The 57,671-nt window shown below is 68.3% G+C and carries 46 protein-coding genes, 1 pseudogene and 1 riboswitch (1 of these 48 only partly in view); of the genes and pseudogenes, 21 read left to right on the top strand and 26 right to left on the bottom strand.

The features are described 5' to 3' along the window. The 3 genes from J2W68_RS03125 to J2W68_RS03115 form a co-directional block, all read right to left on the bottom strand. Positions 1-275 carry the 5' portion of a hypothetical protein gene (locus J2W68_RS03125; RefSeq protein ID WP_310232721.1) on the bottom strand. Its footprint begins 589 nt before the window's first position, so 275 of the gene's 864 nt are visible here — the first part of the coding sequence; it begins with the start codon at positions 273-275; the stop codon falls past the left edge of the window. Between the two features lie 236 nt (positions 276-511). After that, positions 512-1,561, bottom strand: coding sequence for a ribonucleotide-diphosphate reductase subunit beta (locus J2W68_RS03120; RefSeq protein ID WP_310148052.1), 1,050 nt, complete (start codon positions 1,559-1,561; stop codon positions 512-514). Positions 1,562-1,723: 162 nt separating this feature from the next. Continuing rightward, positions 1,724-4,222: a ribonucleoside-diphosphate reductase subunit alpha gene (locus tag J2W68_RS03115; RefSeq protein ID WP_310232719.1), complete on the bottom strand. Its 2,499-nt coding sequence runs from the start codon at positions 4,220-4,222 to the stop codon at positions 1,724-1,726. A gap of 189 nt (positions 4,223-4,411) precedes the next feature. Continuing rightward, positions 4,412-4,625, bottom strand: a riboswitch (cobalamin riboswitch). Between the two features lie 606 nt (positions 4,626-5,231). Here J2W68_RS03115 and J2W68_RS03110 point away from each other — a divergent pair. Next, the gene (locus J2W68_RS03110; RefSeq protein WP_310232717.1) at positions 5,232-6,023 is read left to right on the top strand and encodes a hypothetical protein; all 792 of its coding nucleotides are present in this window, start codon (positions 5,232-5,234) and stop codon (positions 6,021-6,023) included. A 13-nt stretch (positions 6,024-6,036) separates the two neighbouring features. Here J2W68_RS03110 and J2W68_RS03105 read toward each other — a convergent pair whose 3' ends face one another. The 11 genes and pseudogenes from J2W68_RS03105 to J2W68_RS03055 all read right to left on the bottom strand — a co-directional run bounded on the left by J2W68_RS03105 (position 6,037) and on the right by J2W68_RS03055 (position 23,449). Continuing rightward, positions 6,037-8,502, bottom strand: a complete 2,466-nt coding sequence (locus J2W68_RS03105) for a mechanosensitive ion channel family protein (protein WP_310232715.1) — start codon at positions 8,500-8,502, stop codon at positions 6,037-6,039. 67 nt (positions 8,503-8,569) lie between these two features. Then, a complete protein-coding gene (locus J2W68_RS03100; protein ID WP_310232713.1) occupies positions 8,570-9,589 on the bottom strand; it encodes a LysR substrate-binding domain-containing protein in 1,020 nt (339 codons plus the stop codon). A gap of 486 nt (positions 9,590-10,075) precedes the next feature. Continuing rightward, positions 10,076-12,655 carry a M14 family zinc carboxypeptidase gene (locus tag J2W68_RS03095; protein ID WP_310232712.1) on the bottom strand — a complete coding sequence of 860 codons (2,580 nt, stop codon included), beginning with the start codon at positions 12,653-12,655 and terminating at the stop codon, positions 10,076-10,078. A gap of 188 nt (positions 12,656-12,843) precedes the next feature. Next, positions 12,844-15,474, bottom strand: coding sequence for a TonB-dependent receptor plug domain-containing protein (locus J2W68_RS03090; protein ID WP_310232710.1), 2,631 nt, complete (start codon positions 15,472-15,474; stop codon positions 12,844-12,846). A gap of 289 nt (positions 15,475-15,763) precedes the next feature. Next, positions 15,764-17,032 (bottom strand): annotated as a pseudogene (gene zapE, locus J2W68_RS03085) (cell division protein ZapE); the annotation flags it as partial. 82 nt (positions 17,033-17,114) lie between these two features. Then, entirely contained in the window at positions 17,115-17,783 is a 669-nt protein-coding gene (locus J2W68_RS03080) for an alpha/beta hydrolase (RefSeq protein WP_310232707.1), read from the bottom strand. Positions 17,784-18,012: 229 nt separating this feature from the next. Next, positions 18,013-19,755 (bottom strand): ExeM/NucH family extracellular endonuclease, encoded by a 1,743-nt coding sequence (locus tag J2W68_RS03075; protein WP_310232706.1) that lies wholly within the window; start codon positions 19,753-19,755, stop codon positions 18,013-18,015. Positions 19,756-19,853: 98 nt separating this feature from the next. Then, on the bottom strand, positions 19,854-20,369 hold the full coding sequence (locus J2W68_RS03070; RefSeq protein WP_310232704.1) for a c-type cytochrome: 516 nt from the start codon (positions 20,367-20,369) through the stop codon (positions 19,854-19,856). A 101-nt stretch (positions 20,370-20,470) separates the two neighbouring features. After that, positions 20,471-22,156, bottom strand: coding sequence for an electron transfer flavoprotein-ubiquinone oxidoreductase (locus J2W68_RS03065; RefSeq protein ID WP_310232702.1), 1,686 nt, complete (start codon positions 22,154-22,156; stop codon positions 20,471-20,473). Positions 22,157-22,314: 158 nt separating this feature from the next. Continuing rightward, the gene (locus J2W68_RS03060) at positions 22,315-22,638 is read right to left on the bottom strand and encodes a DUF1820 family protein (RefSeq protein WP_310232700.1); all 324 of its coding nucleotides are present in this window, start codon (positions 22,636-22,638) and stop codon (positions 22,315-22,317) included. 112 nt (positions 22,639-22,750) lie between these two features. Continuing rightward, entirely contained in the window at positions 22,751-23,449 is a 699-nt protein-coding gene (locus tag J2W68_RS03055) for a rhomboid family intramembrane serine protease (protein ID WP_310232699.1), read from the bottom strand. Between the two features lie 225 nt (positions 23,450-23,674). Here J2W68_RS03055 and J2W68_RS03050 point away from each other — a divergent pair, with 225 nt between their 5' ends. Beyond that, entirely contained in the window at positions 23,675-25,015 is a 1,341-nt protein-coding gene (locus J2W68_RS03050) for an OmpP1/FadL family transporter (protein ID WP_310232696.1), read from the top strand. A 107-nt stretch (positions 25,016-25,122) separates the two neighbouring features. Here the strand turns inward: J2W68_RS03050 and J2W68_RS03045 are convergent, their stop codons facing one another. The 5 genes from J2W68_RS03045 to putA all read right to left on the bottom strand — a co-directional run bounded on the left by J2W68_RS03045 (position 25,123) and on the right by putA (position 33,825). Further along, entirely contained in the window at positions 25,123-26,961 is a 1,839-nt protein-coding gene (locus J2W68_RS03045; RefSeq protein ID WP_310232694.1) for a putative bifunctional diguanylate cyclase/phosphodiesterase, read from the bottom strand. Next, on the bottom strand, positions 26,958-27,476 hold the full coding sequence (locus J2W68_RS03040; protein ID WP_310232692.1) for a YfiR family protein: 519 nt from the start codon (positions 27,474-27,476) through the stop codon (positions 26,958-26,960). Before J2W68_RS03040 ends, J2W68_RS03045 begins: the two co-directional genes overlap by 4 nt. Then, complete coding sequence (locus J2W68_RS03035) at positions 27,476-29,476, bottom strand: TonB-dependent receptor plug domain-containing protein (protein WP_310232689.1); 2,001 nt, start codon at positions 29,474-29,476, stop codon at positions 27,476-27,478. Before J2W68_RS03035 ends, J2W68_RS03040 begins: the two co-directional genes overlap by 1 nt. A gap of 96 nt (positions 29,477-29,572) precedes the next feature. Continuing rightward, the gene (locus J2W68_RS03030) at positions 29,573-30,493 is read right to left on the bottom strand and encodes an AEC family transporter (RefSeq protein WP_310232687.1); all 921 of its coding nucleotides are present in this window, start codon (positions 30,491-30,493) and stop codon (positions 29,573-29,575) included. A 119-nt stretch (positions 30,494-30,612) separates the two neighbouring features. Further along, positions 30,613-33,825, bottom strand: a complete 3,213-nt coding sequence (putA, locus tag J2W68_RS03025; RefSeq protein WP_430539660.1) for a bifunctional proline dehydrogenase/L-glutamate gamma-semialdehyde dehydrogenase PutA — start codon at positions 33,823-33,825, stop codon at positions 30,613-30,615. Positions 33,826-34,506: 681 nt separating this feature from the next. Between putA and coxB the strand changes: the two genes are divergently transcribed. Genes coxB through J2W68_RS03000 form a run of 5 tightly spaced genes read left to right on the top strand, consistent with a single transcriptional unit; the run spans position 34,507 to position 38,786 of the window. Next, entirely contained in the window at positions 34,507-35,442 is a 936-nt protein-coding gene (gene coxB, locus J2W68_RS03020; protein ID WP_310232684.1) for a cytochrome c oxidase subunit II, read from the top strand. Between the two features lie 20 nt (positions 35,443-35,462). Next, positions 35,463-37,088 (top strand): cytochrome c oxidase subunit I, encoded by a 1,626-nt coding sequence (gene ctaD, locus J2W68_RS03015; RefSeq protein ID WP_310232683.1) that lies wholly within the window; start codon positions 35,463-35,465, stop codon positions 37,086-37,088. Further along, a complete protein-coding gene (locus tag J2W68_RS03010; RefSeq protein WP_310233007.1) occupies positions 37,088-37,231 on the top strand; it encodes a hypothetical protein in 144 nt (47 codons plus the stop codon). The genes ctaD and J2W68_RS03010 overlap by 1 nt, the downstream gene beginning before the upstream one ends. After that, positions 37,228-37,854, top strand: a complete 627-nt coding sequence (locus tag J2W68_RS03005; RefSeq protein WP_310232681.1) for a cytochrome c oxidase assembly protein — start codon at positions 37,228-37,230, stop codon at positions 37,852-37,854. The genes J2W68_RS03010 and J2W68_RS03005 overlap by 4 nt, the downstream gene beginning before the upstream one ends. Before the next feature lie 50 nt (positions 37,855-37,904). Continuing rightward, positions 37,905-38,786 (top strand): cytochrome c oxidase subunit 3, encoded by an 882-nt coding sequence (locus tag J2W68_RS03000; protein ID WP_310148117.1) that lies wholly within the window; start codon positions 37,905-37,907, stop codon positions 38,784-38,786. Between the two features lie 133 nt (positions 38,787-38,919). Here J2W68_RS03000 and J2W68_RS02995 read toward each other — a convergent pair whose 3' ends face one another. Beyond that, the gene (locus J2W68_RS02995) at positions 38,920-39,138 is read right to left on the bottom strand and encodes a twin transmembrane helix small protein (protein WP_232136828.1); all 219 of its coding nucleotides are present in this window, start codon (positions 39,136-39,138) and stop codon (positions 38,920-38,922) included. Positions 39,139-39,203: 65 nt separating this feature from the next. On the opposite strand from J2W68_RS02995, the gene J2W68_RS02990 reads away from it, so the two are divergent. The 4 genes from J2W68_RS02990 to cyoE are packed head-to-tail and all read left to right on the top strand — an operon-like array spanning position 39,204 to position 42,664. Next, positions 39,204-39,938 carry an SURF1 family protein gene (locus J2W68_RS02990; RefSeq protein WP_310232678.1) on the top strand — a complete coding sequence of 245 codons (735 nt, stop codon included), beginning with the start codon at positions 39,204-39,206 and terminating at the stop codon, positions 39,936-39,938. Then, a complete protein-coding gene (locus J2W68_RS02985; protein ID WP_310232677.1) occupies positions 39,935-40,531 on the top strand; it encodes a hypothetical protein in 597 nt (198 codons plus the stop codon). Before J2W68_RS02990 ends, J2W68_RS02985 begins: the two co-directional genes overlap by 4 nt. After that, a complete protein-coding gene (locus J2W68_RS02980; protein ID WP_310232676.1) occupies positions 40,531-41,730 on the top strand; it encodes a COX15/CtaA family protein in 1,200 nt (399 codons plus the stop codon). The genes J2W68_RS02985 and J2W68_RS02980 overlap by 1 nt, the downstream gene beginning before the upstream one ends. 1 nt (position 41,731) lies before the next feature. Then, a complete protein-coding gene (cyoE, locus tag J2W68_RS02975) occupies positions 41,732-42,664 on the top strand; it encodes a heme o synthase (RefSeq protein WP_310232674.1) in 933 nt (310 codons plus the stop codon). A gap of 385 nt (positions 42,665-43,049) precedes the next feature. On the opposite strand, the gene J2W68_RS02970 is transcribed toward cyoE, so the two are convergent. From J2W68_RS02970 to rpsU, 6 genes are all read right to left on the bottom strand, one after another. Next, on the bottom strand, positions 43,050-43,685 hold the full coding sequence (locus tag J2W68_RS02970) for a hypothetical protein (RefSeq protein ID WP_310232672.1): 636 nt from the start codon (positions 43,683-43,685) through the stop codon (positions 43,050-43,052). A gap of 218 nt (positions 43,686-43,903) precedes the next feature. Next, the gene (gene dnaG, locus J2W68_RS02965) at positions 43,904-45,634 is read right to left on the bottom strand and encodes a DNA primase (RefSeq protein ID WP_310232669.1); all 1,731 of its coding nucleotides are present in this window, start codon (positions 45,632-45,634) and stop codon (positions 43,904-43,906) included. A gap of 130 nt (positions 45,635-45,764) precedes the next feature. Further along, entirely contained in the window at positions 45,765-46,748 is a 984-nt protein-coding gene (locus J2W68_RS02960; protein WP_310232668.1) for a YihY/virulence factor BrkB family protein, read from the bottom strand. Positions 46,749-46,853: 105 nt separating this feature from the next. Then, positions 46,854-47,354: a GNAT family N-acetyltransferase gene (locus J2W68_RS02955; RefSeq protein WP_310232666.1), complete on the bottom strand. Its 501-nt coding sequence runs from the start codon at positions 47,352-47,354 to the stop codon at positions 46,854-46,856. Then, entirely contained in the window at positions 47,354-47,800 is a 447-nt protein-coding gene (locus J2W68_RS02950) for a GatB/YqeY domain-containing protein (RefSeq protein ID WP_310232664.1), read from the bottom strand. Before J2W68_RS02950 ends, J2W68_RS02955 begins: the two co-directional genes overlap by 1 nt. 144 nt (positions 47,801-47,944) lie before the next feature. Then, positions 47,945-48,160: a 30S ribosomal protein S21 gene (gene rpsU, locus J2W68_RS02945; protein ID WP_101926061.1), complete on the bottom strand. Its 216-nt coding sequence runs from the start codon at positions 48,158-48,160 to the stop codon at positions 47,945-47,947. Positions 48,161-48,342: 182 nt separating this feature from the next. On the opposite strand from rpsU, the gene tsaD reads away from it, so the two are divergent. The 10 genes from tsaD (at position 48,343) to J2W68_RS02895 (ending at position 57,614) form a co-directional block, all read left to right on the top strand. Further along, complete coding sequence (tsaD, locus tag J2W68_RS02940; RefSeq protein WP_310232662.1) at positions 48,343-49,377, top strand: tRNA (adenosine(37)-N6)-threonylcarbamoyltransferase complex transferase subunit TsaD; 1,035 nt, start codon at positions 48,343-48,345, stop codon at positions 49,375-49,377. A gap of 175 nt (positions 49,378-49,552) precedes the next feature. Next, entirely contained in the window at positions 49,553-49,924 is a 372-nt protein-coding gene (gene folB, locus J2W68_RS02935; RefSeq protein WP_310232995.1) for a dihydroneopterin aldolase, read from the top strand. After that, positions 49,924-51,237: a mechanosensitive ion channel family protein gene (locus J2W68_RS02930; RefSeq protein WP_310232659.1), complete on the top strand. Its 1,314-nt coding sequence runs from the start codon at positions 49,924-49,926 to the stop codon at positions 51,235-51,237. Before folB ends, J2W68_RS02930 begins: the two co-directional genes overlap by 1 nt. Before the next feature lie 67 nt (positions 51,238-51,304). Continuing rightward, entirely contained in the window at positions 51,305-51,832 is a 528-nt protein-coding gene (gene folK / locus J2W68_RS02925) for a 2-amino-4-hydroxy-6-hydroxymethyldihydropteridine diphosphokinase (RefSeq protein WP_310232657.1), read from the top strand. Next, positions 51,832-52,836 (top strand): 3-oxoacyl-[acyl-carrier-protein] synthase III C-terminal domain-containing protein, encoded by a 1,005-nt coding sequence (locus J2W68_RS02920; RefSeq protein ID WP_310232655.1) that lies wholly within the window; start codon positions 51,832-51,834, stop codon positions 52,834-52,836. The genes folK and J2W68_RS02920 overlap by 1 nt, the downstream gene beginning before the upstream one ends. Before the next feature lies 1 nt (position 52,837). Next, the gene (locus tag J2W68_RS02915; RefSeq protein ID WP_310232652.1) at positions 52,838-53,704 is read left to right on the top strand and encodes an MBL fold metallo-hydrolase; all 867 of its coding nucleotides are present in this window, start codon (positions 52,838-52,840) and stop codon (positions 53,702-53,704) included. Beyond that, the gene (locus J2W68_RS02910; RefSeq protein WP_310232650.1) at positions 53,689-54,645 is read left to right on the top strand and encodes an NAD-dependent epimerase/dehydratase family protein; all 957 of its coding nucleotides are present in this window, start codon (positions 53,689-53,691) and stop codon (positions 54,643-54,645) included. Before J2W68_RS02915 ends, J2W68_RS02910 begins: the two co-directional genes overlap by 16 nt. After that, positions 54,642-55,796, top strand: a complete 1,155-nt coding sequence (locus J2W68_RS02905) for a glycosyltransferase (RefSeq protein ID WP_310232993.1) — start codon at positions 54,642-54,644, stop codon at positions 55,794-55,796. The genes J2W68_RS02910 and J2W68_RS02905 overlap by 4 nt, the downstream gene beginning before the upstream one ends. Continuing rightward, positions 55,786-56,367, top strand: a complete 582-nt coding sequence (locus J2W68_RS02900) for a hypothetical protein (protein ID WP_310232648.1) — start codon at positions 55,786-55,788, stop codon at positions 56,365-56,367. Before J2W68_RS02905 ends, J2W68_RS02900 begins: the two co-directional genes overlap by 11 nt. Next, complete coding sequence (locus tag J2W68_RS02895; RefSeq protein WP_310232646.1) at positions 56,352-57,614, top strand: glycosyltransferase; 1,263 nt, start codon at positions 56,352-56,354, stop codon at positions 57,612-57,614. The genes J2W68_RS02900 and J2W68_RS02895 overlap by 16 nt, the downstream gene beginning before the upstream one ends. The last annotated feature ends 57 nt before the right edge of the window (positions 57,615-57,671 follow it).

Below are 57,671 nucleotides of genomic sequence, written 5' to 3'. Positions count from 1 at the left end.
TTTCGGACTTCACTTACAGAGCCAATGGTTTTATCTGAAGGCTGCTCAGATTCGAACGCTTGGATCATGCTCAGCGGGTCTGCTAGCAGCCATTCCAAGTAAAATAAGTTCTCTTTGAGAGGCTTGCGAAGTAGGGCAAACGAAACTGTGATCTTTCCTTTAGCAGAGCATCGCAGCGCTTCGTATAGGAAATGAAGAAGGTCCGAAAGAAGCGTTGCAGTTATTTGTCGATAATAAAGCTCTCGAATTGTGGATTCATGTCCATTCTGGCTCATCCATGTGAATAGATCTTCGCCAGAAATTCCCTCCGGAAGAGGGTGGTCAACCGTGAGCTGTGCAGAAAATACTCCCGCTTTTTCGCCTTCTACTAGCGTTGAGGCCAGTTGGTCGTGCAGAAAAAACTGAAGTTATGGCTGAAGTGGAATTCCTGCGGCAGATATCCATAATCCATTGCCTGTCACCTCGACGAGCTTACTCGCCATTTTCTCCGGAGTCGGATGCTCGTCTAGCGTCAAAGATCATCAAACCCGTTATCCGAATTCGTCTTCTTGTACGACGCATTCCGCATCTCGAAGAAGTCGGTCTTGGTCTCGGTGAAGTTGTCGGCGTAGGCCTTAATCCACGGCATCACGTTGTCGGTGGTGTCGGAGTACAGCTTCTCGATGCCGAGCATGCCGGCCATCTTGTTGGCGCGGTACTTCACGTAGCGGACCATCTCGTCGACGTCGATGCCATCAATCCCGTCGAGCACCTCGGACGTCCAGCGGGTTTCGAGCTGGATCGCGTGTTCGAACGCGTCGTGCACGTACTGGGTGAGCTGGTCGCCCTGCAGCGACTGGTTCTCGCCGACGATGGCGCGGATCAGTTCGCTGATGAACTTGCTGTGCGCCAGTTCGTCGCGGTTGATGAAGCTGATGATCTTGCCGGTGCCGGTCATCCGGTTCTGGCGGACCAGATTGTAGAAGTAGGCGAAGCCGGAATAGAAGTTGATGCCTTCAAGGATCGACGACTGCACCAGCGAGCGGATCAGCGTTTCGGCGCTGCGCTCGCGCATGAAGTCGTTGTAGGACTCCATGATCGGCTGGTTGCGCGCGATGATCGTGGGATGCGTGCGCGCGAGTTCGAACACGCGGTTCTGGTCGGCGAGGCCGGTGATCGAGGCCAGCACGTAGCTGTAGCTCTCGTTGTGGATCACTTCCTGCTGGCCGATGATCGCGGCGTTGGCGTGCGCGGCCGGGTCGGTGATGTATTCGGCGACGTTGTAGATGTAGCGCGTCTGCGGCGAATCCAGCGTGGCCAGCAGGCCGATGATCGAATCGTAGGCGTTCTTCTCGCGCGCCGAGAGCTCGCCGTACTGCTTGGCGTCGCTCTTCATGTCGACCTCGTCCGGAATCCAGAAGTTGGTCGTGAGTTCCTTGTAGGCGCGGTAGAACGACGGATACGGAATATCGTTCCAGTTGAGGATGCCGCTGGTCTGGCCGTTGATGATGCCGGTGGAGCGGTTGGGGTGACGCGGCTCGAGGATCTTGATGCGGTCGAGCGGGGTAGCAGTCGCGGCCATGGATGTCTGTCTCGGAATTCGGTCTTGAGCCCTTCTCCTGTGGGAGAGGGGTTGGGGTGAGGGCGGGGCTTTTTGCGTGGTGCGTAAGAGCGCCCTCATCCGGCCCTTCGGGCCACCTTCCCCCAAAGGGGGAAGGGTTCAATCAAAGCAATCGCGTTGCGATCAGCTGCTGCACCATTCGCACTCGGCGATATCGATGTCGTTCGAGCGCACGTAGTACGTGGTCTTCATGCCGAGATTCCACGCGGTCATGTGCAGGTCGAGCAGGGTGCGGGCGGGGATGGTGCTGGGCACGTAGAAGTTGAAGCTGATCGCCTGGTCGACGTGGCGCTGGCGACGCGCGTTCTGGCGGACCGAGGCGAACTGGTCGACCTTGTAGGCGCCCTTCTCGTAGTAGGGCCAGGTCTCGAGCGACAGGCCGGGGGCGGCGACCGGGCGGCGGTAATCCTTCTTCTCTTCGTAATAGAACGCGGAGTAGATCGGATCGATCGACGCGGTGCTGCCTGCGATCTGTGCGGTGGACATGTTCGGGGCCACCGCCATCAGCCAGCCGTTGCGCATGCCGTTGACGCCGACCTGCGCAGCCAGGTCCATCCACTCGGGCGAGTTGTAGCTGCGGTCGCTGAAGTAGGCGCCGGTATGCCAGTCGCTGCCGGCGAACACCGGATATGCACCCTTTTCCTTCGCGAGTTCCATGCTGGCCTGCACAGTGAGGAAGTTGATGCGCTCGTACAGCGAATCACTGAAGTCCTCGGCCTGCGCGTCGTTCCACTGGATGCCCTTCTGCGCCAGCAGGTGATGCCAGCCGAAGGTGCCCAGACCGATCGCCCGGTACTTCTGGTTGGTGATCGTGGCCTGCGGCACGGGCAGCATGTTGAGATCGATCACGTTGTCGAGCATGCGCACCTGGATCGGGATCAGGCGCTCGAGCACATCGGTGATCAGATCGCTCTGGCCGGCCTGCGGCACGATCGCGCGGCCCAGGTTCACCGACGACAGGTTGCAGACGACGAAGTCGCCGGCCTGCTTGGTGGTGACGATCTGATTGCCGGAAATGATCTCCTGCATCATTTTCGTCGGGCTCATGTTCTGCAGGATCTCGGTGCAGAGATTCGACGAGTACACGCGGCCGACGTGCTTGTTCGGGTTCTTCCGGTTCACTTCGTCGCGGTAGAACATGAAGGGGTTGCCGGTCTCGAGCTGGCTCACCATCACGCGCTTGAAGATGTCGATCGCCTTGACGGTCTTGCGCGAGATGCGCTCGTCATTGACCACTTCCTCGTACTTGCGACGGAAGCTGCCGTTCGGGTCGCCCTTCTTCTCGTCGAAGAAATCCTGCAGGTACCAGCCCTTGATCTTGTGGACCTCGTGCGGGTCGAACAGGTACCAGTCGCCGCGACGGTCGACGGCTTCCATGAAGATGTCGGGGATGCAGATCGAGGTGAACACGTCGTGCGCGCGCAGGCGCTGGTCGCCGTTGTTGAGCCGCAGATCGAGGAAGTTCTCGATGTCGCGGTGCCAGATGTCGAGGTAGACCGCGACCGCGCCCTTGCGCTGGCCCAGCTGGTCCACCGACACGGCGGTGTTGTTGAGCTGCTTGATCCACGGCACCACGCCGCCGGAGGAATTGGGCACGCCGCGGATCGCCGAACCGCTGGAGCGCACATACCCCATGTACGCGCCCACGCCGCCGCCGCCCTTGGAGACGCGGGCGATGTCGGTGTTGGAGTCGTAGATGCCCTGCAGGGAATCGTCGACGGTGTCGATGAAGCACGACGACAGCTGGCCGCCGACCTTGCCGGCGTTCTGCAGCGTCGGCGTGGCCACGGTCATGTACAGGTTCGACAGCGCCCAGTAGGCCTCGCCGACGAGCTGCATGCGGCGCTCGCGGCCGCCCTTGGTCTCGTTCTGCATCAGGTACAGGGCGATGGTCAGCCAGCGCTCCTGCGGCAGCTCGAACACGGCGCGCGAGGTGTCGGTGGCGAGGTAGCGCGTGGCCAGCAGGTACAGGCCGTTGTAGGCGAACAGCTTGTCGCGCCTGGGCTCGATCATGCGGCCGGCTTCCTGCAGCTCTTCCTTGGAATAGGCGCGCAGGATGTCGTTGGAATAGATGTTGCGGTCGGCCAGCGACTCCTGCAGGCCGACGTAGGAGCCGTACTTCTGCTCGGCGTCGTAGAAGCGGTTGCGGCTGGCGCGCTTGTACAGGCGGTGCAGGTACAGGCGGGCGGCGAAGAATTCCCACTCCGGCGCGGTGACATCGACGCGGGCTTCGGCCTCGCGGATCAGGTGGTCGGTGAGGTCGTCGGCGTTGACCGCGTCCTTGCGCTCGACGAAGCCGAACACGCTGCGCTTGTAGTCGGCGATGTCGAGCTGCGGGAACTCGGCATGGGTGCGGTCGATGCTGCGCTCCAGGCGCGCACGGTCGTACGGAATGCGGCGGTTGCCGGCTTCCTTGGTGATCCAGTTGGAGACGCCGGCATCGGCGTCGAGGACTTCTGCAATTGCGGTGTTCATGGCGGCACTCGGGGGTGGCGGCACCACGTCGTCGGGTTCGACGGCGGGCGGCGCAACGGAAATGGTGGGTGTGGCGGGTGCGATGTTCGATGTGGCGTCTGCGGCGGCGGCCGGGGTGTCGGTCGCGAGGGTCTCGTGGCTGGTCATGCGTCCTCTCTGTATCCAGTGCATTCGCGCACACGACCGGCCCACCCCGCGTCGGGTCCGGCGGCTGCTGGGCGATCCAAGGGTGGATGGGCGGCGTCGCAGGAATCGCGATCGGGCGCACAGCGCCATCGCCCCCCCACTTACGCAACCCGCCCCCCACGGGACGTCCGCAGCCGGCACCGCGCGTTGTGCTCCACGCGGCTGTCGGCAGGTCTTCGGACTCATGGGCACGAAGGCAGCGCCTTCTCCTCCCCCGCCGCTTCCCGGATTGCTCCAGTGCTCTGGCGGGTTTGTTCCCAATTACCGCTGCGGGGCAGTGCCGGAGTGGCGCGAGGCGTCACCGGCTTCCCGTTTTAATCCACAGCCTGTTGGGGTCTGCGGAACCGACGGGACCCAAGATAGTGGGGTACCTCGGCAGCGTCAACGCTAAATGTAGTGAACACTCGGCAGGCCGCGTCAGGACGGGAATCGGCGTTCGTCAAGCCCTGCGTGGGGGCCGGCGGATGCAGATCGGGGTGCGAAGGGCAAGTCCTTCGGGATGATTTTTCTTGATTCTCCCTCCTCGTAAGAAAGGTGCGCGGAGCGCCTGCCCCGCGGCTTTCAACAGCCGGACGGCTGGTCTGGCGGGGCGAATGGGGGCGCTCCTGGACGTCACTGTGGAGCCCGGCCCCCACCCGTCCATGCGGAGGGCTCTGCCCGCAAACCTCTGGCCGGAGCGCGCTTCAAGCCCTCCCCCGCACGCGGGGGAGGGTGGGGAGGGGGCGAAGCGTCCGGTCGTGGTCCGGCTGGCGATCCAAGGGGCTTGGTTCTTGGAGATCGATTTCCGTACGGTCTGACGGATTGCCCCCACCCAACCCTCCCCCGTACACGGGGGAGGGCTTCAAGCCGCGCGTGGGGCCGAACAGGAGGCCGCCGTCAAAACCCCCAACTCCGCCACACACCCTGCACAATTTCCGGCGCAATCTGCGCCAAGCGCGGCCGGTCCGGCCGGCACAACCGGAGGTGCCTCATGTGCGTCATCCGCCGCAGCGCATTGGCCGCTGCCACGCTTTCGCTGTCTTCTCTGTTCGCGCCGTCGCTGGTCGCCGCGCAGGACCGCGCGCCCGGACTCGGTGATCTGCAAGGGCTCGACGAACGCGCCGCGTCGCGCACGTTGGGTGCGCGGGGCTATGTACGGCAGTCGGGCTCGGACGATTACGGCAGCTGGTGGAATGCGCGCGACCGGCGCTGCGTGATGGTGCGCAGCGATCGCGGCCGCGTGGCCTCGGTGGTGACCACGCCGGCGCCGGACTGCGGGCAGCAGGACGGTGGTGGCCGGGACGGCATGAGCGACGGTGCCAAGGCCGCCGTGGCCGCCGCGGCGATCCTCGGCATCGCCGCGCTCGCCCACCGGTCGCATCATCACGACGACGGCGACCACGCTGACGATCCGCGCCACGAGGCCGATTACGAACGTGGCTATCGCGACGCGCTGCACGGCTACCGCGCCGACGCCGACAGTGGCGCCTACAGCGACGGCTACGGCGCGGGCATGCGCGAACGCTCCGCGCAGGTGCCCTGGCAGTCGGGCAGCACTGGCGGCTCGGGCAGTGGCCGGCTGGACGATCTGGTCGGTGCGCGTGCGGCCGGCGCGGAAACCGAGCTGCAGGCCCGCGGCTTTGTCGATCGCGATGCGCAGCAGCGCGATGGTCGCTCGGTCGTGACCTGGTGGAACGCGCGCTCACGCGAGTGCGTGCACGTGGCGACCGGCAACGGCCGCATCGAATCGATCCGGGCGGTGGATGCGTCCAACTGCCGCTGACGCGGCGCTGCGGTCAGATGCCTGCGGGCGCCGGCGGCGGGGGCGGATAGACAGTCGCCGCGCCGTGCGCCAGACCGATGCCACGCGCGAGCAGGGCGTCGTACAGGCGGGCGACAAGGGCGCTGCGAATCGCGCCAGCGTCCTCGTACTCGTGGGTCCAGGCGCGCACGACGAATTCCATCGCCACACTGCCCAGCCCGTCGAACAGCACCACCGGCGCTGGCGTGGTCGCGACGCCGGGGGTGGCCGCGGCGACCTTCGCCAGCACTGCCTCCACTTCGGCCGGTGCGCTGCCGTAGGCCACGCCGACGCGCACTTCCAGCCGCCGGCTGCGATCGCGCAGGGTCCAGTTGACCAGCTGCTGCGAGATCAGCTGACCATTGGGCACCACCACGTTGGCACCGTCGAAGGTCGACACGCGCGTTGCTCGCATGCCGATGTCGACCACGCGACCGGTGGTGCCGCCCACCTCGACCACGTCGCCCGGCTGGAACGGACGTTCGAAGATCAGCACCAGGCCCGAAACGAAGTTGTTGACCACGTTCTGCAGGCCCAGGCCGACGCCGACGCCCAGAGCGCCGAGCACGAAGGTCAGCTGGCTGGCCTTGAAGCCGGCCGCCGACAACGCGCCCACCAGGCCCAGTATCAGCACCGCGTAGTAGCTCAGCGACGCCACACTGTTGGCGACGCCGTGCGGCAGCGACATCCGCGACAGCACCTCACCGTCGAGCACCAGTCGCACGGTCTTCGCCAGCCAGAACGCGATGACCACCGTCAGCACGAACAGCAGCACGTGGCCCAGGCTCAGCCGCAGGTCGCCGAGTGCCCAGCTGTAGCCCAGCAGCGCCGACAGCGAGGCATGCACTGGCGCCAGCACGCGGAAGCGGTCGAGCGCGTAGACGATCCAGCCGGCCACGGCGGCGACCGCCATCAGGTTGAGCAGCATCTGCACGGCCGGTCCGGCGTGGTCACGCGCGAGCCGGAAGCGCGAGACGCCCGGCCGCTTGAGCAGCAACTGGATCCAGGTGGCGACGACGGTCAGCCCCGCCGCCAGCAGCAGCGCGAAATACAGGCTGTCGATGACGCCGCCAGTCAGGGTTTCGGCCAGCGACACATTGCCGAGCGCGTTGGCGACCAGCGCAACCGCCAGCAGCATTGCGCCCACGTGCACCGCTACCCGCAGCGCCTGGCCGAGGCGGCCGGTATGGGCCGCATGGTCATGCCGGCGCGCGCGCCACAGCAGCCAGCCGGCCGCGGCCAGGCCGAGCAGGGTCAGCGCCAGGATGTAGAGGCGGTAGGCGGCGGCGCTGGACAGGAACACGAAGCCCAGTCGCAGCAGCAGGAACAGCGCGCTGGCGACGTACGGCGCCATGCCCAGCAGGCGTCGACGCGACGCAGGCAGCAGGCGCAGGACCGGCACCACCGCGGCCAGCAATGCGAGCTGATGGGTCAGCATCGGCGCGTCGGGCTGGAACGCGAACACGCCGATCACCACCAGCAGCAGCCAGCACGAGAGCGGACGCGACAACACGGCTGCCTCGGTGCGGCTGACCTGTCCGGCGCGGATCGGCGCGCGGCTGCGCCAGGCCAGCCACAGCAACAGCGGCAGCGAGCAGACCAGCAGCGTCTGCAATGCGCGCAGACCGCTGATCGCGTCGCCCTGGGCGTACTCGGTGGCGAAGCGGGATTCGATCTCCAGGCCACTGCGGATCACATCGCCGGTGTCGGCGGTGGGCGTCACGCTCGCGGCGTCCAGGCGCCACAGCGGCGGCGCGTCGATGCGCGTCAGGCGGACGTCGTAGGCGGCAACCGCATCGGCGACCCGTCGTTGCGCGCTCTGGATGCTTGCGTCCACCGCATTGCCGCGTCGGCCCAGTGCGATCAGCCGCGCCAGCGGATCCGACAGCGCGGCTTCGGCCTGCGCGAGTTCGCGGACCACCTCGTCCACGCGCTGGCGTAAAGCGGTCGGTAATTCTTGACCCGCAGCCGCGGTGGTTTCCCAGGCTTGGCGGCGCGCGGCCAGCCCGGCGGCGTCGCCGGCCTGGTGTGTGGTGGTCTGGCGCAGATCCGCCTGCCACTGGGCGAGCCGGCGCGCCTGGAACGTCCAGTGCCGCGACAGGCTTTCGAGGCGCGGGATCGGCAGGGTGCGCATTTCCGCGGAGGTGAAGCGCCAGAACGGATCCTCGACCGAGGCTTCGATTGCCGCCAGCCGTCGTGCATAGGCGGCCGCGGGTGTCGTGGTGCCGGCTTCGGCGGTCGCGGCCTGGATGCGCTCGGCCAGACGCTGGTCGACATCCGCCTGCGCAGGGATGTCGGCGACATCGACGGCGGCCGCGGCAGGCACAGCAGGCGCATCGGCCGGTGCAGGATCGGTTTTCATCGCGGCGGCACCAGCCAGCAGCGGCGCGCGCGCGGCCAGCGGCTGCGCCAGCGCGAGGCTCGCCAGCAGCACACATGCGAAGCGGAGGACGAGACTCATGACACACCCGGAAAGCAGCCGGCGGATGTCCGGATGCTACCTGCCGCGGTGTCGACTGCGCGCTGCGTCAGCGGCCGGCGGCGGTGGCCTTCGACGCGACCGGCCGCGCGATGCGGGTGGCGACGCGCCAGGCCTGCCAGTCGGGCGCGGGTTCCGGCAGCGGCTGGCCGTCGGCGATCAGGCGCCGCAGGTCGACCACCGCCTGGTGCGGGGCGAGCGCGGCGAGCAGGGCGAAGCCGAAGTCGCGCAGCACGCGCGCCGGGTGCAGCAGCAGCCAGGTGGTGCATGGCGGCAGCAGATCGTCGGCGATCGGCGGCGCCGCCAGATCGTCGCGCGGGTCGAGCGCCATCTCCGCGACGATGCCGACGCCGAGACCGGCGCGGGTATAGGTCTGGATCAGATCGCCATCGCGTGCGGTCACCGCGACATCGGCGCGCAGCCCGCGCTGGGCGAACGCGCGCTGCAATGACGAGCCCGCCAACTGGCTCGATGCATAGCTCACCAGCCGCCGGCCGACCAGATCGTCGAGCCGCAACGGGCGCTGCAGTGCCGCCAGTGGATGCCCGGCCGGCACCACCACGCGGCGGCGCCAGCGATACAGCGGCACCGCGATGCAGTCGGCGGGCGGTGCGCCGGTGCCACTGAGCAGAGCGAGATCGACATGGCCGTCGATCAGCGCCTGCAATCCGTCGGCGTCGTCGCCGGGCAGCACGTGCACCGCGACCTCGGGCCACGCGCGTTCCAGTGCCTGCAGCGCCGGCGGCAAGGCGTGCCGCGCCTGGGTGTGGGTGGTGGCGATGCGCAGCACGCCGTGGCGCTCGCGACGCAGGTTGTCCGACAGCGCCTGGATGTTGGCCGACTCCGCCAGCAGCCGGCGCGCATGCACCAGCACCTGCGCGCCAGCCTCAGTCAGGCCGGTCAGCGCACGCGCGCGGCGCACGAACAGGCTCATGCCCAGCGCGGCCTCCAGCTGCGCCAATTGCTTGGAGACGCCCGACTGCGTGGCGTGCAGCCGCTGCGCGGCGAGCGTGACGTTGTGGCCGCAGTCGACGATCGCCACGAAGCTGCGCAGCTGGGTCAGGGTCATGCCGGCGGACCGGCGAGGGCGTGCGGAAGAGGACGCGTGTGCATACGTCCGATCCTCGCCCGGATGCAGCGGCGACATGTTCCATGCGCGACCACACTGTGTGGGCCCGTATGGGACGACATCTTCAGGCACTTGCTTGGGGGTGGTCAGGGGCGTGTCTCGGCTGAGCGTCGGCGAGCGGTAAACCGCTCCTTCCCCCGCGAGCGGGGCATTGCGCCCTTCATGGGTGGAAGGTTGGGATGGGGGCCAACCACATGTACCGATAGCAGTGCATCAGGCGCGATTTTCTAGTGAGGTCGCTCGAATCTGAGTGCGCTGTGGTCTGGTTGCTGGGCCCCACCCAACCCGTCCGGACCGGCGCAGCGCGCCGGTCGTTCGATCGATCCGCGCGGCAATGCCGCGCCAACAGATCGCCCTCACCCCCCGCAGGCGGGGGAGGGCTTCAGACGATAGCCAGCCGGGACGTTTCGCGCGTCCCATGCCAACTCAGCGCCGCGGCGGCGCCGGCGCCAGTTGATCGGCGAAGAACAGCGCGTTGACCAGCATGCGTTCGGTGCCCAGCCAGTATTTGCGGTGCGCGGGATCGTCGGCGAACAGCACCACGTTGCCGCTGCCCACACGCGCGACCTGCGCCCAGACGGTGCCGGCGAGCGCGGCGCGCAGTTCGGCGCCGAGATAGCCGTTGATCAGCGGGTCGTCGTCGATGCGCACCACGTTGGAAAATGCATCGGGCAGGGGCGCCAGGGTGACGTCGGTTTCCTTGTGCACGAAACCCGCGCGCTGCGGCACGCCGAAGGCCAGCGGATGCGTGGTGTCGATGTCCACCGAGACCAGATTGCCGGCGCTGCGCTGCTCGGCCAGGGTGTCGCGGCGCGCGGCGAAGTCGAGGCGTTCCGCCGGCTTGTCCGCGTCCGTGGCGGCCGGTGCGGGCGCGGCGCCGGTCAGGCCCTTGGCCTGGGCCCAGCGTGCGGCGCTGCCGAAGGTCACCAGCGAGCCGCCGGCTTCGATCCATTGCTTGAGCGCGGCCACAGTGGCGTCGGGCAGATCGTCGTAACGGCCGCCGGCCAGCACGATGCTGGTGTAGGCGCCGAGCGGCACGCGGCCGAGCTGCGTGGGATCGAGCCGCGTCGCCGGGTAATGCAGGCGCTCGCTGAGTGCGAACCAGGTCGAGCCGATCTCGGTCGCATTGACGCCTTCGCCCATGACCAGCGCGATTGCGGGCTTGCGCACCGGCTTGATGCCGTCGCTGCCCAGATCGATGCCGGACACGCTGTGTCCGCTGGCGAGGCCATGGGCGACCACGCCCGCTTCGCGCGCCACGCCGTCGACCGCCGCGCGCAAGGCCGCGGCATCCAGCGTCTGGCCGGCCACCGGAATCACCAGCGTGCCTTCGCCGAACGCGGTCTCGCCCGCAGCGGTGCGCGTGGTGAACGGCGAGAACGCAGTGCGCACGCGCACGTTCCGGGTGAGCAGTTCGGCCAGTGCACGCTGCGCGCCGAGATCACGCCAGTCGATCGCCCAGGCGTACGCCGTCTCGCCGCGCGCGCCGGTGTCGAGTGCCGGCACTTCGGTCACCGCTGCGCCCAGCCGTGGCGAACGGCGCAGACGATCGTTGCGCAGACCATAGGCGTGGGCGATCGCATACGAGGTGCTGCCGTAGACACCGCCGCCGGTGTCGGGCGTTTCCTCGAAGATCGAATGCACCAGACGGAACTGCGGCTGCGCGGCCGGCACCACCCAGGCGCTGCCGGGCGCGTACGTGCGGTCGTCGAGCGTCAGTGGCGCGTCGAGCGCGTGCACGGCGATGCGATGGGTCAGCAGCAGGTCGAGCAGGCGCCGCGATGTGGTCGCGTCAGCCGGATCCCCGAAGACATAGGCCGAGTACGCGTTGCGCCGGCCCTGGTCGCGCGCCGAGCGGAAGAAGTCCTTCTGCAGCTGGAACAGGCCTGCGCGTTCTTCGACCGCGCCGCGGATCGTCGCCAGACCCACGGCGAACTGGTTGCGAATCGTGAAGCGGAATTCCAGCCGCCCGTTCGCGGTGTCCTGCACCAGCCCGCGCGAGCTGGCCTGTTCGACGGTCACGCCGACGCCGCCGTGGAAATCGGGATAGGTCGAGCCGTAGACCGGCGAGAAGTTGTCGAAGTTTTCTTTCGTGTAATAGAGCGAACCCAGGCTGTCGAGCGCTTGCGCGTGGTAGCGGGCGAGTGTGACGTTCCAGTCGTAGGAGGCCTGCGGTAGCAGCGGGCTGTGCATGCTGCTCGGCGAGGGTTCGAAGTAATACGTGCTGTTCGATCCCATTTCGTGGAAATCGATCTGGATGTTCGGCAGCCACTGATGGAACACGTCGAGCTTGGCCCGCGTCTCGCGCTGGCTCACCGCCAACCAGTCGCGGTTGAGGTCGGTGAAGTAGTGGTTGCTGCGGCCGTTCGGAAACGGCTCGACGTGTTCCTTGTCGAGCGGATCGGCGACCGCCGGGTTCGACTTCCAGGCGTTGTGCCAGTTCGCGGCGCGGTCGCGGCCGTCGGGGTTCTGCGCCGGATCGATCAGCACGATCGCGCTGTCGAGCCAGCGCGTGACCTCGGGGTCACGACTCGCGGCCAGATGCCAGGCGGTCAGCAGCATCGCCTCGCCGCTTGAGGTCTCGTTGCCATGCACGCTGTAGTACAGGCCGACGACGACCGGCACCTGCGTGGCATCGACGGCGGGTGCATCGGGATCGGCCAGCGTCGCGTGCGCAGCGCGCAGCTGTTCACGGCGCGCGTGGTTGGCCGAGGATGTCACCAGCACCGCGAGCAGCGGGCGCTCTTCGTAGCTGCGGCCGATGTCCTCGACGTGCACGCGGTCCGACAGGCGGTCCAGTTCGCGCAGGTAATCGACGATGCGGTCGTGACGCGTGTAGTGGCTGCCGATCGGATAGCCGAGGAACTGCTCCGGCGTGGGGATGGCGGGGTCGTGCGAATCCGGCGCGGCATCGGGGAGGTAGTACGCGGTCTGCGCGATTGCGGTGAAGGGCAGCAGGAGCAAGCTGATCAGCAAGAGGCGGCGCGCGAACGAAAATCGAAGCATCAGTGGTGTCCTGCATGAAGTTGTGTCGCACGTCGGAGGCTGAATCGATTGCTTGCGGTTGCAGGCATCTTTCAGCTGCCGCTATGTCCAGATCCGTCATTCCCGCCTGCGCGGGAATGACGGTGGTGGGTGCACTGCGAACTGACGACGCAGCCCCACACCGAAGCGCAGACCTGCGTACGCGAACCTCAGAACCGATAATCAAACCCCACCTGGAAATACCGCCCGCGCAGGTCGTACTGGCTGAAGTCATACGGCGCGCGGATGCCCGGGAACGACGCGTCGTGAGGCGGTGCCTCGTCGAGAATGTTGTCGACCTTGGCATACAGCGTCAGGCCTTCGATGCCCGACCAGCCGGCGTAGAGATCGAGCTGGTCATAGGCATCGACGCGCGATTGCACCGCGGTCGCCGCGACGCTCGCCTTCTGGTCGTAGCCGCCGGTGCGGTACCAGGTCAGCGCGGTCTCGATATCGCCGATCGACCAGCCGAAGCGCGAGGTCAGCTTGTTGCGCGGCAGCGACGGACCGAGGTTGCTGCCGGCGTAGTCGACCAGCGAGCCACCGACGACCTGCGGGCGGCTGTAGTCGAGCACGTGGGTGTAGACGCTGGCGATGCTGAAATCGCCCGCGCCGGTGCGGAAGGTCTGGTTGAACTCCGCGTCCAGGCCCGAGGTCTTGAGCGCGCTGAGGTTCTGGTAGCGGTTGTAGACCGCGACCAGCTTGCCGCGGCTGTCGCGGATCACGTCCGCGGGATCGTTGTTCTGCACGATCGTCGTCGAGTTGTTGGTGCCGATCAGGTTGTCGAGTTCGATCCGGTACCAGTCGAGCGACAGGCTGGTGTCGGCCCAGGGCGAGACGACGAAGCCGACGTTGTAGGACTTCGTACGCTCGGGATCGAGTTCGGTATTGCCGACGGTGAAGAAGGTCGGGCTCTGGCGCGAACCGGCGATGTCGGGGTCGTAGGGATCGACGACGGTGCCGTAGGAAATGTTGGTGGAGGCCGAGTTCTCGGACAGCGACGGCGCGCGGAAGCCGCGCGACGCGGATGCGCGGACCAGCAAGGTGTCGAGCGCCTGCCAGCGGATGCCGGCCTTGGGCGAGAACGCGCTGCCGAAATCGCTGTAGTCGTCGCCGCGGCCGGCGAGCTGCAGCTCCAGGCCCTGGACGATCGGCACGTTGAACTCCGCATAGAGCGCGGCGACGTCGCGCTCGCCATCGACCGCAGCGATCGCCGGGCGCACCTGCAGGCCCGCATCGATCTGCCAGGGATTGCGCGAGGTCAGCGATTCGGTGCGCGCCTCGATGCCGGCGGCGAAGCCGACCGGCCCGGCCGGCAGCTGGAACAGGTCGCCGTTGAATTTGAAATCGAAGCCGTGCAGCGACGACTGTGCCTCGCGCACCGTCGACAGTCGGATCGCGTCGAGCACCGCAGACGGTGTCGCGCCCGGCTCATGCAGGTTCAAGGACCCGTCGGCGAGCGACTGCGCCAGCGGCCAGCGATTGGCGAAACCGCCGGCGACGGTTTCCTCTTCGGTGCTCTTGGCGAAGAAGCCGGTGAACTCCCAGTCGAAGCGTTCGCCGCGGCCGCGTGCGCCGCCGAGGATGCGGAAGGCATCGGAGCGGTTGGTCTTCAGCGACTGGCCGAGATCGAAGAACGTGTATTCGATCTGTGTCGGCACGCCGTAGGGGTTGTAGGGATTGCCCGCCGGCAGCAGGTTCGACACGGGCTCGGCGAGGCCGGTCTGCGCGTTGAGCGCGAAGCGGCCGCCTTCGAGGGTGAAGTAGGGACTGGAACCGAAGATCGACGCGCCGCGGATCTGGCTGACCAGCGCCTCGCCGAACAGATCGACATCGTCACTCAGGCGCACGGTACCGTTGACGAAGGCTTGATACCGCTCGGTCGACGGAATCAGCGTGGTATAGGGCGCCAGGTTGATCGCGCAGGTGTCGCCGGCGAGGCCGTCGATCGGCGCGCTCGGCGTCAGCGTCATGCCCTCGGGGCAGTTGCCGGCGGCGTCGAGCAGTGGCACCGACGTCCCGTCGACGAGGAAGCGCGCGCCCTTGGCCGACCAGCCGTTCCAGCGCCCGCCGGGCAGGTCGCTGTAGATGCCCGACGCGGTGAGGTCGCGCTGGTTCTGGTCGAGCCGGTCGCGGTCGTAGGCCTCGACGCTGACCAGCAGGTTGTAGCCGTCGGTGTCGAGATCGCCGATGCCGCCGACCAGCCGCGCACGGCGCGTGTCGAGGCCGCCCTCGTCCGACGTGCCATAGCTGCCGCCAACTTCCAGGCCCTGGAAATTCTGCCGGGTGATGATGTTGACCACGCCCGCGACGGCGTCCGAGCCGTAGACCGCCGACGCGCCGTCCTTTAGCACCTCGATGCGCTCGACCGCGACCAGCGGCAGCGCATTGAGATTGACGAAGGTGTCCGACAGGCCGTTGGCCGGGAAGCCGTAGTTCGCCAGGCGCCGGCCGTTGAGCAGCACCAGGGTGTTCTTCTGCGACAGCCCGCGCAGGCCGATGCCCGCCGAGCCCGAGGCCCAGCCGCTGTTGCTGGTTTCGTTGCTCGCGTTGCCGGTATTGGCCGAGATCGACCGCAGCACGTCGGCGACGGTGACCTTGCCCGACGTTGCCAGTTCCTCGGCGTCGATGACCTGCACCGGATTGCTGCCCTCGGCCTCGGCGCGGCGGATGTTGGAACCGGTCACCGTCACCGTATTGAGCGTGCGCGCCTCACCGGCCGCCGGCGTTTGCGCCGATACCGCGACGGGAACAACGAGCGCCGCCAGAACGGCGACGGCGAGACGCGAGGATCGAAGCATTTGCTGCACCGCAGTAAGTCCGTGGGGCAGGCAGTGAGCCACGGTCGCGGCGTGTCAAAAAATGGTGATGTGGACTGGCGTCAGTCCGCTTCGGACTGTCGACGGCACGAAACCGGTGACGCCGAAGGCGGGAAAGCCGCGCTGCGAGTGCGTTTGCGCATGCTTGCGCCGAGCGCTTGCGGACGGTTCGGCATGTCCGGATCGTTCAATCCGGATGGACGGATGGCTGCAGGGCGCCCGTCGGCGGGACGCGCGCCGTGCACGATCCGCGCGAACGGGCGTGCGCCGCTCAGCCGCGGTGTTCGCGCGCCAGATACTCGGCGCTGCGCATTTCGATCAGGCGCGAGGCGGTGCGTTCGAATGCACCGGTCAGGCGTTCGCCCGAGTACAGCGCCGGCGGTTCGGCGGCGGCGGTGCAGACCAGATTGACGTGGCGGTCGTAGAGTTCGTCGATCAGGGTGACGAACCGGCGCGCGGCATCGTCGCGGGTGGTGTCCATGTGCGGAATGCCGCCGAGCAGCACGGTGTGGAATTCGGTCGCGACCTGGATGTAGTCGCTGGCGCCGCGCGGGCCTTTGCACAGCGCGTCGAAATCGAACCACGCCATGCCCGGCGTGCGCGCACGCACGTAGATGCGGCGGCCGTCGATCTCGACACCGGCGTCGCGGTGTTCGTCGTCGCCGCCGAGTTCGTGCCAGCGCGTGTCCAGCCAGCCGTCGGCGTCCGCATCGAGCGGCGTGCGGTAGACCGGCGAGCGGGTCAATGCCCGCATGCGGTAGTCGGTGTCGCTTTTGAGATAGACGACCCGGCAATGCTGCTGGATCAGTGCGATCGCCGGCAGGAAGCGCACGCGCTGCAGGCCGTCCTTGTACAGATCCTGCGGATCGACGTTGGAGCTGGTCACCAGCACGATGCCGTCAGCGAACATCCGGTCGAGCAGGCGCGCGAGCAGCATCGCGTCGCCGATGTCGCTGACGAAGAATTCGTCGAGCACCAGCACGCGCAGCCCGGCATCGCGCCAGCCGCGCACGATCACCGCGAGCGGATCGCGCTCACCGCTATGCGCGCGCAGCGACGCGTGGACCTCGCGCATGAAACGGTGGAAATGGGTGCGGCGCTTGCGGCCGAGTTTCGGATCGGGTGTGGCCTGACGCGTTGCGTGCCGAGGCGACGGTGTCACGGATGCGCCCGAAGAAGCGGGCTCTACTGGCGCTTCGCCCTCACCCCACCGTTCGCTCTGCGAACGGTCCCCCCCTCTCCCGGTGGGGAGAGGGGCGTCAGTCGGGCCTTCGGCCCGAAGTATCTGCAGGGGCAAGCCATCGTGAAACAGATCGATCATGAAGGTCTTGCCGCGACCCACGCCGCCCCACAGGTACAGGCCCGCAGGTGCGTCCGGGGCATTGCCACCGCCGAACAGGCGACCGAGCATGCCGCGTCGCGCAGGCGGCTGGACGAGCGCGGCATGCAGGCGGTCGAGTTCGACCAGCGCCGGCTGCTGCGCGGGATCGGCCTGCCAGTCGCCGCGTGCGACACCGGCGGCGTAGCGTTCGGACGGTGTCGGCACGGGGCTCATTGGCGACCCGCCGCGGGCGCAGCGCGACGGCCGGCGCGTGGCGCCGTTCGGGTTGACGCCTTGCGCATCAGCCCGATGCCTGCGGCAGGTAGGCCTTGACCCCGTGCTTCACCACGCCGCGCAGGTCGATCATCTTGCGATGGAAGAAATGGCCGGTGTCGGGCATGCGCACCAGCTCGGCCTGCGCCTTGCGGTCTTCGAGCCACTGGTAGACCGCTTCGGGATCGACGATCTCGTCGGCCTCGCCCTGGATCACCAGCCACGGGCAGGTCGGCAGCACGATCGAGTCGAAATCCCAGCGGCCGGCCGGCGGTGCGACCGAGATCAGCACGTCGGGCTGCAATGCATCGGCCGCGCGCAGCGACACGTAGGCGCCGAAACTGAAACCGGCGAGCCACAGCGCGTGGCCGGGCCGCTCGCGGCGGACCCACTCGACCACGGCGGTCAGATCATCGGTCTCGCCGATGCCGTTGTCGTAGCTGCCGGCAGACGCACCGGTGCCGCGGAAGTTGAAGCGCACCGTGGCCGCGCCAAGCTCGCGCAGCGTGCGCGCGACCATCGTGACAACTTTGTTGTGCATCGTGCCGCCCTCGGTGGGCAGCGGATGACAGACCACGGCGACGAACGGCAGCGCCGCGACATCGGCGTCGGGCACATCGATCGCGGCCTCGAGATCGCCTGCGGGACCGGGCAGCACCAGCGGCCCGGATTGTGTGGGGAATGTGGGGGACATCATGCCGCGATGATACCGGGCCGGTTGCGATGGGACTGTGGCCGAGGGCGGCCTTGCGTGACGTTCAACCCCTCCCCGCCTGCGGAGGAGGCCGGGAGGGGGCGGGCATGACTTGCACGGGGCGACGATCATGCACAGGAAGCCGAACGCCTTCGCGCGACTCGGCAACGTCCACGTCTGACGGTTCGCCCCCACCCAACCCTCCCCCGTACACGGGGGAGGGCTCGAGACGTCAGCGCCCGCGCAGCTTCAACCCCACCACCAGCGGATCGTGATCCGAACTGCGCCAGGGTCCGCTGGCTTCGCGCTCGCGCATGTCGTCCGGTTCGTCGGCATTGATATGCCATTTCGCCGCGCCGGCCACGCGCTCGGCCAGCGCCGGGCTCAGCAGTGCGTGGTCCAGGCGCCCGGCCTGGCCGTCGAAGACGAAGCTGTGCGGCGGCTCGGCGGCGCCCGCGAACGGGTCGCGCCAGCCGGTGTCGTAGAACAGCCGCAGGGGATCTTCGCGGGCATAGGCGTTGAAGTCGCCGACCACCGCCACACGCTCGTTCGAGCCTGTCGGCGCCGTCTCCAGCCACGTCAGCAGGCGATGCGCGGATTCGGTGCGCGTGGCATTCCAGCAGGCCTGGCCGTCACCGATGTCGCGATCGGCGCCCTCGGCCGTGCCGCAGCCCTTGGACTTGAAGTGCACGGCGACAACGCTGAAGTCCGCGCCGTCGGGCTGGCCGTCGCGCACCGGCACGAAGGCCTGGGCCAGCGGCACCCGGCTCGATCGTTCAAAGGGGCCGCCGCCGAGCGTGGCAGGGTCGCCTTGCGGACGCACGCGGGTGTCCCGGTAGATCAGGCCAACGCGGATCGCATCGCTGCCTGGCCCCTCGCCGGTGCCGACGAAGCGCCAGTCGCGCGTCGGGCCGGCCGCGTTGAGGGCGTCGACCAGCTGGGCGATGCTCGAGCGCGCGTCGTAGCCGTCGTTCTCCAGTTCCATCAGTGCGGCCACGTCGATATCGAGGGCGGTGATCGTCGCCACCAGGCCTTCGAGCTGGCGGGCGTATTGCGCGGGGGTCTCGGCGCCGCGTGCGGTGGGGAAGCCGCGGCCACGGCCATTGCCGTTGAACAGGTTCTCGAGGTTGAACGCGGCGATGCGCACGTCGCCTTCGACGACCGGCGGTGCCGGACGCGGCGCCGGCTGCACCTGCACGGGGGCGGTGAGCTGCAGCCGCCAAGCCCCGTGACGGTAATCGACAATGCCTTCCACGCCGGTCAGCACGCTGCCGTTGCGCAGGGCGCGGGCCGTCTCGGGCAGGTACCAGGGCGCGCCGTCCTCCGGCGCGTCGTCGCGGCCGTCGTCGAGCAGGATGCGGCGATGGGCGTTGGCGGACTGGACCATCGCGGCCTTGGCGCCCGGCTGGGCGATCTCGCTCGGCACGTACAGGCGACCATCGAAGCTCGCCACCAGCGTGCCGCGACGCGAGCGCTCGTGCTGGCCGCTGACGGTCAACGGCGCGTCGATGCGGACCCGGCGCCCGATGAGTTCGGACCAGTTCTGCGGGGCGCCGGTCAGGCGCGCCGGTGGCAGCGCAGGCGCCGGGGTCGGCAGCGTTTCGATGTGCGCCGGATGCATGGTCCGCAGACCGTCGACGCTGCGCAGGGGACCGGTGACACGCACGTGCGCGCCCAGTGGCGGCGCCGACGCGCCGTCCGCGGCGACAACAAACACCCCGGCGGGCGGCGCGCCACGTCGCAGCGCCGCGGACTCCATGAACCAGCCGCCCATGCCCTCGACGAAATCGCCGGTCACGTGTCCGTCGACGACCCAGTCCGGGTCTTCGAACACGACCGGCGAGCTGTCACCGACCGGCGAGCTGTCGGCCACGCGCGGCGCGTCCGGTCCCGGGGCCGTCGCGCGACAGGCGGTGAGCAGGGCGCAGGCAAGCAGGCCCGGCAGCAGGCGGAGGGAGCGGACGGGCAATGGCATGGGCAGTCTCCAGAGGCTCCGTGCGGAGGCCGGGCCGGACGTGACGACGCCGCCCGGGCAGGCGGCGTCGTGGGGGCGATGCGGTGTCCTGCTCGCGCTTATTTCAGATTGTCGACCATCCAGTCGACCGCGGCATGCATCTGCTCGTCGTTGAGCGCCGGGTTGCCGCCGCGCGCCGGCATCACGCCGGCTGCGCCGGTGAAGCCTTCGATCGAATGGCGGTACAGCGTTTCCGTGCCCTGGGCGAGGCGCGCATCCCAGTGCTGGTGGTCGAGCGTCGGTGCGCCGCCGGCGCCCGAGGTGTGGCAGCCCGCGCACAGGTTCTGGTAGATCACCGAACCGTCGGTGGTGCCGCCGTAGGCGACCTGCGCAGCGGCAGCGGCCGCTGCGGCAGCCGTGGCGGCGGCCTGCGATGCGGCGCCGGTCGCGCCGGCATAGACCGCGCCGACCGGCGCGATACGCGCCTCGGTGCGCTTGGCAACACCCGGCGGCACCTCGGTGGGTAACGACTTGTGCAAGTACCAGGCGCCCAGCATCAGGCCCAGCGTCACGATGGTCAGGAAACCCAGGACCATCGAGAAGCGCTTGAGGAATTCGAGATCGTAATTACGCACGAAACACCCTTGGCGACATGGCGTGTGGCCACAGCTGCGCCCGAGTATACGGGGAGGTTTTCAAGAATGCTGCGTCCGGTCCGCGGGCGTCGGCAACGACCTCACATGCCCGCGTAGTTCGGCCCGCCGCCGCCTTGCGGCGCGACCCAGACGATGTTCTGGGTCGGATCCTTGATGTCGCAGGTCTTGCAGTGCACGCAGTTCTGCGCATTGATCCGCAGGAACGGACCGTCCGGTCCGTCGAGGAATTCGTAGACCGCCGCCGGGCAATAGCGTGCTTCGGGGCCGGCGTAGGTCGCCAGGTTCACGGCGACCGGCACCGACGGATCCTTGAGCGTGAGATGCGCCGGCTGGTCCTCGTCGTGGTTGGTGCTCGACAGGTACACCGAGCTCAGGCGGTCGAAGGTCAGCGCGCCGTCGGGCTTCGGGTAATCGATCTTCGTGTGCTGCGCGGCGGGTTCCAGGCACGCGTGGTCGGGCCGGTCGCGGTGGATCGTCCACGGCGGCACGCGCATGCCCAGCTTCGGCAGCAGCCACTGCTCGATGCCGGTCATCAGCGTCGCGGTGGTGCGACCCTTCTTGAACCACTGCTTGAAGTTCTTCGACTGCGACAGTTCGGCATGCAGCCAGCTCGCTTCGAACGCGGCCGGATACGCGGTGAGCTCGTCACCGCTGCGCGACTCGCCGAGTGCGGCGAACGCGGCGTCGGCGGCGAGCATGCCGGTCTTGATCGCGGCGTGGCTGCCCTTGATGCGGCTGGCGTTGAGCGTGCCGGCCTCGCAACCGACGAAGGCGCCGCCCGGGAACACGAGCTTGGGGATCGACAGCAGGCCGCCGGCGGTGATCGAGCGCGCGCCGTAGCCGATGCGCTTGCCGCCTTCGAGGTACTTGCGGATCGCCGGATGCGTCTTGAAGCGCTGGAATTCCTCGAACGGGCTCAGCCAGGGGTTGCGATAGTCGAGGCCGACGACGAGACCGATCGCCAGCTTGCCGTCCTCGGCGTGGTAAACGAACGAGCCACCGTAGGTGTCGCCGTCGAGCGGCCAGCCGGCGGTGTGCACCACCAGGCCCGGCTCGTGCTTGGCCGGGTCGATCTGCCACAGCTCTTTGATGCCGAGGCCATAGCTCTGCGGGTCGCGGCCTGCATCCAGCGCGAACTTCGCGATCAGCTCGCGGCCGAGCTGGCCACGCGAGCCTTCGGCGAAGATCGTGTACTTGGCCAGCAGCTCCATGCCGAGCTGGAATTCGCCGGTCGGCTGTCCGTCCTTGCCGATGCCGAGGTTGCCGGTGGCGACACCGCGCACGTGACCGTCGTCGGCGTAGAGCACTTCGGCTGCCGCGAAACCGGGGAAGATCTCCACGCCCAGCGCTTCGGCCTGCGTGGCCAGCCAGCGCACCAGGGCGCCGAGGCTGATGATGTAGTTGCCGTGGTTCTTGAAACAGTCGGGCAGGAAGAAATCCGGCGTGGATTTCTGGCCCGTCTCGTCGAGGAACAGGAATTCGTCGCGGGTGACCGCCTGCTTCAGCGGCGCACCCTTCTCCTTCCAGTCCGGGATCAGTTCGGTCAGCGCACGCGGGTCGATGATCGCGCCCGAGAGGATGTGCGCGCCCGGCTCGGAACCCTTTTCCAGCACGCACACCGACACCTCGCGGCCCGCTTCGGCCGCCAGCTGCTTGAGCCGGATCGCCGTCGCCAGCCCACCGGGACCTGCGCCCACAACGACGACGTCGTACTCCATCGATTCGCGTGGGCCGTGGGTGTCGAGCAGTGCCTGGGGAGTGGTCATCGTTGCCTTGGGCGGTGTGCCCGGGTGACGGAAAGTGGGGCCAGCATCGCAGTCCGCGCGCGATGGCGGCGTGGGCCGGCGAGTGTAACGCGGTGCTTCAACCGGCCTGCGCGTCAACGGGTCATGCGCGTCGGCGCCTGCGCGCGGGGCGGCTCAGCTCAGCGTGGCCGCGCGGGCAATGGAAACGGCGTGACCACGGCCTCGCCGGTGGCCGCGTCGCGGATCGCCGAGTGGCCTTTTTTCTCGACTTCCTCCACCCGCAGCACGCTCTGCATCGGCAGGTGCAGCGTGCGGGTGCCGGCGAACTCGTCGCGCAGGCGTTCTTCGGTCGGGTCGACGACGAGGCCGTCGTGGACATCGAACACCAGCTCGGACACTTCGACGAAGCCCCACAACCGCCCGCTCTCGACCTGCCGTGCATACAGCGCGTAGACCTTGCCGTGGTTGAGGAAGGTGACCTTGTAGAGCGTCTTGGGTGTCATGGGGGAATTGTAGAAGCCGTGATTAGTAATTGGTGATTGGAAAGGGCAGCGCTACGCGGGGAGGTGGAGGCGGTGCGGTCTGCTGCTTCGAATCACAAATCACCAATCCCCCTCAATACCCCTTGAGCTGTCGCAGCCGCTGGCCGATCGCATGCCGCGAGACCAGCGCGAACACCACGCCGAACAGGAAGCCGGCCACGTGCGCGGTCCATGCGACCGCGCCGAAGGCCGGGCCGATGTAGGCGAAGATCACCTGCAGCACCGCCCACACGCCGATCAGCAGCGACGCCGGTGCACGCACGAATTCCAGAAACAGGCCCAGCGGCACCACTACGCCCAGGCGCGCGCGCGGGAACAGCGCCAGGTACGCGCCGATCAGTGCCGACACCGCGCCGCTGGCGCCGATGATCAGGCGGTCAGGGGCGCCGATCGCCAGCACCGCCGACAGATTCGCCAGCGCGCCGCCGACGATGAAGAGCACCAGCAGCCGCCACGCCCCCATCAGGCGCTCGGCCGGCAGGCCGAAGATCAGCAGGAACACCAGGTTGCCGAGCAGGTGCGCCCAGTCCGCGTGCAGGAACAGGGCGGTCACCAGACGCAGCCACGGCCCGGCGTCGAGCCAGTTCACCAGGGTGCCGTCGGTGCCGACCGGCCCGCCGTAGAGCGCGCCCCAGTCGAGCAGCAGCGTGTAGTGCTCGTTGGCCGGGCGCGTGCTCGCCCACAGGAATGCCAGCCACAGCGCCGCGCACAGCATCGGCACCGCCCAACGGAAGGGGGTGCGGGCGCGGCGGTTGGGGATCGAGACGAACATCTGGCGACCATTGTCGATGGCCGTCGCAGGGCCGGTAAAGGGCGTTGGAAACGCGCGCGGAGAATGCCGCGTTGCAGCAAGCCTTCCACACGGGATCGTACGGTATAGTGCGCCCGCTACGCGCGTTCGGGAGGGGAATTCCGACAGGTGGTGGTGGACGGAGGGGGCCCCGTCTGCGCCAGGCGCAGCATCACAACAACACCTGTTTGGGAGAGAACGCGACACATGGCTACCAACCCCCGCTACATGCAGAGCACCGTCCTCGCTGTCGGCATCGCCGCCGCGCTGGCGTTTGCAGGCCAGGCCAATGCGGCCGGCTTCCAGCTCAAGGAAAACAGCGTCAAGTCGATGGGCAGCGCCTTCGCCGGCACCGCCGCCAAGACCGGCGACAGCTCGGTCGTGACCAATAATCCGGCCGTGATGACCCAGTTCGAAGGCACCACGGTGCAGCTCGACCTGACCGTTATCGACCTCAACTACGAGTTCCAGGGCAGTGGCACCGACGCCCTCGGCCGCCCGCTGACGGGCAGCAACGGCGGCAACGCCGGCGACGTGACCCCGGTCCCGGCGTTCTCGGTCGTGCACAAGCTCGACAATGGCGTCGCGCTCGGCGCGATGGTCAGCGCCCCGTTCGGTCTGAAGACCGAATACGACGCGGGCTGGGTCGGCCGTTATGCCGCGCAGACCTCGGAAGTCGAAATCATCGACTTCACGCTGTCGGGCGCGGTCGACATCACCGACCGCTTCTCGGTGGGCCTGGGCGTGATCGCCTCGCGCGCTGACGTCACGCTGTCGAAGGCAGTCGATTTCGGCTCGCTGTTGGCGCAGCAGGGCGTCCCGCTGCCGTTCGCGCAGCCTCAGGGCGCCGATGGTCTGGCGGTCGTGCAGGGCGACGACAACGGCTTCGGCTACATCCTCGGCGCGAACCTGCGTCCGACCGACAATCTGTCGATCGGCGTCAGCTACCGCTCCGAGATCGATTACGAGCTGACCGGCACGGCCGACTGGACAGTGCCGGACAACGTGCGGGGCGTCTTCTCCGGAAGCGCGGCCACGTCGGTGCTGTTCCAGGACGGCACCGTGTTCGCCGAACTGACCACCCCGTCGATCCTCAACATCGGCGCCGCCTGGCAGGTCAACGACGCGCTGATGCTGTCGGCGACCTATGCGCGGACCGACTGGTCGTCGCTGCGCGAAGTGCGCATCCAGTTCGACAACCCGGATCCGGATTCGGTCGAGCCCTTCGAGTGGAAGGACACGTACTTCGCCGCCCTCGGCGCCGAGTACAAGCTCAGCGACAGCTGGAAGCTGCGCGGCGGTGTCGCGTACGACGAAACCCCGACCAGCCTCGAGCACCGCACCCCGCGTCTGCCCGATGCGAACCGCATCTTCTATTCGGTCGGCGCGACCTGGACGATGAGCGACGCGTTCGACGTGAACTTCGCCTACACCCGCATCGAACCGCGCGATCCGAAGATCGACACCACCAGCGGCGGCAGCCGCGTCGCCGGCGATTTCGACGGCAACGCCAACCTGTTCGGCGTTTCGGCGCAGTACCGCTTCTGATTTTCGCAACATCGTGACAAGAAAAAGCCCCGCTTCGGCGGGGCTTTTTTGTGGCGAGGGGATCTGCAGAAACGCGCACCGCATGCCGCGCGGTCTGCGCGCGCTCATCACGCCTGCGCGCGCGCGCCCCAGCGCAGCAGAAACGCTTCCGGCGGCAGCGGTCGTGCGATGCGGTAGCCCTGGATCTGCTCGCAACCCGCCTCTCGCAGGAAATCGTGCTGCGCCTGCGTTTCGACACCCTCGGCGACCACACCGAGCCCCAGCTGGTGCGCCATTGCAAGGATCGCGGTGGTGATCGCCTCGCCATCGCCGGGAATCTCCCGGACAAACGCCATGTCGATCTTGAGCGTGTCGATCGGCAGGCGTTGCAGATAGGCCATCGACGAGTAGCCGGTGCCGAAATCGTCGATCGCAAGCCGCAGGCCCCTTGCACGCAGCCGCGTCAGCAGGGCGATGGCCAGGTCGGTCTGCTCCATCAACACGCTCTCGGTGATCTCCAGCTCCAGGCAACCGGGTGGCATTGCGTGGGTGTCGAGCACCGCGTCGATGAAAGCCGGCAGTTGCTCGTCGCGCGTCTGCCTGACGGACAGGTTCACCGCGATGCAGACACCGTCGAATCCTTCCTGCCGCCAGGCCGCGAACTGGCGACAGGCCTCGCCGATCACCCAGCGCCCGATCGGCACGATCAGTCCCGACTCTTCGGCCACCGGCACAAAGGTCGCCGGCGAGATCGCGCCTAGCGTCGGATGCTCCCAGCGCAGCAGCGCCTCGATCCCGGTCAGCGCGCCGGTGCAGGTGTCCACCTGCGCCTGGTAGTGAAGCGAAAGCTCGTCGTGCTCGAGCGCGCGCCGCAGATCGGTCTGCAGTCTCAGGCGCTCGGCCATCGCCTCACGCAACTGCGGGTCGAAGAACGCAACGCGGTTGCGTCCGTGGCGTTTGGCCTCGTACATCGCTGCATCGGCATTGCCCGGCAGATCGAGGAACACCGGTGAGTCCAGCGGGTAGAGGCTGACGCCGATGCTCGCGGTGACATGGAGCTCCTGGCCCGCCACGGAAAACGGGGCGGTGAACTGCACCAGGATGCGCTGGGCGACCGTCTCGGCGACCGCCGCGCTCACCACGGGCCGCATCAGCACTGCGAATTCGTCTCCGCCCAGGCGGAACAGCGTATCGCTGTCGCGGATGGCCGAACGTAGCCGCACGCCGACCTGGCGCAGCAGTTCATCCCCGCCGAAATGACCGAGCGTGTCGTTGATTTCCTTGAACCGGTCCATGTCCAGCTGCAGCAGCGCATGGGGCTCTCGCGTACGGCTGCTGTGCACGCGTTGCAACGTGGCATTGAAGGCGTTGCGATTGCGCTGGCCGGTGACCGCGTCGTGGTGCGCCAGGTATTCCAGCCGGGCTTCGGCTGATCGCATGCGTGCACGCATGCGTGCGAGCAGAGGCAAGCTCAGTGCAAGGGCGACCAGCGCCGCGAGCAGGAAGGCGCCGGCGAACGCGAACAGGCGGCTGTAGACGCGTTGCAGCGAGACGTGGAGTACGACCGTGCCCAGGTGCTGCCCGGCGTACTCGATCGGCGCCGCCACGCGCGCGCACTGCAGTTCGCAGGCCTGCGCATCGGCATCGGCGTCCGGGGCCACGGTCGTGTAGGTGGCGAGCACCTGGCCAGTGGCATTCTCGAGGCGCGCGCTGTGCACCGTGGCCGATGCACTGAGAGCATCGAGCATTTCCTGGGCGACCACGCGATCATCGAACATGACCGCGGCTGCACTGTTGAGCGCGACGATGCGCGCCTGTGCGTCCGCGTTGTCGATCAGATCGCGGCGTAGACCGAAGTACTGCAGCAGGGCCAGCACCGCGCCCGCCAAGGCCAGCACCAGCACGGCTGCGGGCAGATTAGATCGCGCGAGCTGCGGGCCGAGGCGCTCAAAGTGCCGCGTACTCACAACACGCGTCTCGCCAGCCGCAACAATCGGCTGCTGAACGTGAGGCCGACGCGGCCGCCGGACGTCGCGTCCACTTCGAACCGCACCCGGGTGCCGTCGCGTATCAATGCCGCGGCGGTCACCGCGTCGGGCAGTACGCAGCCGTCGCAAACCACCAGACGCCCCGCAACGGCCGGCCCGGGCGGGACCGTGGTGGCGCGCACCAGAACGTCGCATCCATCCGCCGGCGCCAGGACCGGACGCAGGCTCAGCCGCCGCGCGCCGATCTGCTTGCCATCCAGCGCCGCGAGCGCATCGGTGAGGCCCGGGTCGACGGCGGTACAGACCCGTACGGTGCCGGGTTGCAGGCCACGGTCCCAATCAGTGAAGGCAATGATGTTGTAGACGAACGCCGCTTTGAGCGCGCTTTCGTCGACCTGTGCAAACGCCGATGGGGACAGGGCGAGGCACACGGCCAGCACGGATGGCGCGGTGTACGCGACGTGCCAGATCCACGGGTCGGAACGTGCCGGCATCAGAATCGCCAGAGCACGTCGAGCATCGCCGTGCGGCCGCGCCGCGGCACTGCTTCTGGAAGGAACTCTGGACCCGCCGGGTCGGCGTAGGTCCGGTCGAACAGGTTGTCCACCCCGAGCGACACGTCGACGCGCGTACCCGGCACGGCCCACAACAGGTTGGTATCGACGACAGTCACGCCGCCGACCCGTCCGTCCCGCGTCGCCCGGCTGGAGGTGTAGCGGCTGCCGAGCGCCAGTGACACCGACTCGCCCAGCGGCGCGGTGACATAGAGCTTGCCGAGGTGGCGAGGGGAGTTGATCGGCTGCCCGTGTTCGTTCCAGCCTTCGACGTCCGCATAGGCATAACTGGCCCGCACCTGCATCCCGCCGGCCCAGCGACGCAGCAAGCTGGCCTCGACGCCGCGGCTGCGGGCGGACGCGGCGTTCTCCAGAGTCAGCATGCCGTCGCTGTCTTCGACCAGGGTGATCAGGCTGCGCAGCCTGTACCGGTAAATGCCCAGGTCAACCTGGGTGGTGGTTCCCAGTTCCTGGGTGAGCAGCAGCTCGGTGGTGTAGATGTGTTCGGCGCCGAGATCGGGGTTCGCGCGCTGGCCGCCGGGTCCCTCTACCTCGTACTCGCGCTCGTAGCTGTTGGGGCTGCGGAACGCATGGCCGGCAATGGCCTTGAGCGTGGTCCCCGGGCGCAGGGCGCCGACCAGAGCGACGCGCGGACTCAGGCGCACACTGTCGCCGGCCTCGCTGTCGAGGCGCAGCCCCGTCGAGAGCGCCCACTGCAGGTTCCACGTCCACTCGTCGTTGATGTAGATGCCAGCGCGCTCGCCGGCATCCCGGGACTGGAAAAGCACCTCGCGAGACGCGACGTCGATGTTGGACTGGTCGACCCCGCGCTTGAGGTTCACTTCGACACCCGCGGCGATCACATGCCCCGACAGCGCTCGGGTGACGATGCCCGATTCCAACGCGAACGAACGGCCGCGTGCTTCGTCGCGGTTGAGCTCTGGATAGACGTAGTTGCCGACATAGCGGAAATCCAGCAGGCGCCCCTGCACGAACCAGTCCGTGGACGGGGTCAGTGCCTGCCTGTAATCGACGCCGAGCATCGCCCAGCGGTCGTCGATATCGGCGCCTGGAATTCCGAACACCTGGCCGTAGTTTGCGGTGGGGATTTCCTTGCGTCGTCTGCCGGCGACCAGCAACAGACCGAGATCACCGCTGCGGTGGTGCACGAAGATCCGCCGCGTGCGCGTCGCGTCCAGGCCTCGGGCAATCCCGTCGCTTGCCGCGTCGGCGTATACGGGCAGCGCGAGATCGTCGCCGTCGCTCCGGCTGACGCTGGCCGACAGCACGGTCTCTCCCAGCGCGCCGCGCGTCACGACGGAGCTGCGCAGCGCGCGCGTGTTCTGGCTGCCGACACCCGTCTCCAGTTCACCATGTCCGAACGAGGCCGCGTCGCGGGTCATCACGTTGACGACCCCGAAGAATGCGTTCGAGCCGTACAGGGCGGAGCCGGGACCAGGGACGTATTCGATGCGTTCGATCAGCGCCATGTCGAGCGGAAAGTCACTCCCGACCACCCCCTGGCTGTAGACCGGGTCGTTGAGCCGGTGCCCATCGACCAGCACCAGGAAGCGGGTGTCGTAATCGCCGGGCCGCAGGATTCCGCGGGCGCCCAGATAGCTGTAGCCGCGGTCATCGCTGACATGCAGGCCAGGCAGACTTTCCAGGGCCTGCGCCAGCGTGCGCCAGCCATGGCGGCGAATGTCGTCGGCAGTGATGACGCGCACGGCCGAGGGCGCTCGGCTGGCCTTCTGGTCGAAGCGCGACGCGGTCCGCACATCCATGTCGAGCAGTTGCTCGAGCGGCAGCGCGGTCAGATCCTGGGCACCGGGCTGCGCGGACGCGCACGTGCTGGCCATCGCCAGCAGCGCCAAGCACAGGTGGATCCGGAGGCGGCTTTCCGGCGCGTGGGCCGGACGCAGGGTGGAGGCAGGCGTCATGAACGGTGCGAAGCTCAGCGGGCGCGTGCGGCCCTGCGCCTACCGGTATCGGCCCCCGGCGCCGCTTCTTGACGGCGCACGGCGCACCTCGCCTGTTCAGTCGGCGACGATCCGGCCCAGTACCCATGCCCACGCCGGGAGTGTCACCAGCGACAGCAGGATCCCGTAACCGACCAGCGCGGCCGCCAGCCGCGGCGCAAGACCCGCAGCGATCGCCAGTGCGGCTGCGGTGATCATGCTCGGCATCGCCGACTCCAGCACATTGGCCTGCAGCATCGTGCCGGACATGCCGAACAGCAGCGACAACGGCAGGGCGATCGCCGGCATCACCAGCAGTTTGAGCACCAGCCCGGCCGCCAGCGGCCGGAGTTCGTCCCGCGGCATGCGCAGCTGGATCGATAGCCCCACCGCCAGCATCACCAGCGGCAACAGCGCGCCGGCGAGATTCTCCAGCGCGGAGGCGATCCATGCCGGCGGCGCTGCCGGCATCAGCGTCAGCCCGAACAGCAGCGCCCAGACCGGCGGAAAGCGCACGATGCGCCGCGCGATGTCGCGCCAGCCGGGCGGTGTGTCGCCGCTGTAGCGTGCGATCACCGTCAGGCCGAATGTCGACAGCAACACGAAGGTGCCGAACTGGTCGTAGACCACGGCATAGGCCACCGCGTCCTGTCCCAGCAGCGCGGCGATCATCGGGTAGCCGATGAAGCTGCTGTTGCACAGTGCCACGCACAGCAGCAGCACTGCGGTCTCGTCGCGGCGGAAGCGCAACCAGCGCGCCACCGGCAGCACCAGTGAGACCGTCGCGACTGCCAGCAGCCACGGGGTTGCGGCCACGCCGATCAGCGAGGCGTCGAACTGCAGCTTCGGCACGTGCACCAGCACCGCGGCCGGCAGGCACACATACAGCACGACGAGGTTGAGCACCTCGGCGGCATTGGCCGGCATCACCCGCAGGCGGGCGAACAGCATGCCCAGCGCAAGCATGGCCAGGATCAGGGCAAAGGCATCGAAGGCCATCGGGGCCGGACGTCACGAAGGGAGCGCGTGATCCTAGCGGACGCGTGTGGCGTCCGCGGCGATGCGCGAAGAACACTGCGTCGGATGCGGCCGGCGCGTGCCGGCCACATCGCGAGACCTTACTCGCCGAGCGTCAGCAGCGAGGCGTTGCCGCCCGAGGCCGTGGTGTTGATGGTCACGGTCTTCTCGGTGGTGAAGCGGGGCAGGTAGTGCGAGCCGCCGGCCTTGGGGCCGGTGCCCGACAGGCGCTGGCCGCCGAAGGGCTGCACGCCGACGACGGCGCCGATCTGGTTGCGGTTGACGTAGACGTTGCCGACCCGCGCGCGCGATGTGATCGTCTCGACCGTCTCGTCGATGCGCGAGTGGATGCCCAGCGTCAGGCCGTAACCGGTGTTGTTGATCGCGTCGATCACCGCATCGAGCTCGTTGGCCTTCCAGCGGATCACGTGCAGCGCCGGGCCGAAGTTCTCGCGCTGCAGCTGCGACAGCGACTGCAGTTCCCACGCGCGCGGCGCGAAGAACGTGCCGTGCGCGGTGGCCTCGCCGACGGGCGTGGTCGCGATCAGACGTGCTTCGCTGGCCATGCGCTCGGCGTGCGCGTCGAGCATGCGCAGCGCGTCGGCGTCGATCACCGGGCCGACGTCGGTCGACAGCAGTGCCGGATCGCCGACGGTGAGCTCCTGCATCGCGCCGGCCAGCATCTCGAGCACCTTGTCGGCGATGTCGTCCTGCACGAACAGCACGCGCGCGGCCGAGCAACGCTGGCCGGCCGAGGTGAACGCCGAACCCAGCGCATCCTTGACCAGCTGCTCGGGCAGCGCGGAGGAGTCGGCGATCAGCGCGTTCTGGCCGCCGGTCTCGGCGATCAGCGTGCCGATCGCGCCGTCGCGCGCGGCGAGCGCGCGGTTGATCGCCAGCGCGGTCGCGTTCGAGCCGGTGAACACCACGCCGGCCACGCGCGCATCCGAGGTCAGCGCGGCGCCGACGCTGGCGCCGTCGCCGGGCACGTACTGCAGCACGGCGTCCGGCACGCCGGCTTCGTGCAGCAGCTTGACCGCGGCATGGCCGACCAGCGTGGTCTGCTCGGCGGCCTTGGCGATGACGGTATTGCCGGCCGCGAGCGCGGCGGCGATCTGGCCTGCGAAGATCGCCAGCGGGAAGTTCCACGGACTGATGCAGACGAACACGCCGCGGCCCGAGAGCTGCAGGCTGTTGGATTCGCCGGTCGGGCCGGGCAGCGCCTCGACGATGAACAGACGGCGCGCCTCGCCGGCGTAGTAGCGCAGGAAATCCACGGCCTCGCGCACTTCGGCCACGCCGTCGGGAATCGTCTTGCCGGCTTCGCGCGTGCACATCGCGATGTATTCTGGCGTGCGCGCTTCCAGCAGGTCGGCGGCGTGCTCGAGGATCGCCGCGCGCGAGGCGGCGGGCATCGCGTTCCAGTCGGCGTGCGCGTCGGTCGCATTGCGCAGCGCCTGCTCGACGGTCGCGGTGTCGGCGGCCTGCCACTGGCCCACGCGCACGCGGCGGTCGGCGGGGCTGGTGACCTCGATCGTCTCGCCGCTGCTGGTCGCACCCGGCACCAATGGACCCGCGGTCCACGGGCCGGCATGGGCCCGGATCTGTTCGGCGAGTGCGGCGAGCTGCGCGTCGTTGGCGAGATTGACGCCCATGGAATTGCTCCTGTCGTGCGACTGGCTGCGGTAGAGGTCGACCGGCAGCGGAATGCGGGGGTGGGGAATGGATTCGAAACCGGACACGACCTCGACCGGATCGCGGATCAGGTCGTCGATCGCGACGTCCTCGTCGCTGATCCGGTTGACAAAGCTGGAGTTGGCGCCGTTCTCGAGCAGGCGCCGCACCAGGTACGGCAGCAGGTCCTCGTGCGAACCGACCGGCGCATAGACGCGGCAGGCCACGTCGAGGCGATTGGCCGGGATGACCTCGGCGTAGAGGTCGTCGCCCATGCCGTGCAGCTTCTGGAACTCGTAGGGCTTGGCGCCGCCGGCGGCCGGCAGCAGGGTCGTCGCCATGCGGTGCACGGCGGCGATGGTGTGCGCGTTGTGGGTCGCGAACATCGGATAGATCGCATCGGTCGCCGACAGCAGGCGACGCGCGTTGGCCAGATAGCTGACGTCGGTGTTGGGCTTGCGGGTGAACACCGGATAGCCCGGATGGCCCTCGACCTGGGCGCGCTTGACCTCGCTGTCCCAGTACGCGCCCTTGACCAGACGCACCGGAATGCGACGGCCATGCGCGCGGGCCAGGGCAGCGATCCAGTCGATGACGAACGGCGCGCGCTTCTGGTAGGCCTGCACGACGATGCCGAAGCCGTCCCAGCCGGCCAGCGACACGTCGGTGAGCGCGGCCTCGATGACGTCGAGCGACAGTTCCAGGCGGTCGGCTTCCTCGGCGTCGATGGTCAGACCGATCCGATGGCCCTTCGCGCGCTGGGCAAGGTCGAGCACCCGCGGCGCCAGTTCGCCCAGCACACGCTCGCGCTTGGCGTGTTCGTAGCGCGGGTGCAGCGCCGAGAGCTTGACCGAGATCGACGGCGCGGTGATTGCGTCCTCGAACGGGCCCGTGCGCCCGATCGCGTCGATCGCATCGCGGTAGGCCTTCAGATAGCGGTCGGCATCGGCCTGGGTCAGCGCGGCCTCGCCCAGCATGTCGAACGAATAGCGGTAGGCGGCGTTGTCGCCCTTGCGCGAGCGCGACAGCGCCTCGCCGATCGTGCGGCCCATGACGAACTGGTGGCCCATGATCCGCATCGCCTGGCGCACCGCAAGCCGGATCACCGGCTCGCCGACGCGGCCGATCAGGCGCTGAAACGCGTTGTGGACGTTGCGCTTGGTGTCGTCGGCCAGATCGACCAGGTGCCCGGTCAGCATCAGCCCCCAGGTCGAGGCGTTGACCAGGACCGAATCCGACTGGCCCATGTGCTTGCGCCAGTTGGCCTCGCCGAGCTTGTCGCGGATCAGCGCATCGGCCGTGTCCTGGTCCGGAATGCGCAGCAGCGCCTCGGCCACGCACATCAGCAGCACGCCTTCCTCGCTGCCGAGGTCGTACTGCTGCATGAAGGCCTCGATCGCGCCCTGGTCCTGCGCGCGCGCGCGGACCCGGCGCACCAGATCGGCGGCCGTGGCCTGGATCGCGGCGCGGTCGGCGTCGGGCTGGCGGGCCTGTTCGAGCAGCGCGCGGACGCACTCTGTTTCATCGCCGGTCCAGGCGGCGGTGATCGCGGCGCGCTGCGGCAGGAGGGAGGTCGCAGGAGCGGCGGACGACGGACTGGCGTTCAAGGCGGGACGACCGGCATAAGACAGAAGCGGAATTCTAGCCTGCCGACCCCCTCGGCCACTGTGCGCAACCCGCCCGAAGCGGGGGCGTCGCGTTCAGCGAATGACGCCCGAGGTCGTCGTGCGACCAGCGTTGCAGAGGCAGGAGGTCGGCGCGCGATGCGGGGCCTGAGGAGGCGTCGAGTGTCGTGCTCACGACGACCGGCGGGTCGCCTCGGCGGCGCCGGTCGATTGCCAGATGCGACCGGGTGGTGCCGATGCGATGAGGGGGGCGCCTGCGGGTGCACCGCTCGCCGGGACTCGGCAGGCGCTCGCGCGTTGGCAGCGGCGGTGGACCCGCGTCGGGCGGCAGTGCCCGGGACGTGCCGGGTGCGGGGCCTGAGCGGCACCGCAGTGGGTCGGCATCGGTAATGAAAACGGGAGAACGGTAAGCCTTGGGGGTATCCTCGACTGCGTACGACAGGCTGAGCCCCTCGCCACGCCTCCGATACCGGGTCCGATCCGGGGAATCGTGAGGTTGCGGCAGCGCGGCTTGCCCCTGTCGAACGCCGACAGCTACCATTCATGCGTTATTCGCAGTACGCCGCCGCTCCTGCGTATGTCTCCCGGTCTCCAATGCCGGGAGAGGACGGACGCGTTCCCGCCAGCACCAAGGCCAGCTCAGGTATGGGGTCCGATGTGAAGCAAGGCGCTTGTTTTAAACGGTGTGCGTCCAGGATGTGGATCAGTGGCGCAACTGCGCTGCTCGCTTCCACGAACGTTCTGGCGCAGTCCGCCGATCCCAAGCCGTGGCAGCTCAATATGGGCCGCGGGGTCACCACCTCCGCCCAGCACGCCTACGACGCGCACATGCTCGCGTTGTGGGTCTGCGTGGTGATCGGCGTGCTGGTGTTCGGCGCGATGGCAGTGGCGATGTTCCGCTTCCGCAAGTCGCGCGGGGTCACCGCGGCGCAGTTCAGCCACAACACCACGGCCGAGATCATCTGGACGGTCGTCCCGATCGTCATCCTGGTGCTGATGGCGGTGCCGGCCACGCAGAAGCTGATCGCGATGTACGACACCCGCGACTCCGAGATGACCGTCAAGGTCACCGGCGTGCAGTGGATGTGGAAGTACGAGTACATGGGCGAGGACGTGGTGCTGACCAGCCGTCTCGACCGCGAGAGCGACCGCCTGCGCCAGAGCCGCGACACCACGCGCGCCGAGCTCGATGCCCACGGCCACTACCTGCTCGACGTCGACAACCAGCTGGTGTTGCCCACCAACACCAAGATCCGCTTCGTCGTGACCGCCGACGACGTGATCCATTCCTGGTGGGTGCCGGCCTTCGGCTGGAAGCAGGACGCGATTCCGGGCCTGGTCAACGAGGCCTGGACCGAGATCCTCGAGCCGGGTGTCTACCGTGGCCAGTGCGCCGAACTGTGCGGCAAGGACCACGGCTTCATGCCGATCGTCGTGCGCGCCGTGCCGCCGGAAGAGTTCCAGACCTGGCTCGCCGCCGAGAAGGCCAGGAACGCGCCGGCCATTCCCGTACCGGGCGAGCCCGGACCCGCCGACGCCGCACCCGCACCGTCGCCTGACGCCGCGCCCGCCGAGGCTGCCGCCTCCGCCACGCAGTCCCCGTCCGCCCCTGCCGCGCCTGCGGCCGGCTGATCGATCGAGGCACACCGCACATGTCGACGACGCACCCCGCCACCGCTGACGCGCACCACGACGATCACCATGCCCACCCGCAGGGGTTCGTCCAGCGCTGGTTCTTCTCCACGAACCACAAGGACATCGGCACGCTGTATCTGCTGTTCTCCTTCGTGATGTTCATCATCGGCGCGGCGATGAGCGTGATCATCCGCACCGAACTCGCCGCGCCGGGCCTGCAGCACGTCAGTCCGATGTTCTTCAACCAGATGACCACCATGCATGCGCTGGTGATGATCTTCGGCGGCGTGATGCCGGCCTTCGTCGGCCTGGCCAACTGGATGATCCCGCTGCAGATCGGCGCGCCGGACATGGCGCTGCCGCGCATGAACAACTGGTCGTTCTGGATCCTGCCGTTCGCGTTCACGATGCTGCTGCTGACGCTGTTCCTGCCCGGCGGTGGCCCGGCCGGTGGTTGGACGCTGTACCCGCCGCTGTCGCTGCAGGGCGGCAGCAACGTCTCGCTGACGATCTTCGCCATCCACATGATGGGCATCAGCTCGATCATGGGCGCGATCAACGTCATCGCGACGATCCTCAACATGCGCGCCCCGGGCGTGGACCTGTTGAAGATGCCGATCTTCTGCTGGACCTGGCTGATCACCGCGTTCCTGCTGATCGCGGTGATGCCGGTGCTGGCCGGCGCGGTCACGATGCTGCTGACCGACAAGTTCTTCATGACCTCGTTCTTCAACGCCGCCGGCGGCGGCGACCCGGTGATGTACCAGCACATCTTCTGGTTCTTCGGGCATCCCGAGGTCTACATCATGATCCTGCCGGCGTTCGGCATCGTCTCGGAAATCATCCCCACCTTCAGCCGCAAGCCGCTGTTCGGTTACCAGGCGATGGTCTACGCGACCGCGTCGATCGCGTTCCTGTCGTTCATCGTGTGGGCGCACCACATGTTCACCGTCGGCATGCCGCTGGGCGGCGAGATCTACTTCATGTTCGCGACGATGCTGATCGCGATCCCGACCGGGGTGAAGGTGTTCAACTGGGTGTCGACGATGTGGCGCGGTGCGATCACGTTCGAGGCGCCGATGCTGTGGGCGATCGCGTTCGTGATCCTGTTCACCATCGGCGGCTTCTCGGGCCTGATGCTCGCCATCGTGCCGGCCGACTTCCAGTACCACGACACCTATTTCGTCGTCGCGCACTTCCACTACGTGCTGGTGACCGGCGCGCTGTTCTCGATCATCGCAGCCACCTACTACTGGTGGCCGAAGTGGACCGGGCGCATGTACAGCGAGTTCTGGGCGAAGGTGCAGTTCTGGTGGACGATTATTTTCGTCAACCTGCTGTTCTTCCCGCAGCACTTCCTCGGTCTGGCCGGCATGCCGCGCCGCATTCCCGACTACAACGTCGTGTTCGCCGACTGGAACCTGATCAGCTCGATCGGCGCGTTCGGCATGTTCGCAACGCCCTTCATGATGTTCGCGATCCTGTTGCATTCGAAGCTGCGCGGCGCGCCGGCCGCGGCGCGTTCGTGGGAAGGCGCCAAGGGCCTGGAGTGGACGGTGCCGTCGCCGGCCCCGCACCACACCTTCGCCAAGCCGCCGGTACTCAAGCCCGGCGATCTGGCCCACGACGACATCAGCCATTGATGCCGATCGCGATGACCACGCCCGATCCCGGTTCCGATCTCGCCACCCGCCGCCGTCGTGCACGGCGGACGGCGGTGACCGTGGCGGTGATCGCGGCGCTGGTGTACATCGGTTTCATCGCGCGCGGGGTGCTGCTGTCGTGAGTGACGACCTGCGCCCGGCGGACGCGCGGACCGACACCCGGCCGAAGTCGAAGACCGTCGGCATCGGCAAGCTGGTCGGCATCTCGATCGCCGCCTTCGCCTTCACCTTTTCCCTGGTGCCGCTGTACCGCATCGCCTGCGAGAAGGTGTTCGGCATTCGCCTGGAGAACAGCGCGATCGCCGCGCCGGCGACCAGCGCGACGCCGGCCGAGCGCTGGGTGACGGTGGAGTTCGACGCGACGGTGAATTCGCGGCTGCCGTGGTCGTTCCGGCCCAACGAAACCCGCATGCGCGTGCGCGTGGGCGAGCAGTACGAAACCACGTACTACGCGCACAACGACAGCACCGCGCCGGTCGTCGGCAGCGCCACGCCGTCGGTGGCCCCGGCGCGCGCGTCGGGCTTCTTCCAGAAGACCGAATGCTTCTGCTTCACTGCGCAGACGCTGGAGGCGGGCGAGACCCGCGACATGCCGGTGCGCTTCATCATCGATCCGTCGTTGCCGCCTGACGTCAACACGGTCACGCTGAGCTACACCTTCTTCAAGAACGATGTTCTCACTTCGCGTCTGGCCGCCCATGCGGCGCCGGCACGCGGCACTCCGGGTGTGGTCGCGGCGCCCTGAGCCCGTACCACGCCTTCCGACCACCACGCATCGACGATCCGGACACCGCCATGGCCCACGCCAAGCCCGAGCAGGACCCCGACCTCTATTTCGTGCCCCACGACAGCAAGTGGCCGGTGTTCGCATCGGTCGCGCTGTTCGTCACGATGCTGGGCCTGGCCAGCTGGTTCAACGAAGCCAGCTGGGGCCGGCCGATGTTCTTCGTCGGCATCGCGGTGCTGGCGCTGATCCTGTTCAAGTGGTTCGCCGACGTCGTGCTCGAATCGGTGTCGGGCTACTACAACAAGCAGGTCGACCTGTCGTTCCGCATGGGGATGGTGTGGTTCATCTTCTCGGAGATCATGTTCTTCGCCGCATTCTTCGGTGCGCTGTTCTACGCGCGCACGCTGTCGCTGCCGTGGCTGGGCGGCGAAGGCTCGGGCGCGATGACCAATGCGGTGTTGTGGGACGGCTACAGCGCCGCGTGGCCGTCGGCGGGTCCGGGCGATGTCGGTGGCGCGTTCCAGACGATTCCGGCCTGGGGCCTGCCGCTGCTCAATACGCTGATCCTGCTGGCCTCGGGTATCACGATCACCATCGCGCACCACGCACTGCGCGCCGCGCACCGCACCCAGCTGCTGGTGTTCCTGGGCGCGACGATCCTGCTCGCCTGCGTGTTCCTGTTCTTCCAGGCCGAGGAATACGTGCACGCCTACCGTGATCTGAACCTCACGATGGGCTCGGGCATCTACGGCTCGACGTTCTTCATGCTCACGGGCTTCCACGGCGCGCACGTGACGCTCGGCACGATCATGCTGATCGTGATCTGGCTGCGCTGCTACCGCGGCCACTTCACCAAGGAAAACCACTTCGCGTTCGAAGCAGTCGCCTGGTACTGGCACTTCGTGGACGTGGTCTGGCTGATCCTGTTCCTGTTCGTCTATGTGGTTTGAGAACAGGGATTGGGGATTACCGGACATTCGTCCGTTGAAAGCTGGGATTCGGGATTCGAAACGGCGTGCGGATCATTGCCTTCCCGAATCCCCAATCCCCGCTCCCCAATCCCGCCACACGGGGTTGACGGCGTCAGCCGTAAACCCCGTGTGGCTTGATCCACCCCATCCAGATTGCCAGCAGCACCAGCAGGATCAGTCCGACCGACAGACCGATGCGACGCGTGAGCGCCTTCACCGTGCGGTCGGTCGTGCCCTTGTCGGTCATCATGTAGAACAGCGCGCTGCCCAGGTTCCACAGGATCAGCAGCACGAAGGCGATGATCAGCAGCAACTTCAGCGAATCGTTCATCACCATCGCAGGCTCCGGGACACGGGGTATGTGCGGCGATTATTGCAGCCTGCAGAGCGTCGCGCGTGAGTCTGCGTAGTACCCGCATCTTCGGCTGGACGCTGGCCGTGTTGACGATCGCGGCCTTCGTGTCGCTGGGTCAGTGGCAGCTGTCACGGATGAGCCAGAAGCAGGCGACGCTCGATGCGGTGGCCGTGACGCTCGACGCCCGCACGCCTGTCTCCCTGTCCGCTGCCGGCGATGCCGCGCGCGCCCGTGACTACGACTGGAGCGGCGGTCGCGGCCGCTTCGTCGAACAGCCAGCCTTCGTGCTCGACAACCAGATCCAGGCCGGCGTGCCGGGCCTGCGGGTATATCGCCTGTTCGCGCCCGACGATGCGCCGCCGCTGCTGGTCGATCTTGGCTGGACCGCGCTCGTCGAGCGCAGCACGCGTTTTCCCGATGCCGCCATCGTGCGCGGCGACGGTCTGCTCGGCCGCGATCTCGAACTGCGCGGCCTGCTCGCGCCGCCGCCATCGCCGGGTCTTGCGCTCGGCCCGGCGCTCACGCCCGGCGACGCGGTGCTGATGACCCGGATCGACATCCCGGCGATCGCGGCCGAAGCCGGCCTGCCGACGTTGCCGCCGCGGGTACTGCGGCTCGACCCCGCGCTCGATGTCGGCTATCTCCGCGATCTCGATGTGCTGCCAAACACGCTCACGCCCGACAAGCACCTCGGCTACGCGGTGCAGTGGTTCGGGCTGGCCCTCGCGGTGCTCGCCATCGCCCTCGTGCTTACGTTCCGGACCCGCCGCCGATGAATCCGTCTCCCGCGCAGACGCTGCCGCCCGCGCAGCGCAACCGTAACCGCATGCTGCTGGTGCTGATCGTGGTGCTGTTTCTCGGCAGCGCGGTGGTCGCCGGCGCGTTGCGGTTCTCGGGCTGGCGCCCGACGGGGATGCAGAACAGGGGTGAGCTGCTCGATCCGCCGGGGGATCTGCGCGCGCATCCGCTGCACCTGATTGATGGCGGCAGTTACGAATGGCGTCCGGCCGAGCGGCGCTGGCGCATCCTTGTCGCGCCGCCGCGCGATTGCGCGCAGGCCTGCGTCGAGCTGTCGCAGCAGCTCGATCTGGTGTGGCAGCTGTTCGGGCGCAATGCCGATCACGTCGACATCCTGTGGGCGGGCGCGGTGCCCGAGGGTGCGGTGCGCAATCCGGCGTGGCGGCTCGTCGAAGCTGACCCGGCGTTGCGTGCGACATTACCGCGCATCGACGGCGGCCCCGGCGAAGCGGACAATGGCGTCCCGGCCTACGTCGTGGACCCGAACGGGTTCGTGATCCTGCGCTACGCCCCCGGCTTCGATCCGGGCGATCTGCGCAGCGACATGGCCAAGCTGCTGAAACTCAAGTGATGACCCACACGCCTCCCACGCGCGCGACATCCTTCCGTCCGGCGACCCACAAGCATTTCCACCGCATCGCCTGGCTCGCCACCGCGCTGACGCTGTGCGTGATCGTGTTCGGCGCCTTCGTGCGGCTGTCCGATGCGGGACTCAGCTGTCCCGACTGGCCCACGTGTTACGGCCGCGCGGCGTGGCCGCAGGCGGCGTCCGAAGTCGTCGACCACACGGCGAGCGCGATCCGCGAGTTCGAATGGCACAAGGCCTGGCGTGAGCAGGTCCATCGCCATCTCGCGGCGACGCTGGGCGTGCTGGTGCTGGGTCTCGCGCTGCTGGCCGCGCGCCGTCGCCGCTTCGGCATGCTGCAGATCATCGGCGCGTCGGCGCTGGTGGCGCTTGCGATTCCGCTGTACATGCAGGGCCACGTCATGGCCGCGCTCGGCATCGCCGCGCTCGGCGAAGCGCTGCTGCTGATCGCCGCCTTGCGCTGGTCGAATGTCGATCTCGCCCGCGCGGCCGCGCTGACGCTGGCGGTGGTGATCTTCCAGGCGCTGCTCGGCAAGTGGACGGTCACCATGCTGCTCAAGCCGGTGATCGTCATGGGTCATCTGCTCGGCGGCATGCTGACGTTCTCGCTGCTGCTGTGGATGGCGTGGCGGGCGACGGTGCAGCCGATCGTGCTGGTCGATGCGCCTGCGCTGCGACGCTGGACGCTCGGCGCGATCGCTCTGGTCGGCGTGCAGATCGCGCTCGGCGGCTGGGTCAGCGCGAACTACGCCGCGCTCGCCTGCGGCGCCGGCGGCTGGGTCACCGATGCGCACCATTACGTGGATTTTCCGAAATGCGTGGGCGAATGGTGGCCGCAGGCCGACTTCCGCGAAGGCTTCGTGCTGTGGCGCGGCGTCGGCGTGGATTACGAGGGCGGCGTGCTCGACGGCGCGGCGCGCGTGGCGATCCAGCTTGCGCACCGGGTCATGGCGATTGCGGTGTTCGCGTATCTGATCGCATTCGTCGCGCGCCTGCTGCGCACGCCGGGCCTGCGCGGCTGGGCGGTCGCGCTCGCGCTGCTGACCTGCGCGCAGGTCGCGCTGGGCGTGCTCAACGTCAAGCTCGCGCTGCCGTTGCCGGTCGCGGTCATGCACAACGGCGGCGCTGCGTTGCTGCTGTTCGTGCTGGTGTCGCTGCTTGCGCGTCTGAAGCGGCCGGACTGACGTGGCGATCCAGGCACGCGACTACTGGACGCTGACCAAGCCACGCGTGGTGGCGCTGATCGTGTTCACCGCACTGGTCGGCATGTTCCTCGCCGTGCCCGGCCTGCCGCCGTGGCAGGAGACGGTGTTCGGGTTGCTGGGCATCTGGCTGGCGGCGGCCTCGGCGGCGGCGATCAACCATCTGATCGACCAGCGCATCGACAAGGTCATGGCGCGTACCGCGCATCGGCCACTCGCCACGGGGGCGTTGCGCCCGGTGCAGGTGCTGGTGTTCGCGCTGGCGCTGGGCGCGCTGTCGATGGCGATCCTGGTGCGGCTGGTCAATGTGCTGACCGCGGCGCTGACCTTCGCTTCGTTGATCGGCTACGCGGTGATCTATACCGGGTGGCTCAAGCGCGCGACGCCGCAGAACATCGTCATCGGCGGCGTGGCCGGCGCAGCGCCGCCGCTGCTGGGCTGGGCGGCGGTGACCAATATGCAGGGCCAGTGGGACTGGGCGCATGCGCTGCTGCTGGTGCTGATCATCTTCGTGTGGACGCCGCCGCATTTCTGGGCGCTGGCGATCTTCCGCCGCGAGGACTACGCGCGTGCGCTGGTGCCGATGCTGCCGGTGACCCACGGCGTGGCGTACACGCGCTGGCAGATCCTGATCTACACCGTGCTGCTGGTGGTGATCACGCTGTTGCCGGTCGCGATCGGCATGAGCGGGGTGTTCTATCTCGGCGGCGCCGTGGTGCTGGGCCTGGTGTTCCTCTGGTACGCGTGGCGCCTGCTGGACCCGCCGGACGAGTTCTTCGCGATGCGGATGTTCAACTATTCGGTCGTGTACCTGATGGCGCTGTTCGCGTTCCTGCTCGTCGACCACTGGCTGCTGCCGTGGTTGCCGGGCGCCGGTGCCGCGGTCGGCGGACTGGATTTCCAGCGCGTCGGCTGATGATCGCCGCATCCGCTCCGGCGGGCGCAGGGCCCGCCGGCGCAGTGGACCTCAGGACTTCTTCGCGGCCTTCTCGGCCCGCTTTTCCTTCAGGGTCTTGACCGGTTTCTTCTTGGTCTCTTTCTTCTTGTCGAGGCTCTTGGCCATCGTCGCGCTCCGCTGGGATCTGTTGGGATGGCGAGGAACGCAGGTTCCGTGCCGGGTCTGATCCGCCATGCCGCTGCCGGATCACGACGCATCCTACGCCGAGTCGTTCGAGGCGCCCATCGTCGGTGATGTGATTCGCTCGTTTCGATGCGCGAGTTCGTCGCCGGCCGACGATGACCGTGTGCGCGTGCGTCGCTGCAGCCGGGGTCTCCGGCATGCAGCGACACGCCGTGATCGATCAGCCGCCCGCGACCACCGTCGAGGTCGGCGTGGCCTGCAGGCAGGCGTCCGGATCACCGTCCAGGCCGGCCGGCATCTCGCAGGCGCGCGGCTCGAAATCGAGCGTGGCCTGCCATCCGGCGCGGGTGTCCGGGGTCAGGGCGACCTGCACATCGACATCACGGATCGTCACGCGCGCGGTCTGCTGCGCGTCGTGGCGCGTGGCCCAGCCATCGAGCGTAAGGGCGAGCGTGGGATCGAGCAGACGGTTGGCTTCGAGCAACTCACGGGTCTGCGCCAGCGCATCCGGATGGTCGAGGGCGCCGCCGCCGGGCTGGATGTTCACGCCAACCAGCAGGCCGCCCTGCTGCTTGAATGCGACGCGGTCGGCCGGCACGACGATCTGCTGGCCATTGGGCAGACGCAGGGTCACGTCGCGCGACTGGGTGATCGTGTGCTCGGCGGCCAGCGCGCCGTCTTTCTGCGGCCAGGCGAGATCGACCTGTTCGGCGACCGGCGCGGCGAGATCGATATGTAGCGGCTTGGCCAGCGGCGGCGGGGTGTCGATCTTCGCGCAGGCGCCCAGCAGCAACGCGGCGGAGACGACGAGACCGGCGCCGAGGCGGCCGGACTGAAGGCGGGTGGATCGGATCATGGTGGCGACCTGTCGGGGAGGAATAAGGACGGGGGCACCGCGCCGGACCATCTATGCGGACTCGGCGGACGCGTGGTGCTGGACGGACAGGTCGGCCTGACGCAGCTGCGCCACTTCGTACCGGTCGACCCCCCTGCGGGGATCAGACCAGCGCGGAGGTTAAGAAATCGTCGTCGGCACGTAAGCCCTATGTATCTGAAAACGCTTACATTCCGGTATCAGCGGGCGCGCTGCAGCAGCAGTTCCCGCAGCGCCTGCTTGCCGACGGCGTCCAGTGTGCCCTCGCGCTGCTGCCCCAGCAGGTCATCGATGCGCTGCTGCAACACCTGGCGGTCGAGCTGCTGGATCGCGTCCTGCAGCTCCTGCGCCCACGAAGCTTCGTCGCCGGCGAGCTCCTGGATCGCGAGCTTGTGCAGTGCGGGTGCCTCTTCACGGTCCTCGAACTGCGACAGCAGGCCGCCGGTGGTGATGTCGGGGCGCACGCTGCCGATCGCGATCAGTTCGGTCAGCAGCTCGATGCCGGGCTGGCGCAGGGCGACGAAGGGGTAGGGCGGCGGCAGATGCGCAGCCAGGCCGGGCTTCTGCAGCAGCAGCGCGATGGCGTGCCGCACCACGCTGCGCTTGGGCGGCGGCGCGCCGCGTCCGCCGCGCAGCATGCGGCGCGGGGCGGCCTGCTGGGTCTGCGTCGCCGCGCCGCCGATGCCGGTGAGCTCGCTCAGCCGCTGGCGCATCAGGTCGGCGAAGGCGCCGTCGGGAATCTGCGCGAGCATCGGCTTGGCGCGTTCGGCCAGCCGGGCCTTGCCGTCCAGCGTCGACAGGTTGATGCCCTCGCCCAGGGTGTCGAAGAAGAACGTCGACAGCGGGGTCGCCTGCGCCAAGCGCGCCTCGAAACCGGGCGCGCCCTCGCTGCGGACGATGGTGTCGGGATCCTCGCCGTCGGGCAGAAACAGGAAGAACGCCTGACGTCCATCGCGCATGCGCGGCAGCACCGATTCCATCGCACGCGTCGCGGCGCGCCGGCCGGCGGCATCACCGTCGAAGCAGAAGAACACGTCAGGCGCGTTGCGGAACAGCAGCTCGGCGTGATCGGGCGTCGTCGCCGTGCCCAGTGTGGCGACCGCCTGCGGTACGCCGAACTGGAACAGCGACACCACGTCCATGTAGCCCTCGACCACCACCAGCCGCTCGATCTTCTGGTTGGCCTGGCGCACCTGCCACAGGCCGTAGAGTTCGCGGCCCTTGTGGAACAGCGGCGTCTCGGGCGAGTTGAGGTATTTGGGCGAGTCTTCCGGCTTGAGTACACGGCCGCCGAACGCGATCACGCGGCCGCGGCGGTCGTGGATCGGGAAGATCACCCGGTCGCGGAACTTGTCGTAGCTGTGGCCGCGGTCGTTCTTTGACAGCAGGCCCACCTTCTCCAGCACCGCGATGCGGCGTGCGTCGTCCTTGCCCAGGGCGTCTTTCAGTGCGGAGAAGCCGTCGGGCGCGTAGCCGATCGCGAACTGCTCGCGGATCAAAGCGTCGACGCCGCGGCCATCGAGATAGGCGCGCGCGGCGTCGTTGCCGGCGAGTTCGCGGACGAAGAAACGCGACGCGGCATCGAGCGCGTCGTACATCGGCGCGCTGTCGGGCCGCGCCTCGCGCTGCTGGGCGTCGCGTGGGATTTCCATGCCCGCGCGTTTGGCCAACTCGTCGACCGCATCGAGGAATTCGAGGCGGTCGTAATTCATCAAAAAGCTGATTGCGGTGCCGTGCGCCCCGCAACCGAAGCAGTGATAGAACTGCTTGGTCGGCGACACGGTGAAGCTCGCCGAGCGCTCGTCATGGAACGGGCAGCGCGATGAATACTCCTTGCCTTGCCGCTTCAGCGGCACGCGCGCATTGATCACTTCGACGATGTCGGTGCGCGCCAGCAGGTCGTCGATGAACGCGTCGGGGATGCGCGCCATCAGCGTGTCCCGCGCAGGTATGCACACGCGACCGCAAGGCGGACGCGGAACAGGCGGGATGGAGTGGGGACGACGCGGATCATGCAGGCGCTAGGATGCCACGCGCCACGCCCAATGCCGCGCCTGGAACTCAGCTCGCCGGCGGCGGCGCCTTCGCGAGCGCGGTGGCCTGGCGTTCGGCGCGCTTGCGCAGGGCGCGGTCGACCGAGCTGCGACGCACGCGTTCGTCGATGACCGCTGTGATCAGCGCGCCGACGAAGAAGATCGTCGCCGCGTAGTACATCCAGACCAGCAGGATCACCAGCGTGCCGAACGAGCCGTAGGCGCTGCCGGGTGCGGCGTGGGTCATGTAGATGCCGATGCCCCAGCGTCCGACCACGAACAGCACCGAGGTCACGACGCCACCGAACAGGGCCTGGCGCCAGCGGACGCGGCGGTCGGGCAGGTAGTGGTAGAGCACGGCGAACGCGAACGAATAGAGCACCAGCATCATCGTATTGCCGACCAGCGGCAGGATCGACGGCACGTTGGCGAAGATGAACTCCACCGCCGTCGTCATCAGCGTCGACACCAGCACCAGGAAGCCGAGCGCGAAGACCACGCCAGCCGAGAACACGCGCTTGCGCAGGAACACCATCAGGCCGCCCGGCAGGCGGTCGCCATCGGTGCGGAAGATCAGGTTCAGCGTGCCCTGCAGCTGGGCGAACACGACCGTTGCACCGACGAACAGCAGCAGCGTGCTCCACAGGCCGGCGAGGGAGCCGATGTCAGGTTGCTCGGTTGCGTTCTGGATCACGGTGCGGGCGACATCGCGTGCGCCGTCGCCCGCCAGCGCGCCGATCTGCGCGAGCAGCGCCTCCTGTGCCGCCGGGTACAGCGACGCGGTGATCCACAGCACCAGCACCAGCATCGGTGCCAGCGAGATCAGGGTGTAGAACGACAGCGACGCGGCCTGGGTCAGCAGGTCGGCATCGACGAAGCGCTTGACCAATGCAGCAGGCAGGCTCTCCTCGATCCGGGACACTCCCTTGTCGACGCGCGTGCGCAGGCGGCCCCAACGGGTGTGGCGTACGGGGGCGTCGGATTCAGGCGTGTCGTGGGGCGATGTGCTCATGCGGGGCGATTCGTGAGGGCCGACAAGGGATGCGCGCGCACCCACTGCGGCGCTGCCGTCACCTTAGGCACCGCTGCGTATCGGCGCGTGAAGCGTTGCGACACTTCAGTGCAGCGCATCGGCGAGTGCATGCAGGGCATCGCCTTCGAGCCGCTGCACCGTCCAGCCGTCCTGCGGCTGTGCACCGAGCGCGCGATAGAAGCCGATCGCCGGCGCGTTCCAGTCGAGGACCGTCCACTCGAAACGTCCGCAGTTGCGCGCGATCGCGAGTGCGGCGAGGTGGCGCATCAGCTGCAGACCGATACCGCGCCCGCGAAATGCGGGCCGCACGAACAGGTCTTCCAGATACAGGCCGCGACGGCCGAGGAAGGTCGAGAACGTGTGGAAGAACAGCGCGAAGCCGGCGGGCGTGCCGTCGGCTTCGGCGATCACGACTTCGGCCGCGGGCGCGTCGCCGAACAGGGCGTCGGCGAGCAGCACCTCGTCGGCAACGACGGCATCGGACAGGCGCTCGAAATCCGCCAGTTCGCGGATCAGCGCGAGCACCAGCTGCACGTCGTCAGGACGTGCGGGACGCAGGACGATGCCGTGGTCGGCGCGCGTCATCAGTTCGACAGCGACTGCTTCACCAGGCGCGACACCAGGCCCATGTCGGCCTTGCCGGCCAGCATCGGCTTCAGCACACCCATCAGCTTGCCGATGTCGGCCGGGCCGGCGGCGCCGGTTTCGGCCTTGGCGCTGGCGATCGCGGCTAGGATCTCGTCTTCGCCGAGCTTCTCCGGCAGATAGCGCTCGATGATGACGATCTCCTCGCGCTCGACCTGGGCCAGGTCCTCGCGGCTGGCCGCCTCGAACTGGCTCACCGAATCACGGCGCTGCTTGACCATCTTCTCGAGCGCGGCCAGCACCGCGGCATCGTCGAGCTCGATGCGCTCGTCGACTTCGCGCTGCTTGATCGCCGCCAGCATCAGGCGGATCACGCCGAGGGCGTGCTTGTCGCCGCCCTTCATCGCGGCCTTCATGTCTTCGGTGAGTTGCTGCTTCAGGGTCATGTCGGGCTCCGGGTGCAACGGGTGCGGGAGGCGCCGGGACCGGACCGGTCCGCGGCGGAAACGACAAAAAGCCGGCGGCGCAATGCGCTGCCGGCTTTTCGCGTCATCGAACGGTCGAACCGGGGAACCCCCGGCCCGGGCCGATCAATACAGGCGCTGGCGCTTGGTGACGTCGCGCGAAACGCGACGCGACTGACGCTTCACTGCAGCAGCAGCCTTGCGCTTGCGTTCCTGGGTCGGCTTCTCGTAAAACTCGCGCTTGCGGGTTTCGGCGAGCACACCGGCCTTCTCGCAGGTGCGCTTGAATCGACGCAGCGCAAACTCGAAGGGCTCGTTTTCGCGGACTTTGACGCTTGGCATGGAATCTCCGGGGATCTGATCGTCCGGTCCTTATGGCCGGCTCGAATCGAATTTCGAATGCGATACCACCGGGCTCAGCCCCGGCGAGCCGCGTATCATAGCCGTCCCCCGCAGCGGTGTGCAAGCCGTGGGGCCGCCGCGCCCGACGCGGCCTTCCGTTCCGCTTCGAAGGCAGTCCCCCGATGAAAGTCCTCGGCATCGAAACCTCCTGCGACGAAACCGGCGTGGCCGTCTACGACACCGCGATCGGCGGCGCCGATGGCCTGCGGGCGCATGCGGTCTACAGCCAGATCGCGCTGCACGCCGAATACGGCGGCGTGGTGCCCGAGCTCGCCAGCCGCGACCACGTGCGCAAATTGCTGCCGCTGGTGCGGCAGACGCTGGACGAGGCGGGCCTGTCGACCGGCGACATCGACGGCGTGGCCTACACCGCCGGCCCCGGTCTGGTCGGCGCGCTGCTGGTCGGCGCCGGCGTCGCCCGCGCGCTGGCCTGGGGCCTCGACGTGCCCGCGATCGGCGTGCATCACATGGAAGGCCACCTGCTGGCGCCGTTGATGGAAGACGATCCGCCGGCGGCGCCATTCGTCGCGCTGCTGGTGTCGGGCGGGCATACCCAATTGGTGGCGGTCGACGCGATCGGCAGCTATCGCCTGCTCGGCGAGACCCTCGACGACGCGGCGGGCGAGGCCTTCGACAAGACCGCGAAGATGATGGGCCTGCCGTATCCCGGTGGCCCGCAGCTGGCGGCCCTGGCGGAACACGGCACGCCCGGCGTGTTCAAGTTCCCCCGTCCGATGACCACGCGCCCGGGCCTGGATTTCAGTTTCAGCGGGCTCAAGACCCAGGTGCTGCTGGCCTGGCAGGGCAGCGACCAGACCGATGCGACCAAGGCCGACATCGCGCGCGGCTTCGAGGATGCGGTGGTCGACACGCTGGCGATCAAATGCGCGCGCGCGCTGGACGCCACGGGTTTCGACACGCTGATCGTGGCCGGCGGCGTCGGCGCGAACACGCGGCTGCGCGAGAAGCTGCGCGCCGACGCGAAGCGCCGCGGTGGTCGCGTGTGTTTCCCGCGCCCGGCGCTGTGCACCGACAACGGCGCGATGATCGCCTTCGCCGGCGCGCTGCGACTCGAAGCCGGCCAGCACGGCGATGCCGCTGTGCATGTGGTGCCGCGCTGGGATATGGCGTCGTTGCCGCCGCTTACTGCGGCGTGATGACCGGACATTGGTCCGTTGAAAGCGGTAATCGGTAATGAGTGATTCGAAAGAGCGGCTCGTCGCGAACGTGGCGATCCCATGCCGAACACTCGCTAAGCTGTTGCTGTTGCTGTTGCTGTTGCTGTTGCTGTTTCGAATCACGAATCTCCCAATCACGAATCCCGGCTTCTCCATGGACAAAGTCTTCATCGAAGGCCTCGAGATCGAGGCGCTGATCGGCATCTACGACTGGGAGCGGCGGATCCGCCAGCCGCTCGTGTTCGATGTCGAGATGGCGTTCGACAACCGCGTGCCCGCGGCGAGCGACGATATCAATGACACGCTGAACTACAAGGCGGTCAGCAAGCGTCTGATCGACTATGTCTCCGCCTCCGAATTCGGTCTCGTCGAGACGCTCGCCGAGCGCTGCGCGGCGATCGTGATCGAGGAGTTCAAGGTCGATTGGGTACGATTGAAGCTCAGCAAGCCGGGCGCGGTGCGTGGTGCGCGCGCGGTGGGCGTGCTCATCGAGCGGACGGCGTCCGCGACGCAGCAGGTCGATTGATGCAACAGCAGCTGGAGCGTCTGCAGGCGGCGCTAGCGCCCTACCCCTGGGCCTACACCCTGATCGTGCTGAGCGGCATCCTGCTGGTCGCGTGGCTGGCCAACTGGCTGACCAAGCGGGTGTTGCTGCGCGGCCTGATGCGCGTGCTGCGCGCCACGCCACTGGGCGGACGCGAGCACGACCACGACGTGCAACTGCGGGTGATTCCGCGCCTGGCCAACGTGGTGCCGGCGCTGGTGGTGTCGGCCGGCATCGCCGTGGTGCCGGATCTGCCACCCCAGCTGGTGACGATCGTACGGGCGCTGTGCCAGGCGTTCGTCGTGGTGACGGTGGCGCTGTCGATCGCGCGCCTGCTGGACCTGATCAACGGCGCCTACGAGCGCCGGCCCGAAGCCCGCAACAAGCCGATCAAGGGTTACTTCCAGGTCGTCAAGATCATCATGTTCGTGCTGGTCGGCATCTCGGTGGTCGCGACGCTGATCGGTGCCGAGTTCCTGCACATCATCACCGGCCTGGGCGCGATGACCGCGGTGCTGATGCTGATCTTCCAGGACACCATCCTGTCGCTGGTCGCCAGCGTGCAGATCAGCAACGACGGCCGCGTGCGGGTGGGCGACTGGATCGAGATGCCAGGCCAGAACGCCGACGGTGACGTCATCGACATCGCCCTGCATACGATCACCGTGCAGAACTTCGACCGCACCGTGACCACGGTGCCGACCAAGAAACTGGTCAGCGATTCGTTCAAGAACTGGCGACCGATGAGCGAAGGCGGCGGGCGCCGGATCAAGCGCGCGCTGTACATCGACCAGCGCAGCGTGCGCTTCCTCGAGCCCGAGCACGTGGCGCGTCTGCGCCGTTTCCGTGTGATCGACGGGTATCTCGACCGCAAGCACCGCGAACTCGACGACTGGAACGCGCGCCTCCACGGCGCCGACACGGTCAACACACGGCGCGTCACCAACCTTGGTACGTTTCGCGCCTACGTCGAGCACTACCTGCGTCACCATCCCGGCATCCACCAGGAGCTGACCCTGCTGGTGCGGCAGTTGCAGCCGACCGAGACCGGCCTGCCGCTGGAGATCTACTGCTTCACCAACGACACCGCATGGGTGGCCTACGAGGGCATCCAGTCGGACATCTTCGACCACCTGCTGGCGATCCTCGGCGAGTTCGATCTGCGGGTGTTCCAGCGCACCAGCGATGCACCGGTCGACGTCAACCTACGCCGCCTGGACGACGCGGACGGCGTCAAGGGCGCGGGTCCACGACTGCACACCGCTGCGCCGCTGCCCGCCCCCGACGCCGGCTGAGACACGTGCCACGCCTCGCGCGGATGCGGGGCAATCGGCGATCATGGCGCCCCCACCGGAGCGCGCCATGCCCATCGCCCTGCTCAGCCTCGGCAGCAACGTCGACCCCGAGCGCCACCTGCGCGCGGCGATCGCGGCGTTGCGGAAGCGCTTCGAGGACGTCGTGGTCTCGGCGGTCTACCGCTTTCCGGCGGTCGGCTACACGGGCCCGGATTTCCTCAACGCCGCGGCGACGGTGCGTACCGATCTCACGCCCGCGGCCTTGAACGACTGGCTGCATGCGCTCGAGGACGCGCATGGGCGCGACCGCAGCGGCCCGCGCTACAGCGACCGCACGCTCGACATCGACATCGTGCTGTTCGACGACGCGGTGCTCGGTGGTGCCGGCAACCCCGGATCGGGCCCGGGGCAGGGTCTCCACATCCCGCGCGATGAACTGCGCCATGCCTTCGTGCTGCGGCCTGCGGCGGAGATCGCGCCCGACTGGCCGCATCCTGTCGACGGCCCATCGCTTGCGCAGTTGTGGGATGCACATCCGGATCGCGACACGGAGTTCGAGCGTGTGGAGGGATTCGACGCGGGCGCGTCCGGCTGATGGACGCGCCCGCGCGCCTGCGTATTCTCGGCACGGGCTGCCATCACCCGGCGCAGCGCGTGGCATCGACGGTGTTCGATACGCGTCTCGGGCTGGCGCCGGGCAGCAGCGAAGCCGCCACCGGCGTCGCGATGCGCGGCATCGCCGGCGACGACGAGACCGCATCCTGGATGGCGGCGCGCGCGGCCGATGCTGCGCTGCAGGCCGCGGGCATCGACGGCAGTGCACTCGATGCGATCGTCTCGACCTGCGCGGTCATGGAGCAGCCGATTCCCTGTCAGGCCGCCCTGGTGCAACGCGCGCTGGGGCTTGGCGGTTCCGGCATTCCGGCGTTCGACATCAACGCGACCTGCCTGGGATTCCTGGTTGCGCTGGATCTTGTCGCGGCCTCGATCGCCGCCGGCCGGTACCGACGCGTGCTGGTCGTCGCCAGTGAAGTCCCGTCGCGCGGTCTGCGCGCGGACGATCCGGTCACCGCACCGCTATTCGGCGATGGCGCCGCAGCGGTCGTGCTCGGCGCCGCCGCGCCTACCGAGGATTCGGCGCTGCTGGCGTGGCGCATGGAAACCTTCGCCGAAGGGGCCGACGCCTGCCGCATCCGTGGCGGCGGCACGCGCATTGCGCCGGGCGATCCGCGCAACGACGACCGCGATGCCTATCGTTTCGAAATGGACGGGCCGGCGACGTTCCGCATGGCCGGTCGTCGTTTGCCGCGCCTGCTCGTTCAGTTGCTCGGGGCCGCCGGCCTGACACTGGACGACATCGACTGCGTGGTGCCGCACCAGGCCTCGGGCGGCGGCCTCGACCGCATCGTGCAGGCGTTGCGACTGCCCGAAGCGCGCACGGTGCGCATTCTCGGCGAGCACGGCAATCAGGTCGCGGCCTCGTTGCCGCATGCCTTGCACCACGCGATCGATGCCGGGCGCCTGCAGCGCGGCCAGACCTGCCTGCTGCTGGGCACCGGCGCCGGCCTGTCGGTCGGCGGCGCGGTGCTGCGGTACTGACATGCGCGTCGAGCTGACCCTGTTCGACGTCGGCCAGTGCCGCCACTGCGAGCGCGTCACGCTGGCCGGGGGGCGCTGGGGCAACGTGACGTTTCCGTCGATGGTCGCGCTGATCGTGCATCCGACCGAGGGGGCGATCCTCTACGACACCGGTTACGCGGCGCATTTCATGGACGCGACCGCAGGCTTTCCCGAGCGGCTGTACCGCTGGGCGACGCCGGTGGATCTGCCACACGCGCAACGGCTGGAAGTGCAGCTCGCCGCGCACGGCCTGCGCCCGGCCGACATCCGCTGGTGCCTGGTCTCGCACTTCCACGCCGACCACATCGCCGGCCTGCGCGACCTGCCGAACGCGCGTTTCGTGTGCATGCGCGAGGATCTCGACGCGATGCGCGCGATGTCGCGCGTGCGCGGCCTGCGCAACGGCTGGCTGCCGGCGCTGCTGCCGCATGACTTCGACGCACGTGTGCGGTATGCCGGCGATGGCGTTGCGCGTGCATTGCCGGCGCCATGGGACAGCTTGGGTGAAGGCTTCGACCTCTTCGGCGACGGCAGCCTGTTCGCGGTGCCGATGCCGGGCCATGCGCCGCGGCAGATGGGGCTGTGCCTGCGCGATGCGGACGACCGCGCGGTCCTGCTGTGCGCCGACGCCTGCTGGTCGCACCTGACGTTCCGCGAGCATCGCCTGCCGACCTGGCCGGCGCGGCTGGTGACCCACGACTGGGCGGCCTACGCGCGTACCGTCGAGCGCCTGCACACGCTCGCGGTCAGCGCGCCCGATGTCGCGATCCTGCCGTCGCATTGCCAGGCCAGTCTCGACACGTATCGCGCGGCGACGCACGGAGGTCCCGCATGCGCATCCTCGTGACCGGCGCGTCCGGCTTCGTCGGCGGCGCGTTTCTGCGGCGTCATGCCGGGCGCGCCGATCTGCAACTCGTTGGCACCGGGCGCCGCGCAACCGATGTGCCGAATTACATCCGTTGCGATCTCAGTCAGCCCTTCGACCTGCCGGTGCGGCCCGACGTGGTGATCCACGCCGCCGCGCGTTCATCGCCCTGGGGCACGCGCGCCGAGTACATCGCGCAGAACGTCGACGCGACGCGGCACGTCATCGACTTCTGCCGTCGCAACGGCAACCCGCGGCTGGTCTATCTGTCGTCGAGTTCGGTGTTTTACCGCGAGGCGCATCAATACGACCTGCGCGAGGACAGCCCGGTCGGCCCGACGTTCGTCAACACCTATGCCGAAACCAAGTACGCCGGCGAACAGCTGGTACGCGACTATCCCGGCGCGCACGTGATCGTGCGGCCGCGCGCGGTGTTCGGCGTCGGCGACACCGTGCTGTTTCCGCGCATCCTCGAAGCCGCGCGCCGCGGCGCCTTGCCGCTGTTCACCGGACAGGGCCGGCCGGTGGTCGGCGACCTGATCCAGATCGACACGCTGTCGGATTACCTGCTGCGCGTCGCGACGATGGACCGCCCGGCCGACAGCTACAACCTGACCAACGCGCAGCCGGTCGACATCCAGGCCTTGCTGCTCGACGTGCTGGCGCGGCTGGATCTGCCACCACCGACGCGGCGCGTTCCCATCGGCGCCGCCTTGCGCATGGCGACCGTCACCGAATGGCTGTGGCGCGGCCTGCGCCTGCGCGGCGAGCCGCCACTGACGCGTTTCGGCGTCGGTGTGTTCGCGTATTCGAAGACCTTCGATCCCGCTCGGATGCTCGCCGATCTCGGCCCGCCGAGTGTGTCGATCGAAACCGGCATCGACGACTTCATCGCCTGGCAGCGGGCGCAGTGGGCGGCCTGAGCGTCGCGGTGTTGCTCGCCGGCGCGTATGGCGCGTTGCTGGCGTTGCGCGCGGTCTGCGCAGGGCGCGAGATCCGCCGGCAGGCAGCGCAGCCAACGCCGGATGCCGCATTCGCCCTGCACGAGGTCGCGGTGCTGCAGCCGATCCTCGGTGGTGACCCGCGGCTGATCGACGTGCTGTGCGAAACGCTCGATGCACTGCCGGGCGTGTGCTTCCACTGGCTCGTCGATGCTGGCGACATGCACGCCGAATCGGTCATCGCATCGCTGCAGGCCACGCATCCGCACGCCGTCATCATCGTGCACGTCAACCCGCCTGCGCCCGACGGGATAAACCCCAAGAGCTTCAAGCTCGACCGCGCGCTGGCGACGGTCGAGGCGCCGGTGTGCCTGGTGCTCGACGACGACGCGACGCTGACCGCCAATGCACTCGCGCGTCTGGTTGCAGCGCTCGACAGCGCCGACATCGCGACCGCATTGCCGGGCTACGTCGACGACGGCGAGCCAATGGCTGGGCGGCTGCTGGCGCAGTTCGTCAACGACAACGCGGCGCTGACCTATCTCGCGCCGCTGGCCTGGGCGCCGCCGGTGTCGATCAGCGGCATGTGCTACGCGCTGCGCACTGCACATCTGCGCGCGCTCGGCGGGTTCGCGCCGCTGCTGCGCGCGCTGGCCGACGACCTGGCGATGGCCGACCAGGTGCGCGCGCACGGCGGCCGCATCGCCCAGACCATTGCCCCGGTGCGCGTGCGCACCAGCATCGACGGCCGTGCGCATTACCTGCGCCAGATGCATCGCTGGATGCTGTTCGCGACGCTGCTGCTGCGGCGCCAGCCACTGCGGATGCGCGTCCTGATCACGCTGCTGCATGGCCTGCCGCCGCTGTTGCTGTGGGCGATGGGCGTGGCCTTGGCCATGCAGCCCACGCTCGGGGGTGCACTCTGGGTCGTCGGCGTACTCGGGGTCCGTGCAGCTGTGCCCGCATGGTTGCAGCGCAGGCTCGGCGTGTCCGCGCCACAGCGCCCGCTGCTCTCGCTGCTGGCCGAGCTGCTGCAGCCGCTGCATCTGTTGCACGCGAGCTGCGTGCGCACGGTGCGCTGGCGCAGTCGGCGCTATCGCGTGCATGCCGACGGTGGCTTCCATGTCGTCTGAGACCACCGCGCCGATCCGCATCGCCTTCCTGACCGGGCGCAGTGATCCGTCGCGCTGCGGTCTGAGTCCGGAGCAACGGGTGTTTCTCGATGCGCTGCGTGCACCCGGCCGCGAACTCGTCGACTGCAACTTTCCGTATGCCGCGCCAGATCCCGGACACATCGCTGTCCCGTTGCCGGTCGCGGCGTGGCGCAATCTCGGCGACTACATCGGTGCGCGCCGCTCCGCGTTTTCCCGGCAGCACCGCGCATCGGTGACGGCGACGTTCGAAGGGGTGGACAACGTCGTGCTGCTGGCCGGCAGCTGCGGGTTGGAACTGCTGGCGAACCTGGGCCTGCCCGCTGACCTGCGGGCGCGGCTGCACGTCTTCGCCTACGGCCCGGTCGCGCGACATGCGCCGGACGTCGCCCGCCTGTTGTGCGTGCGTGGACGCAGCGACTTGATATCGCGTGTCGGCTGGCGCGGCCCGGTCCACGTTGTCGACGGCGGACACATGGACTACCTGCGCCGGCCCGACGTGCACGCCCTGTGCGAAGACTTCATCGCGGCAACGCCATGCGCATCGACCTGATCGCACCGCCCTACAGCGGCCACCTGCATCCGGTGCTCGCGATGGCCTGCCAACTCACCGCGCGGCACCAGGTGCGGGTGCTGTCGACCCCGTCGGCGATGGCGCAGGTCGCCCGCGCCGGTCTGGTCGGCGTGCCGCTGCTCGATGCCGACGCCGAGCGCGTGCTCGATGCGATCTCCGATCCGCGTCATGCAGTGCGCAACCATCCGCTACGCATGCATCGGCAACTGCGCGCCGCGCTCGACGTCATGGCCCGCTTCGCGCGGGCCTTGCGCGAGACGTATGCGGACGCGGCAACGCGACCTGGGCTCGTCATCGCCGACTTCACCGTGCCGGCTGCAGGCGCGGTCGCGCAGTCGCTCGGCATCCGCTGGTGGACCAGCCTGCCGTCGCCAAGCGTGCTCGAAGCGCCGGATGGACCGCCGGCCTATATGGGCGGTCTGTCGCCGGCCACGCATGCGGGCCAGCGTCTCCAGCACGCACTGGCGCGGCTGGCGGTGCGCGGCTTCAAGCGCGGCGTGCATCGCGCGTATCGACACCGCATGACCGCGCTGGGCCTGCCGCGGCTGTATCGCGACGACGGCAGCGAAGCGGTGTACTCGCCCGAACGTATTCTCGCGCTCGGCATCGACGCGCTGGAATTTCCACGCACCTGGCCGGCCGCGCTGCGTTTCATCGGGCCGCAGTTGCCGACGCCTGGTACCGATACGCCGTGGTCGGTACCGCGTCGGGAGCCGCGTTTCGTCGAAGGTCGCCGCCACGTGCTGGTGACGCTGGGAACGCATCTGAGCTGGGCCAAGAATGCGTTCGACGCGCGCCTGCGCGCGTTGGCCGCGGCGATGCCGGACGTGGAATTCCATTTCACCGATGGCGATGCTGCCGCCGATCACCACGACCACACGGGCAATTACCAGCGCCTGGCCTATGTCGACTACGCGCGCTGGATCGGCCGCTACGACCTCGTCGTGCACCACGGCGGGGCCGGCATCCTCTACCAGTGTCTGGCGGCCGGGCGTCCGGCCATCGTCTGCCCGCAGGACTACGACCAGTTCGACCACGCCGCGCGCCTGGAGCACGCACGCGCTGCGCTGTGGCTGCGCGATCCCGCCGGACTGGAGGTCGCGGTGCGGCGCGCCTTCGCAGACCCCGAGCTATTCGACGGTCTGCCGGCACTGCAGGCGGCGGCGCGCGAGACCACCGACGCGCATCCGCTGGTCACGTTGGTCGCCGACGACACGTCGTGGTAGTGCCCGACGGCCGAAGATGACGTCTGTCACTGGGCAACGCGCCCGCCGGGCGACACC

It is taken from the genome of Luteimonas terrae (genome assembly GCF_031457535.1).
GTDB classification, from domain to species: Bacteria; Pseudomonadota; Gammaproteobacteria; order Xanthomonadales; family Xanthomonadaceae; genus Luteimonas; species Luteimonas terrae_A.
This window is presented reverse-complemented; position numbering and strand designations above follow the sequence as displayed.

Bases quoted from the DNA above. Each gene is read 5' to 3' on its own strand.
- J2W68_RS02895 (WP_310232646.1), top strand. From the start codon at position 56,352: ATGCGCATCGACCTGATCGCACCGCCCTACAGCGGCCACCTGCATCCG.
- J2W68_RS02995 (WP_232136828.1), bottom strand. From the start codon at position 39,138: ATGAACGATTCGCTGAAGTTGCTGCTGATCATCGCCTTCGTGCTGCTG.
- J2W68_RS03055 (WP_310232699.1), bottom strand. From the start codon at position 23,449: ATGTTCGTCTCGATCCCCAACCGCCGCGCCCGCACCCCCTTCCGTTGG.
- J2W68_RS02985 (WP_310232677.1), top strand. From the start codon at position 39,935: ATGAATCCGTCTCCCGCGCAGACGCTGCCGCCCGCGCAGCGCAACCGT.
- J2W68_RS03080 (WP_310232707.1), bottom strand. From the start codon at position 17,783: ATGATGTCCCCCACATTCCCCACACAATCCGGGCCGCTGGTGCTGCCC.
- J2W68_RS03050 (WP_310232696.1), top strand. From the start codon at position 23,675: ATGGCTACCAACCCCCGCTACATGCAGAGCACCGTCCTCGCTGTCGGC.
- J2W68_RS03035 (WP_310232689.1), bottom strand. From the start codon at position 29,476: ATGACGCCTGCCTCCACCCTGCGTCCGGCCCACGCGCCGGAAAGCCGC.
- J2W68_RS03040 (WP_310232692.1), bottom strand. From the start codon at position 27,476: ATGCCGGCACGTTCCGACCCGTGGATCTGGCACGTCGCGTACACCGCG.
- J2W68_RS03010 (WP_310233007.1), top strand. From the start codon at position 37,088: ATGCCGATCGCGATGACCACGCCCGATCCCGGTTCCGATCTCGCCACC.
- J2W68_RS02960 (WP_310232668.1), bottom strand. From the start codon at position 46,748: ATGAGCACATCGCCCCACGACACGCCTGAATCCGACGCCCCCGTACGC.
- J2W68_RS03075 (WP_310232706.1), bottom strand. From the start codon at position 19,755: ATGCCATTGCCCGTCCGCTCCCTCCGCCTGCTGCCGGGCCTGCTTGCC.
- J2W68_RS02910 (WP_310232650.1), top strand. From the start codon at position 53,689: ATGCGCATCCTCGTGACCGGCGCGTCCGGCTTCGTCGGCGGCGCGTTT.
- J2W68_RS02900 (WP_310232648.1), top strand. From the start codon at position 55,786: ATGTCGTCTGAGACCACCGCGCCGATCCGCATCGCCTTCCTGACCGGG.
- folK (WP_310232657.1), top strand. From the start codon at position 51,305: ATGCCCATCGCCCTGCTCAGCCTCGGCAGCAACGTCGACCCCGAGCGC.
- J2W68_RS02915 (WP_310232652.1), top strand. From the start codon at position 52,838: ATGCGCGTCGAGCTGACCCTGTTCGACGTCGGCCAGTGCCGCCACTGC.
- J2W68_RS03095 (WP_310232712.1), bottom strand. From the start codon at position 12,655: ATGCTTCGATTTTCGTTCGCGCGCCGCCTCTTGCTGATCAGCTTGCTC.
- J2W68_RS03000 (WP_310148117.1), top strand. From the start codon at position 37,905: ATGGCCCACGCCAAGCCCGAGCAGGACCCCGACCTCTATTTCGTGCCC.
- J2W68_RS03115 (WP_310232719.1), bottom strand. From the start codon at position 4,222: ATGACCAGCCACGAGACCCTCGCGACCGACACCCCGGCCGCCGCCGCA.
- ctaD (WP_310232683.1), top strand. From the start codon at position 35,463: ATGTCGACGACGCACCCCGCCACCGCTGACGCGCACCACGACGATCAC.
- J2W68_RS02930 (WP_310232659.1), top strand. From the start codon at position 49,924: ATGCAACAGCAGCTGGAGCGTCTGCAGGCGGCGCTAGCGCCCTACCCC.
- J2W68_RS02920 (WP_310232655.1), top strand. From the start codon at position 51,832: ATGGACGCGCCCGCGCGCCTGCGTATTCTCGGCACGGGCTGCCATCAC.
- J2W68_RS02970 (WP_310232672.1), bottom strand. From the start codon at position 43,685: ATGATCCGATCCACCCGCCTTCAGTCCGGCCGCCTCGGCGCCGGTCTC.
- J2W68_RS03065 (WP_310232702.1), bottom strand. From the start codon at position 22,156: ATGACCACTCCCCAGGCACTGCTCGACACCCACGGCCCACGCGAATCG.
- J2W68_RS03120 (WP_310148052.1), bottom strand. From the start codon at position 1,561: ATGGCCGCGACTGCTACCCCGCTCGACCGCATCAAGATCCTCGAGCCG.
- folB (WP_310232995.1), top strand. From the start codon at position 49,553: ATGGACAAAGTCTTCATCGAAGGCCTCGAGATCGAGGCGCTGATCGGC.
- coxB (WP_310232684.1), top strand. From the start codon at position 34,507: ATGTGGATCAGTGGCGCAACTGCGCTGCTCGCTTCCACGAACGTTCTG.
- J2W68_RS03110 (WP_310232717.1), top strand. From the start codon at position 5,232: ATGTGCGTCATCCGCCGCAGCGCATTGGCCGCTGCCACGCTTTCGCTG.
- dnaG (WP_310232669.1), bottom strand. From the start codon at position 45,634: ATGGCGCGCATCCCCGACGCGTTCATCGACGACCTGCTGGCGCGCACC.
- tsaD (WP_310232662.1), top strand. From the start codon at position 48,343: ATGAAAGTCCTCGGCATCGAAACCTCCTGCGACGAAACCGGCGTGGCC.
- J2W68_RS03090 (WP_310232710.1), bottom strand. From the start codon at position 15,474: ATGCTTCGATCCTCGCGTCTCGCCGTCGCCGTTCTGGCGGCGCTCGTT.
- J2W68_RS02980 (WP_310232676.1), top strand. From the start codon at position 40,531: ATGACCCACACGCCTCCCACGCGCGCGACATCCTTCCGTCCGGCGACC.
- J2W68_RS02950 (WP_310232664.1), bottom strand. From the start codon at position 47,800: ATGACCCTGAAGCAGCAACTCACCGAAGACATGAAGGCCGCGATGAAG.
- J2W68_RS03030 (WP_310232687.1), bottom strand. From the start codon at position 30,493: ATGGCCTTCGATGCCTTTGCCCTGATCCTGGCCATGCTTGCGCTGGGC.
- J2W68_RS03060 (WP_310232700.1), bottom strand. From the start codon at position 22,638: ATGACACCCAAGACGCTCTACAAGGTCACCTTCCTCAACCACGGCAAG.
- J2W68_RS03100 (WP_310232713.1), bottom strand. From the start codon at position 9,589: ATGACCCTGACCCAGCTGCGCAGCTTCGTGGCGATCGTCGACTGCGGC.
- J2W68_RS02955 (WP_310232666.1), bottom strand. From the start codon at position 47,354: ATGACGCGCGCCGACCACGGCATCGTCCTGCGTCCCGCACGTCCTGAC.
- rpsU (WP_101926061.1), bottom strand. From the start codon at position 48,160: ATGCCAAGCGTCAAAGTCCGCGAAAACGAGCCCTTCGAGTTTGCGCTG.
- J2W68_RS03105 (WP_310232715.1), bottom strand. From the start codon at position 8,502: ATGAGTCTCGTCCTCCGCTTCGCATGTGTGCTGCTGGCGAGCCTCGCG.